This window comes from Anaerococcus sp. Marseille-Q7828 (assembly GCF_949769285.1).
Classification (GTDB): Bacteria; Bacillota; Clostridia; order Tissierellales; family Peptoniphilaceae; genus Anaerococcus.
On sequence record NZ_OX458331.1, the window covers coordinates 1,903,159 to 1,946,085 of the forward strand.

At 33.2% G+C, this 42,927-nt stretch carries 38 protein-coding genes, 1 tRNA gene and 1 riboswitch (1 of these 40 only partly in view); of the genes, 5 read left to right on the forward strand and 34 right to left on the reverse strand.

Annotated features, from left to right (window positions below):
- A protein-coding gene (gene nadE, locus QNH69_RS09115; protein ID WP_282930144.1) for an NAD(+) synthase crosses the window boundary here: on the reverse strand, positions 1–534 show its start. It extends 1,287 nt beyond the left edge of the window; 534 of the gene's 1,821 nt are visible here — the first part of the coding sequence; its start codon is at positions 532–534; its stop codon lies beyond the left edge, outside the window.
- Positions 535–602: 68 nt separating this feature from the next.
- Entirely contained in the window at positions 603–2,282 is a 1,680-nt protein-coding gene (locus QNH69_RS09120) for an acyl-CoA dehydrogenase family protein (RefSeq protein ID WP_282930145.1), read from the reverse strand.
- Positions 2,283–2,537: 255 nt separating this feature from the next.
- On the opposite strand from QNH69_RS09120, the gene QNH69_RS09125 reads away from it, so the two are divergent.
- A complete protein-coding gene (locus QNH69_RS09125) occupies positions 2,538–3,758 on the forward strand; it encodes an FprA family A-type flavoprotein (protein ID WP_282930146.1) in 1,221 nt (406 codons plus the stop codon).
- Positions 3,759–3,800: 42 nt separating this feature from the next.
- On the opposite strand, the gene QNH69_RS09130 is transcribed toward QNH69_RS09125, so the two are convergent.
- The 21 genes from QNH69_RS09130 to QNH69_RS09230 all read right to left on the reverse strand — a co-directional run bounded on the left by QNH69_RS09130 (position 3,801) and on the right by QNH69_RS09230 (position 23,262).
- Positions 3,801–5,165 (reverse strand): aldehyde dehydrogenase family protein, encoded by a 1,365-nt coding sequence (locus QNH69_RS09130; RefSeq protein WP_282930147.1) that lies wholly within the window; start codon positions 5,163–5,165, stop codon positions 3,801–3,803.
- Between the two features lie 114 nt (positions 5,166–5,279).
- On the reverse strand, positions 5,280–5,732 hold the full coding sequence (locus QNH69_RS09135; protein ID WP_282930148.1) for a redoxin domain-containing protein: 453 nt from the start codon (positions 5,730–5,732) through the stop codon (positions 5,280–5,282).
- A gap of 99 nt (positions 5,733–5,831) precedes the next feature.
- Complete coding sequence (locus QNH69_RS09140) at positions 5,832–6,203, reverse strand: RidA family protein (protein ID WP_044567477.1); 372 nt, start codon at positions 6,201–6,203, stop codon at positions 5,832–5,834.
- 15 nt (positions 6,204–6,218) lie between these two features.
- Positions 6,219–7,220, reverse strand: a complete 1,002-nt coding sequence (locus QNH69_RS09145; protein WP_282930149.1) for a M15 family metallopeptidase — start codon at positions 7,218–7,220, stop codon at positions 6,219–6,221.
- Positions 7,221–7,454: 234 nt separating this feature from the next.
- The gene (locus tag QNH69_RS09150) at positions 7,455–9,653 is read right to left on the reverse strand and encodes an RNA degradosome polyphosphate kinase (protein WP_282930150.1); all 2,199 of its coding nucleotides are present in this window, start codon (positions 9,651–9,653) and stop codon (positions 7,455–7,457) included.
- Between the two features lie 5 nt (positions 9,654–9,658).
- On the reverse strand, positions 9,659–10,567 hold the full coding sequence (locus QNH69_RS09155) for an exopolyphosphatase (RefSeq protein ID WP_044567471.1): 909 nt from the start codon (positions 10,565–10,567) through the stop codon (positions 9,659–9,661).
- A complete protein-coding gene (gene murI, locus QNH69_RS09160; RefSeq protein WP_282930151.1) occupies positions 10,568–11,305 on the reverse strand; it encodes a glutamate racemase in 738 nt (245 codons plus the stop codon).
- Positions 11,302–12,132, reverse strand: a complete 831-nt coding sequence (gene ispE, locus QNH69_RS09165) for a 4-(cytidine 5'-diphospho)-2-C-methyl-D-erythritol kinase (RefSeq protein WP_282930152.1) — start codon at positions 12,130–12,132, stop codon at positions 11,302–11,304. Before ispE ends, murI begins: the two co-directional genes overlap by 4 nt.
- A gap of 73 nt (positions 12,133–12,205) precedes the next feature.
- Positions 12,206–12,296: transfer RNA gene (locus QNH69_RS09170), tRNA-Leu, on the reverse strand.
- Positions 12,297–12,412: 116 nt separating this feature from the next.
- Positions 12,413–14,374 carry a sodium-translocating pyrophosphatase gene (locus tag QNH69_RS09175; RefSeq protein WP_282930153.1) on the reverse strand — a complete coding sequence of 654 codons (1,962 nt, stop codon included), beginning with the start codon at positions 14,372–14,374 and terminating at the stop codon, positions 12,413–12,415.
- A 161-nt stretch (positions 14,375–14,535) separates the two neighbouring features.
- Entirely contained in the window at positions 14,536–14,766 is a 231-nt protein-coding gene (gene rpsR / locus QNH69_RS09180) for a 30S ribosomal protein S18 (RefSeq protein ID WP_044567459.1), read from the reverse strand.
- Positions 14,767–14,787: 21 nt separating this feature from the next.
- A complete protein-coding gene (locus QNH69_RS09185) occupies positions 14,788–15,339 on the reverse strand; it encodes a single-stranded DNA-binding protein (protein WP_282930154.1) in 552 nt (183 codons plus the stop codon).
- A 3-nt stretch (positions 15,340–15,342) separates the two neighbouring features.
- Positions 15,343–15,627: a 30S ribosomal protein S6 gene (gene rpsF / locus QNH69_RS09190; RefSeq protein ID WP_073997455.1), complete on the reverse strand. Its 285-nt coding sequence runs from the start codon at positions 15,625–15,627 to the stop codon at positions 15,343–15,345.
- A gap of 104 nt (positions 15,628–15,731) precedes the next feature.
- Positions 15,732–16,415 (reverse strand): energy-coupling factor transporter transmembrane component T, encoded by a 684-nt coding sequence (locus QNH69_RS09195; RefSeq protein WP_282930201.1) that lies wholly within the window; start codon positions 16,413–16,415, stop codon positions 15,732–15,734.
- A 4-nt stretch (positions 16,416–16,419) separates the two neighbouring features.
- Complete coding sequence (locus QNH69_RS09200; RefSeq protein WP_282930155.1) at positions 16,420–17,853, reverse strand: ABC transporter ATP-binding protein; 1,434 nt, start codon at positions 17,851–17,853, stop codon at positions 16,420–16,422.
- On the reverse strand, positions 17,837–18,406 hold the full coding sequence (locus tag QNH69_RS09205; protein ID WP_044567449.1) for an ECF transporter S component: 570 nt from the start codon (positions 18,404–18,406) through the stop codon (positions 17,837–17,839). Before QNH69_RS09205 ends, QNH69_RS09200 begins: the two co-directional genes overlap by 17 nt.
- A 9-nt stretch (positions 18,407–18,415) precedes the next feature.
- Positions 18,416–19,042 (reverse strand): YkoF family thiamine/hydroxymethylpyrimidine-binding protein, encoded by a 627-nt coding sequence (locus QNH69_RS09210; RefSeq protein WP_044567447.1) that lies wholly within the window; start codon positions 19,040–19,042, stop codon positions 18,416–18,418.
- Between the two features lie 41 nt (positions 19,043–19,083).
- Positions 19,084–19,171, reverse strand: a riboswitch (TPP riboswitch).
- 35 nt (positions 19,172–19,206) lie between these two features.
- The gene (locus QNH69_RS09215) at positions 19,207–20,151 is read right to left on the reverse strand and encodes a P1 family peptidase (protein ID WP_282930156.1); all 945 of its coding nucleotides are present in this window, start codon (positions 20,149–20,151) and stop codon (positions 19,207–19,209) included.
- A 16-nt stretch (positions 20,152–20,167) separates the two neighbouring features.
- Entirely contained in the window at positions 20,168–20,857 is a 690-nt protein-coding gene (locus QNH69_RS09220) for a hydrolase (RefSeq protein WP_282930157.1), read from the reverse strand.
- 121 nt (positions 20,858–20,978) lie between these two features.
- The gene (locus QNH69_RS09225) at positions 20,979–22,136 is read right to left on the reverse strand and encodes a nucleotide sugar dehydrogenase (protein ID WP_282930158.1); all 1,158 of its coding nucleotides are present in this window, start codon (positions 22,134–22,136) and stop codon (positions 20,979–20,981) included.
- Positions 22,137–22,188: 52 nt separating this feature from the next.
- Positions 22,189–23,262 carry an alpha-glucosidase C-terminal domain-containing protein gene (locus QNH69_RS09230; protein WP_282930159.1) on the reverse strand — a complete coding sequence of 358 codons (1,074 nt, stop codon included), beginning with the start codon at positions 23,260–23,262 and terminating at the stop codon, positions 22,189–22,191.
- A gap of 83 nt (positions 23,263–23,345) precedes the next feature.
- Here QNH69_RS09230 and QNH69_RS09235 point away from each other — a divergent pair, with 83 nt between their 5' ends.
- The gene (locus tag QNH69_RS09235) at positions 23,346–26,081 is read left to right on the forward strand and encodes an ABC transporter ATP-binding protein/permease (RefSeq protein WP_282930160.1); all 2,736 of its coding nucleotides are present in this window, start codon (positions 23,346–23,348) and stop codon (positions 26,079–26,081) included.
- A gap of 75 nt (positions 26,082–26,156) precedes the next feature.
- Here the strand turns inward: QNH69_RS09235 and QNH69_RS09240 are convergent, their stop codons facing one another.
- The 4 genes from QNH69_RS09240 to QNH69_RS09255 form a co-directional block, all read right to left on the reverse strand.
- The gene (locus QNH69_RS09240) at positions 26,157–27,860 is read right to left on the reverse strand and encodes a hypothetical protein (protein ID WP_282930161.1); all 1,704 of its coding nucleotides are present in this window, start codon (positions 27,858–27,860) and stop codon (positions 26,157–26,159) included.
- Between the two features lie 288 nt (positions 27,861–28,148).
- Positions 28,149–28,796, reverse strand: a complete 648-nt coding sequence (locus QNH69_RS09245; RefSeq protein WP_282930162.1) for a putative bacteriocin export ABC transporter — start codon at positions 28,794–28,796, stop codon at positions 28,149–28,151.
- 1 nt (position 28,797) lies between these two features.
- Positions 28,798–30,783 (reverse strand): DUF1430 domain-containing protein, encoded by a 1,986-nt coding sequence (locus QNH69_RS09250; RefSeq protein ID WP_282930163.1) that lies wholly within the window; start codon positions 30,781–30,783, stop codon positions 28,798–28,800.
- Positions 30,784–30,842: 59 nt separating this feature from the next.
- Positions 30,843–31,136: a lactococcin 972 family bacteriocin gene (locus QNH69_RS09255; protein ID WP_282930164.1), complete on the reverse strand. Its 294-nt coding sequence runs from the start codon at positions 31,134–31,136 to the stop codon at positions 30,843–30,845.
- A 272-nt stretch (positions 31,137–31,408) separates the two neighbouring features.
- Here QNH69_RS09255 and QNH69_RS09260 point away from each other — a divergent pair, with 272 nt between their 5' ends.
- Entirely contained in the window at positions 31,409–32,326 is a 918-nt protein-coding gene (locus QNH69_RS09260) for a helix-turn-helix domain-containing protein (protein WP_282930165.1), read from the forward strand.
- A 57-nt stretch (positions 32,327–32,383) separates the two neighbouring features.
- Positions 32,384–33,286: a YegS/Rv2252/BmrU family lipid kinase gene (locus QNH69_RS09265; RefSeq protein ID WP_282930166.1), complete on the forward strand. Its 903-nt coding sequence runs from the start codon at positions 32,384–32,386 to the stop codon at positions 33,284–33,286.
- Between the two features lie 27 nt (positions 33,287–33,313).
- On the opposite strand, the gene QNH69_RS09270 is transcribed toward QNH69_RS09265, so the two are convergent.
- Complete coding sequence (locus QNH69_RS09270) at positions 33,314–34,699, reverse strand: alpha,alpha-phosphotrehalase (protein WP_282930167.1); 1,386 nt, start codon at positions 34,697–34,699, stop codon at positions 33,314–33,316.
- A gap of 349 nt (positions 34,700–35,048) precedes the next feature.
- Between QNH69_RS09270 and QNH69_RS09275 the strand changes: the two genes are divergently transcribed.
- On the forward strand, positions 35,049–35,507 hold the full coding sequence (locus QNH69_RS09275) for a hypothetical protein (protein ID WP_282930168.1): 459 nt from the start codon (positions 35,049–35,051) through the stop codon (positions 35,505–35,507).
- A 322-nt stretch (positions 35,508–35,829) separates the two neighbouring features.
- Here the strand turns inward: QNH69_RS09275 and QNH69_RS09280 are convergent, their stop codons facing one another.
- The 6 genes from QNH69_RS09280 to QNH69_RS09305 form a co-directional block, all read right to left on the reverse strand.
- Entirely contained in the window at positions 35,830–35,976 is a 147-nt protein-coding gene (locus QNH69_RS09280; RefSeq protein ID WP_282930169.1) for a PTS transporter subunit EIIB, read from the reverse strand.
- 296 nt (positions 35,977–36,272) lie between these two features.
- On the reverse strand, positions 36,273–37,535 hold the full coding sequence (locus QNH69_RS09285; RefSeq protein ID WP_282930170.1) for a hypothetical protein: 1,263 nt from the start codon (positions 37,533–37,535) through the stop codon (positions 36,273–36,275).
- Positions 37,536–37,659: 124 nt separating this feature from the next.
- Positions 37,660–39,060: a beta-Ala-His dipeptidase gene (gene pepD / locus QNH69_RS09290; protein ID WP_282930171.1), complete on the reverse strand. Its 1,401-nt coding sequence runs from the start codon at positions 39,058–39,060 to the stop codon at positions 37,660–37,662.
- Positions 39,060–40,271, reverse strand: a complete 1,212-nt coding sequence (pepT, locus tag QNH69_RS09295; RefSeq protein ID WP_282930172.1) for a peptidase T — start codon at positions 40,269–40,271, stop codon at positions 39,060–39,062. Before pepT ends, pepD begins: the two co-directional genes overlap by 1 nt.
- A 15-nt stretch (positions 40,272–40,286) precedes the next feature.
- Positions 40,287–41,813: a YfcC family protein gene (locus QNH69_RS09300; RefSeq protein WP_282930173.1), complete on the reverse strand. Its 1,527-nt coding sequence runs from the start codon at positions 41,811–41,813 to the stop codon at positions 40,287–40,289.
- Between the two features lie 223 nt (positions 41,814–42,036).
- The coding region (locus QNH69_RS09305; RefSeq protein WP_282930174.1) for an elongation factor Tu at positions 42,037–42,927 on the reverse strand (891 nt) is incomplete at its 5' end.

The following is a 42,927-nucleotide window of genomic DNA, read 5'->3' on the forward strand; positions in this document are numbered from 1 at the left end:
TTCTCCAAGCTTTGCTTTATACTCTAAACTACGAGGAATAGTCATTTCTTCGTCTTCGCCAATTGTTACATCAATTGCCAGTCCATCTATTGTACTATAATCTATGTTTATATTTGGCCAGCTATCAAAGGCATTTAAAAAATCATGATCTGGAAGATCAGTTGAAAAAACATTTTTTTCAATGGTACTTAAATTTTTCTTTGTAGTCAGGTTTACTAGACTTCCATTTATAATAAGTCCTATTGCATTATATATTTTTCTATTATATATAAAGGGAAAACCAACAGAAAATAGGGCCTTATAATCTTTAGAGAACTCTATCAAGTCCATAATTGCATCTTCGCATATTTCTGCCAAATCCCAATATCCATCATAAAGACTTGCTCCTGTTAGAGATAGCTCTGGTAGGGAAAGAATATTTACCCCATCTTTATCAGCTTGTCTAACCAAATCTTTGATAGTCTCTTTGTTTTTATTTACATTGCCTAGGGCAAGGTTAAAGTTTGTAGATCTTATTTTTATAAATTCTCGCATAAAATCACCTCTTATCCATATTTTACCACAAAAAAAGAGCCTGCATTTGCAGACTCAATTATTTGTGATTAGCCATTTATTTCTTCGATTAATAGTGGTAGCACTTCGTGGAAGTCGCCTACTATACCGTAGTCACAGTTTTCGAAGAATGGTGCTGCTTCATCGTTGTTGATAACACAGATTGTCTTAACATCTTTGATTCCTAGTAAGTGTTGAACAGCTCCGCTTACGCCAACTCCGATATATAGGTCTCCTGCCCATTTTTGACCAGAAAGTCCAACATATCTATCAAGTGGCAAGTAGTGTTTAACTTCAGATACTGGACGGCTTGCTCCTACTGAAGCATCAGCTGCTTTTGCCAAATCTTTTACTAGATTTAGGTTTTGTTCTTCACCAATACCCATACCAGCAACTACTAGTCTGTCAGATTCTTCAAATTCTGTGTCAGCTTCTGGTCTATGATTATCAAATGTATATCCATCAGCTTTTAGAGCTTCTACAAATTTCTTAACTGATTCTTTTACATCGCCTTTGAAGATTTGTTTTTTTCTATCTCCAACTACTGATTTCTTTTGTTTTGGTTTATCAGTTTTTGCTTTGTTTGGTTTTGGAAGTAGGTATCCAGCGATAACCACTCTCATGATTTCATTTGTACCTTCGTAGATTTGAGTAATCTTAGAGTCTCTGTAGTGACGTTCTACATCTACACCCTTGATGAAACCAGATCCACCGTACATTTGTAGGGCTTCACTTGTTAGTTTGTTTGCAAGATCAGATGCGTATAGTTTTGCCATAGCAGCATCTTTACCATAACCTTTAACATGATTATCTTTTTTGTCTGCTGCATCATAAACTAGAAGTCTAGCTGCCTTTAGTTGTGTAGCCATGTCAGCAAGCTTGAATTGGTTAGCTTGGAAGTAAGCTATAGCTTTACCAAATTGTTCTCTTTGAAGTTGATATTCACGAGCTGATTCATAAGCACCTTGTGCTATACCTAGAGCTTGAGATGCTATACCGATTCTACCACCATCAAGAATCATCATTGCGTACTTGAAACCTTTACCAAGTTCGCCAAGTAGGTTTTCTTTTGGAACTTTTACATCTTTAAAGTGAAGTTCTGCTGTAACTGATGATCTGATACCAAGTTTGTCGTATGGTTCTGAGAATGTGAAACCTTCGAAGTCCTTATCAACGATAAACATTGATATACCGTGGTTACCCTTACCAGGTTCTGTAACTGCTGTTACTAGATATGTTTGTGCTTCTGGAGCATTGGTAATATAAATCTTCTTACCATTTAATAAATAGTAATCTCCCTTATCTACTGCTGTTGTTTCAGTTCCTGCAGAGTCTGAACCAGCATTATCTTCTGTAAGACCAAATCCACCAATTTGTGTACCATCACAAAGTGGTCTTAAGTATTTTTGTTTTTGTTCTTCTGTACCAAATTCATTAAGTCCCCATGTACCTAGTGAAGTATGTGCTGAACAAATAACACCAACACCACCGTCTACTCTAGAAAGTTCTTCTACAGCGATAGCATAATGTTTGTTTGTAAGTCCTGCTCCACCATATTCTTCTGGAAAAGGAATTCCTAATAATCCCATTTGTCCCATTTCTTTAACAATTTCTCTTGGAAACTCTTTTTGTTGGTCTAATTGAAATGCAATTGGTTTTATTTTTTTCTCGGCAAAGTCTCTGACATATGCCCTAAATTCTTCTAAATCTTTTGGTAAATTAAAAGCCATAATTATACTCTCCTTATAATTAAAAATACGCACAACAAATAAATGAAATTGTTTGCTTCTTATTTATTATACCCACTTATCCCTTTAGCCCTTAGCTATATATTTGCAAATAAAGTTAAAAATATATTGCTTTATTAGATTGATATAGTAATTTCCAATATTTTGGTAAATTCCAAGCTTAAAAGGGGAAAAATCTTGTTTAAATATCACTTTAATAGTGTATAGTATTTATAAGTTTATAAACTAGGAGGTATTATGCAAAACATTAGAGAAGTTTTGGAAAATATATATTATGTAGGGGTAAACGATAGACGTATTACCAGATTTGAGAATATGTTCCCATTAGAAAATGGTGTGGCATACAGCTCATTTATTATAAAAGATGAAAAAAATGTACTACTTGACAGTGTTGAATCTGCTTTTACTAGACAGTATCTTCAAAATATAGAGAAAGCTCTTGATGGCGAAGATCTAGATTATGTTGTAATCCACCATATGGAGCCAGACCACTGCAGAAACATTGACTTTGTATTACAAAAATACCCAAATGCAAAATTTGTTGGTAATGCAAAAACTTTTAAATTTTACGAACAATTCTATAATGACGATTTCAAGGATAGATATTACGAAGTAAAAGATGGTGATGAACTAAATCTTGGAAAACATAATCTTAAATTTGTATTTGCTCCAATGGTTCACTGGCCAGAAGTTATGATGTCATACGAAACAAACAATGGCTACCTATTCTCAGCTGATGCTTTTGGATCATTCAATGCAATCGAAGGACATCTAAAAGCTAAGAATATAATTCATAGAGGAGATTGGTTAGAACAAGCTCGTAGATACTACATTAATATTGTAGGTAAATTTGGTAAACAAGTTCAAGCCCTATTCAAAAAAGTAGAGGGTCTAGAAATAAATGCTATCCTACCACTACACGGTCCAGTATATGATGATAAAGAATCAATCGACTTTATCCTTGATAAATATACTAAATGGGCAACATATACCCCAGAAGAAAAGGGTGTAGTAATATGCTATGCTTCAATGTATGGAGATACTGAAGAAGCTGCTGATATCCTTGCAGCTGAACTTGCTGACCTTGGGGTAAATGAAGACATAGAAATTTATGACGTATCAAATACAGACCCTTCATATATGATTGCAGCTTGCCACAGATTTTCTAATGCTGTATTTGCTCCAATCAACTACAACTCAGGCCTATACTACAAGATGGAAGCTTTCTTAACAGAATTAGTTGGTACAGGCTACCAAAACAGACACATCTCATTCTTAAACAACTGGTCTTGGGGTGGTACAAGCCTTAAAGTTTCCAAAGAAATTCTAGAAAAAGGTAAACACGAATATATAGGTGAAGATGTGCTAGTAAACTCTAGTGTAAAAGACGAACAAGTTGAACAATTAAAGGCTTTAGCAAAAGCAATAAAAGAAGACTTGGACAATAACGAATACTAAAAATTTAAGGGACTGTTACAAAATGTAGGAGTCCCTTTTACTTTACAATTTTTTAATTAGATTCAATTTTCCATTATCATATGGAGGATATTTCATTTTCATATCCAAGTGTCCATTTGATAGCATTATTGATTTCCTATTTGAGAAGTTTTGGAAACCATAGTATCCGTGGTAGCCTCCTTGGCCACTATAGCCTACCCCACCAAAGGATAAGTTTGGATTTGATACCATCATCAAAGTACCATTTACCATGCCATTGCCAAATTCCATATTGTACATTACCTTTTCTTTGATGCGCTCATCATTGGTAAATAGATAAAGGGCTAATGGTTTTTCTAAAGTCTTAACTTTATACAATATTTCATTTAGATTTGTGTAGGTAATTATAGGGAAAATCGGTCCAAATATTTCTTCTTCCATAAGTTTATTATCAAAATCAACATTATCTACTATAGTAGGTTCTAGTTTTAGTGTCTTTGAATTATACCTACCACCATATATAATATCTTGGCCATCAAGAAGTCCCACCAATTTATACAAGTGATCATCATTTATAATCCTTGGATAGTCACTTGATAAAAGTGGATCTAGACCATAAAACTCAAATAAAGCTTTCTCCAACTCTTCTATAAACTTCTCTTTTATAGATCCATGAACAAGTATATAATCTGGCGATACACAAGTTTGTCCTGCATTTACAGTGTTGCCCCAGGCTATAGATCTTGCAGCAAGACTTATATCAGCATCTCTTTCTACAATAGTAGGAGACTTGCCTCCAAGTTCTAAAGTTACTTTTGAAAGATTCTTGCTGGCCTTTTCCATGATAGTCTTTCCAACAGCGCTTCCACCCGTGTAGAAAATGTGGTCGTAATTGTAGGATAAAAGCTCATCATGGATTACTTGGTCATTATCCACTACATAAATAAATTCAGGGTCAAAATTCTTATTTAGTATTGACCTTATTAATTTTGAAGTTTCTTTTGATTTCCTGCTTGTCTTAAGTATTACAGTATTACCAGCTCCAATAGCCCCAATTAGTGGATCCATAGCAAGTTGGAAAGGATAATTCCAAGGGGATATGATTAGTGTTATTCCCATTGGCTCATATAGGGTGTATGATTTGGCAGGCATAGATGTGATTGGAGTCTTCTCAATTATAGGATTCATCCACTCTTCTAGATTTTCTATGGCCATATCTATTTCTTCATAGAGCATGAGTATTTCTGTTGTGTATGATTCAAAGTTTGACTTGCCCAAATCTTTTGCAAGGGCCATCAAAATATTATCTTCAAACATTTCTATTATAGCGCGCAATTTTTTTAGATTATAAATCCTAAAATCATATGTTTTAGTCTGACCAGAGTAAAAATATTCTCTTTGTAAATTAACTATATTTGCTAAATTCATTATTATCTCCTCGTCTCATAAATAAGTCCTTAGGATATTAATACCCAAGCCAGGCTACAATTTTATTTTATTTAAAAAACCTCAAAATCTATTAGAAAGATTTTGAGGCCAATATTATAAGTTTTCTATAAGTTCTTCAACATCTGGGAGTTCGCTAGCTTCGTAAACTTTTACCCACTTAACTTTTCCTTCTTCATCTATTATGACATTGGCACGTTTGCTCGCACCATTTTCTTCATTAAATAGTCCATAGGCTTTGGTTACTTCTGCATATGGGAAGAAGTCGGATACAATTTTTACGTTGTCAATGCATAAAATATCAGCCCATTTTTGTTTAGCTGGATATGGGTCTATAGAAAGTCCGATTACAACAGTATCGCCTTTTTCTTGAATCCTATCATAATTTCTCTCTAAGCTTCTCATTTGATCTGTACATACAGAAGTGAAAGCTAGAGGGTGCCAGGATAAGATAACTTTCTTGCCCTTTAAATCTGATAACTTAATATCATTTTTTTCTTGATCTTTTAATGTAAATTCTGGTGCCATTTCTGAAACTTTTATTGTCATTATATTCTCTCCTTTATTTGCTTCTTATATATTTATACCCACAAATTTTTACATTGAAAAAGGCCAAGCTAAACTTGGCCAAAATTATTGAAATGCTTATTATAATGTAGCTATAGCTTCTATTTCTATAACTCCACCTAGTGGAAGTGCTCCTACTTGGATAGCAGATCTTGCTGGTTTGTGGTCAGAGAAGTATTCTTTGTAAACTTCGTTTACTGCAGCAAAGTCATTGATGTCAGCTAGGAAAACTGTACATTTGATAACCTTGTCCATGCTTGTACCTGCTTCTTCAAGAATTGCTTTTACATTTTCAAGAGATTGTCTTGCAGCAGCTTTGATTTCTGTTACTAGTTCACCATTTTCTGGATTGATAGAAAGTTGTCCAGATGTGAATACTAGGTTTTCTGTACCTATAGCTTGTACGTATGGACCTACTGCTGCTGGTGCTTTGTCTGTATTATATGCTTTCATTATTAATTCTCCTCTTTAATTGATTTTTAAATAGTCTTCCAATGTCAAGTTATTCTCATAAATCTCTTTGGCATTTTCAACGCCAACGAATCTAAAGTGCCAAGGCTCAGCTTTGTGATTTGTTTTATCCTCTTTGCCCTTTGGATATCTTTCTATAAATCCATATTTGTAGGCATTTTCTATAAGCCACTGGTATTCAGAAGTTTTTTCAAACTTCTCATTATATTTGTTACCTTCTGTAAAAAAGTCAAAGGCTGATCCTAATTGGTGTTCATTTGTGCCAGCAGCAGAGCTATCAATCTCTCCTGCAGCATACATTTTTTCTTCTAAGTCATAACCCCTATAATCAGAAGCAATTTTTAAGTCCATGCCTTCTCTTTGCATGTCTTGTCTTAGAGTTTCAAATGCACGTTTGGCAGTCTTATCTACACCAGGATCAAAATCTCTAGGCAATTTATAATCATCACTAACATAAGTTAGACCATTTATAACTTTAATCTGATTGTCACTTGTAAGTTTTGATAGGCCGTATTTATTGACATAATAATAGGCATCATCGATTTTAACTTTGGTGAAACCATTCTCTGTGCCATAACTAGGCACATAGGAACCCTCTTTGATGAACTTTTCAGTTTTGGAAAAATCATTTGGATATTGGTAGGCATACTGAGTTTTTACACAATATAAATACTCCTGTAGATTATCTTGGTAGCCGTCATCGGATACTTGTAATTTTTCTTCAATATCTGTATCGGCAAAACCAATTTGTGTAGCTACATGGATATCACCATTATTTTCTTCTTTAACTTCTTCCAATAAATTATTTATTTCGCCAGATGCTTGCCTATATTCGGTAGGTCTAGCTATTGTGAAATCATCTTCCTTGTTAAATCCAAAATGTAGAATCCCTGTAAGTGCTAGGGCTGCTACTGTAGTTCTTGTTAAAATCTTCTTTGTTCTTGCTTTTCTTTCTCTTTGTTTAATTCTCTTTTTTTCTCTGATACCTTTATTAGACATATAAAAATCCTATTCATTTATTTCAATCGTTTTATATCAGTAAGTCTAAGGGATAGTATATTAACAAACTTATAAAATATATTCCAATTCTAAAATAGTTTGCTTTACATACTTGGTTAATATTATTATAACACGACTTTGTAATTATGCATAGGGGTTATTTGGCTAAAATCAGACATTTTTCACAAAAAAACGACCAATTAGGTCGAATTTTCGAAAAATTATTAATTTTTTTTATTTTCTTCTAAATATATCTAGGATTCTTTGCAAGTAACTTTTCTCAGAAACCAATTTCTTCCTATCTTCACTCATGGGCTCTCTATTTCTTTTTAGCCTATTTCTTCTTGCAACTTTTTGTGCATTTCTTTCTTCTTCTATGTCAATATTTCTTTTCTTGGCTCTTTCTATCAATGTATCTTGGGCATCTATATTGTTTACATTTTGAACCTTTGTGTACTGACTGTTTGCCAACAATTTTCTAATCTTTACATCATCAGAAAACATAAGGTCGAGGTAATCCATAATTCTCTTCTTGACCTCGTCATCATATATAGGTACAGCAACTTCCATCCTATTTCTGATATTTCTAGTCATAAAGTCAGCTGATGATATATACAACTTAGCGTCCAAATCGCGACCAAATTGATATACCCTAGAGTGTTCCAAGAATCTTCCAACTATCTGGTAAATATTTACATTCTCAGTCCTATTTGGAATATTTGGCAAAATGCAACAAATACCCCTGACAAGCATGTCAATGTGTACACCAGCATTTGACGCTTCGGATAATTTGTCAATTAATTTTCTGTCAGATACAGAGTTTACCTTTATCCTTATATATCCATCGTGGCTTTGCTTTTGTCTTTCTATTTGCTCGTCTATTAGTCTAGCTAGACCTTCTTGCATTGATTTTGGACTAACAAGGAGATTGTCATATTCTCCTTCCAAATTTCCAAGTTGAATATTATCAAATAATTCCTTAGCATCTTGGCCTATTGGACCACTTGCTGTCATAAATGAAAAATCTGTATAAAGCTTTGCAGTCTTCTCATTGTAATTGCCTGTTGCTACTTGGGTGATGTATTCTACATTTTCATTATCATCAACCTTAGTTATCAGGCAAACTTTTGAATGAGTCTTGTAGTTATCAAAACCAAATAATATCTTACAGCCCGCATCTTCTAGTTTTGTTGACCAAAATAGGTTGTTATCTTCATCAAATCTTGCCCTAAGTTCCATCAAAACAGTGACATCCTTGCCATTTTCACTTGCCTTTATCAAAGCTTTGGCAATCTTACTATCTTCTGCTATCCTATATAGGGTGATTTTAATAGAAACTACACTATCATCTTCTGCAGCTTCCTCTAACAATCTTATGACAGGATCCATAGATTCATATGGGAAAGATAGTATTATGTCTTTCTTCTCAATCTGGTCAATCATTTTTTCATTCGGATCAACCATAGCAGAATCTAATGGAGAATATTTATCATAGGTATGGTTGTTTATTATATTTTCTGGCAAGTCCTCGACAAGTCCAAACAGAAATCCTGGTTGCATCAAAGACTTAGTCAAGAAAATATTCTTTTTATCCAGATCAAATTGTGCCTTTAAAAATTCTATAGATTCTTCGCTAAGGTCTTGGTCAACTTCAAGGCGAACCGGATGTAGTCTTTTTCTTTTCTTAAGTTGAGTCTTCATATAGGATCTAAAGTCTTGATCTATATCAAAGTCATCGTCATCATAGGAAATATCAGTATTTCTAGTTAGGGAAATAATATATTTATTTTCTACCTTGTAACCCTCAAAAACTTGGTAGCCATATTCTTTGATAATGTCTTCTATGAATACGAAAGTAGTATCATTGATTTTAAGATATCTTTTTATTCTATCAGGAACTTGGATTAGGCCAACTCTGTCGCTTACTTTGTCGTTGTGTTTTCTTAGAGAAAATAGGACAGATAAGGCCAAATTTGGCAATCTTGGAAATGGGTGAACTCTATCAACTATTTGAAAGTTTAATATTGGTTCAATTTTTGTATTAAAGTAATACTCTACATATTTTTTATCTTTTTCACTTAACTCTGAAACTTTTAATAAGTTGATGCCATTTACCTTGAGGTCATCAACTAATTGGTTGTAAACTTGGTCTTTTTTACGATACAAATCGATACATTCTTTAAGTATTGCATCAATTTGCTCATCACTGGTCATACCTGATTTGTTGTCGACAGGTTTTTTCTTTAGATTTTTAAAGTCAGTAAGACTACCAACCCTAACCATAAAAAACTCTTCAAGGTTGGTGTCAAATATGGAGAAAAATCTTAGCCTTTCAAGCAAGGGAACACTTTTGTCATTAGCTTCTTCAAGTACTCTTTGATCAAATTGCAGCCAAGAAAGCTCTCGGTTTTGCGTAAAAGATATATCAGTCATATTACTTATTCATTCCTTCCTAGTAGTTTACTATATACATACCCTTCTCTTACTCCAGTTTGACTAACTGAGATCTCACTGCAATAAAAATATTTTGCTACACGATTTAAAATAGCCATTCCAGGCAATAGTGTGTGTATTCGGTCTGGTTTAACTTCTAGAATTGAATCAAGTATCTCTCTAGGTTCTTCTTCAATTACTTCTTTTAGCATAGAATTGAACTTATCTTTTTGCATGGTTGTGTTATAAGAATCTAGCTTATAGTATTCATTGTAAAACTTAAGGCTTGCACGGGCAGATCCACCAACCGCACACAGAAGATCGTGTTTTTCCCTATAAAACTTCTTATCTTCAAACATCTTTTTCATATCTGCATCTATGCTTTTTTTCTCAGCTGTAGTCATAAATAGTTGGTCTACATAATCATTGAAAGCTGACAAGGAACCAATAGAAAGAGAAGTAGATTTTATAACCTTATTTTGATCTATAATTACAATCTCACTAGATCCACCACCAATATCAGTAAGTATACCGCGAGATACTTCAATAGATGAACTTGCTCCTATGAAAGCAAGTTTCGCTTCATCTTCACCACTTAATATTTCAATATCTAGGTCGAGCTCTTCTTTCACTCTGGATAAAATTTCAACCCTATTAGCTGCATCTCTTATAGTAGCCGTTGCAAATGGGTGAACTTCATCAATATCTTCAAAATTATCTACTACATTTTTAAACATTCTAAGAACATCTATTAATCTTTGGATGCCCTTTTCCGAAACAACTCCATCCTTAACAAATGATCTTAGTGAAGCTTGCTCTTTCTCATTAAATAAATTGCTTACTTTTTGGCCAACCACCTTATAGACTGAAAGTCTAACAGTGTTTGAACCAATATCTATGACTGCATATATCATTTACAACTCCTTTTCTACTAAATTATAATCGCAATCAATCAAATTTTTTATAATCTTTTCTGTACTAGGATCAACCTTACTCATAAAAATATTCACTGACGAATCTTCATTTTCCGGCAAATCTAACTTGAGATAATCAGCCGGATCAATGATATTAGCCTTATATGTAAGGTTTTTCTTTATAGCATCTGTAATTATAGGATAATGGGTGCAGGCTAAGATGATATTTTCGATTTTTCCCTTATTGGCAATTTCTAAGTATTCCCCCAAGGACTTATCCAATTCATCACCAGATGTCTTGCCATCTTCTATGTAATCTACAAGTTTTATTCCTGCAACTTCATAGACCTTGCTATTATTTTGGATATTATTCTTATAAAAATGACTGTTTATAGTAGCCTTTGTTCCAAGAACCAAAAAATCTCCATCATAAAGCTTTGTAGCTTCTATGCCAGCATCTGTAATGGGATAAAATTTCTTCTTGTACTTATCGCTAAGATGTTTACTAGCCAAAGCCGATATAGTATTACAAGCGATGATATAATAATCTATATCAAATCCTTGTAAAAAATCTACAATTTCTTCAGCAAACTTAATTATCTCAGCCTTATCCCTGTTACCATAAGGTGCTCTTAGGCTATCACCAAAGTAATAATAGTTGGCCTTGTTTGTCTTTATTAACTTTTGTAAAACGGTTAGGCCACCAAGGCCCGAGTCAAATACCCCAATATTTGTCATATAAGTTCCACCTTTTTTACAAAATCATACTTATCTTTTAAATTCTCATAAGCGAGATTATAGGTCTCATCATCTACAAAAATCCCAAAAATAGATGCACCACTACCGCTAATAAGTGTCACTTCAGCACCATTATCTAAAAAATCACCCTTTATATCAAGTAAGTGTGGATAAAGGTCTGTAACAACATCTTCCATGACATTTTCAAAGTAAAAAATAGCAGAATGATCTCCATCTTCTAGCTTTTTAACTATCAAATCATTATCAATATGGCCATCGCCCTTAAGATTTTTATAAACTTCTGCAGATGAAATATGTGTGCCATCGTTGATAAGCAAGATTTTCATATCTAAGTTATTTTCAAATGGAGAGATAATCTCGCCAATCCCCCTAGCTCTAGCAGGAGTATCTGTAAAGAAAAATGGAATATCAGCTCCAAGTCTTGCCCCAATATCCATCATTTCTTGGCTACTTAGAGATAGATCCCAGAGCTCATTTAGACCCTTGATCATCTCTGCTGCATCAGTAGATCCACCAGCAAGGCCAGCAGCTATCGGAATATTTTTAATAAGTTTAACATCAAGTCCAGGATTATCTGTCCTATCCTTTAGCATTTGCCAAACCTTATAAATTAGATTGTCCTCAAGGTCCCCTATATTATCGTTGTTTGAAGAATATAAAAATTGTCCATTATCATTTTTATTAATAATTAATTCGTCAAATAAATTTATACGAGCCATGATAGTATCAATCTCATGATATCCATCAGGCCTTTGATATAAAGAATCTAAAGAAAGATTAATTTTTGCATAACATTTTCTTTTCATTTTCAACCTCAATATAAATTATACAAATATGTTAAAAATTGGCAAAAAAAAAGTGGGAAACCCACTAAATATTTGGTGCAGGATAGAAGACTTGAACTTCCACGACCTAAAAAGCGGCCACAAGATCCTTAGTCTTGCGCGTCTGCCAATTCCGCCAATCCTGCGTAAATACTAATTAAATATACTAGTAAAATTAATTTTTGTCAAGAAAAAAACCAAGATTTATCGAGAAAAACCCATAATATCGAGTTTTCCTCATAAATCTTGGTATTATCTTCTATTAGATGAATAGACCTGCAAATACTACAGATACTATTGTCATTAGTTTTATTAGGATGTTTAGAGATGGTCCAGATGTATCCTTAAATGGATCTCCTACTGTATCTCCAACTACTGCTGCCTTGTGAGCATCAGATCCCTTGCCACCTTCTACACCACTTTCGATGTATTTCTTAGCGTTATCCCAAGCTCCACCAGCGTTTGACATAAATATTGCCATCATTACACCAGTTACAAGAGCACCTGCTAATAGTCCACCTAGGGCTTGTGGTCCAAGGATGAAGCCTACAGCAATTGGTACTAGGATTGCTAATATGCCTGGTATTACCATTTCTCTTAGTGATGCTGTTGTAGAAATTTGGATACAATTTTCATAATCTGGTTCTTTGTTACCAGCTAGTATTTGATCATCTTCTTTAAATTGTCTTCTTACTTCTTCAATCATTTGGCTAGCTGCTTTTCCTACTGAGTTCATTGTTAGAGCTGAAAATAGGAATGGTAGCATAGCTCCTATAAACATACCTGCTACTACTCTACTATCTAGGATAGAGATAGCATCAAGGTTGATTGATTCTGCATAAGTGATAAATAGTGAAAGTGCTGTTAAAGCAGCTGAACCTATAGCAAATCCTTTACCAATAGCAGCTGTTGTGTTACCAATTGAATCAAGTCCGTCTGTGATGTCACGTACGTTTTCTGGTAGGTAGCTCATTTCTGCAATACCACCAGCATTGTCAGTGATTGGTCCGTAAGCATCTACAGTTACTGTAATACCTGTTATTGAAAGCATTCCCACAGCTGCAAGAGCTATACCATATACGCCCATTAGTTTAAATGAAACCATGATAGCAATTGCTATAACTATTATTGGAAATACTGTTGAAAGCATTCCTGTAGAAAGACCAGCTATGATGTTTGTTGCAACACCTGTTGATGATTCTTTTGAGATGTATTTAACGTGTCTGTAATGGTCAGAAGTATAAATTTCTGTCAAAAGTCCAATTGCTATACCAGCAACAAGGCCTGTGATTACAGCAAATGCAGCGTTAAAATCTCCAAAGTATTTATTTGATAAGATAAGTGATCCAACTAATACTATAGCCCCTGAGATGTAAAGAGTATTCATTAATGATTTTTGTGGATTTGGATGTGATTTTGATAAAAACACAAGGCTTGCCACAATTGATGCAGCTATTCCTAGAGCAGCTAAAAATAGAGTAAATCCAAGGCCTGCTTCTGCAAAATACACAATACCTAGAGTCATTGATGAAATGATAGCACCAACATATGATTCAAACAAGTCAGCGCCCATACCAGCAACGTCACCTACGTTATCACCAACGTTATCTGCAATTACTGCAGGGTTTCTTGGGTCATCTTCTGGGATTCCTGCTTCTACCTTACCAACAAGGTCAGCACCAAGGTCAGCTGCTTTGGTATAGATACCACCACCAACTCTTGCAAATAGAGCAACAGATGAAGCTCCTAGTGAGTAACCCATTAAGATTGTTGGATCTTTGTAAAGCATATAAGTAATGATGATACCGATAAAGCCAAGACCAGTAACTGCCATGCCCATTACAGATCCACCAGAAAATGCTACTTTTAATGCTCCATCTTGACCTTTTTCATAAGCCTCATTAGCACATCTAACATTTGATGCAGTTGATACTCTCATACCAATAAAACCTGCAAGCATTGATAATGTAGATCCTATTAGATAGCAAATCATAATCTTTACATTAAAGAATATCAATAAAAGTACTGCTACTACAGCTACAAAGATTGCAATGAATTTGTATTCTCTGCTTAGAAAGGTCATTGCGCCATTTCTAATATAACCAGAAATTTGAACCATGCGGTCATTTCCAGCAGAAAGTGGGTTTATTTTAGCCTTAATAGTAAAAAGCATAAATACAATAGCCAAAATAGCCACGATAAGAGATAAAATCTCTACAGACATAAGTCCCTCCTTATATAATATTATTTAGTTATATTGTAATATTCTTTATGCAATATTACAATATAGATTTATATTATCAAATAAAAATACGCTAAAATTAATGCCAATTGCATATATTTTAGCGCTTTTATGCTTATTGAATGTGTTTTTTTATTTTTTAATTAGTTTTCTTCGTATGGTAATAATGCAACTTGTCTAGCACGTTTAATAGCACGTGTTACTTCTCTTTGATGTTTTGCATTAAGACCTGTAACTCTTCTTGGTAAGATTTTTCCTCTATCTGAGATAAATCTTTTTAAAGTTTCTGTATCCTTGTAATCAATCACTTTTGATGGATCTTTTACAAATGGATCAACCTTTTTTCTTGGTCTAAATCTTCTATTTTGAGCCATGGTATTCCTTTCAAATTATTTCTAGAATGGAATCCTGCCATCATCCTCAATTTCTGTGAAGTCATCATCGAAGAAATCATCACTACTATCAAATCCAGCTTGGTTTTGATTGTTGTAGTTATTATTGTTATAGTTGTTATTGTTTTGGTAGCCAGTTTGTGAGTAATTATTGTTACCATAATCTTGGTTATCACCATAGTTACTATTATTGTAGCCAGATGATTGATTATCAGATCTTGAACCTAAAAACTCAACATTGTTAGCCCATACCTCTGTGGTATAGATAGTTTTGCCAGTTTCCTTATCTTGATAAGAACCTGTGTTTATGCTACCTTCAACAGCGCATTGACTTCCTTTTCTTAAGTATCTTGATGCATTTTCACCTTGCTGACCCCATACTGTAATACGGATAAAATCAGCTGTTGGACGATTTTGAGATTCTGCTTCTTGTCTTTTTTCCCTGCTAAGTCTTTTGTCAACTGCTAGGGTAAATGTAGCAACTGCTTGGTTATTTTGAGTATATCTTAATTCTGGATCTCTAGTAAGTCTTCCAATAAGTATAACTCTATTCATTGATTAGTCCTCTTTTCTGATAACCATGTATCTTAATACAAAATCTGAAAGTCTTAGTCTTCTTTCAAATTCTCTGATATGGTCTGGAAGAGAATCAAATTCTACGATGTAATAATAACCATCTCTGATGTCATTAATTTCGTAAGCTAATCTTCTTTTTCCCCAGTCATCAACGTTAGTAACTGTACCATTTTCTTCTATGATAGTTTTAAATCTATCTAGTAGGTCAGTTCTACCTTGATCAGTCATATCAGGTTTAAAAATTATAACTGCTTCGTATTTATTCATTTTTTCACCTCCCTATGGTCTATGACCCCGTTAATTTCTTACGGAGTAGAGTGTTACTGGTATATTCTACTATCGCTACTATTGGTTGTCAAGGTTAATTTTTCTCATAATCCTATTATTCCTAAGATTAAAATTATTAATGGAAGAGCTACTGCCACTATATAGTCAGTCTTTTTAACATACATTATTTTATAATTTGTTCTATCCTCACCAAATCCTTTTGCTTCCATTGAGGAGGCAATATTATCTGAAAACCTAACAGATCTAACTAAAAGTGTGAATATAGGTCTAATATTTAAAAAACCATGACTCATACTTCGAATATCATAGGATAACTTTATATTCTCCAAATCATTTTTTAAGTTAGGTATCATATTTATAGCTGATAGGATACCATATGCCAAGTTATTAGATAAATTTAATTGCTGAGTGAAGCTATATATAAGTTCTTTAGAGTCAGTCGTCATGGAATATGATATTCCTAAAAGAGCATAAGCTAAAATTTTGGATCCTAGCACTAGACCATTCTCAAAGTTTGCATGTATATTATTATTTATCGATGCTGTTAAACCCGAGGCTGAAAATTTATATCCTGCCATAAAAAAACTTAAAGACAGTAGTAATACAGGTACTAATGCAAGTAAAATACTTTTAAACTTCACTCTCTTAGAAGTTAATAGAAAAATAATTCCTATTCCCGTCACAAAAAAATTGAGCCTATAAGAAGTGAAAAATCCTACTATTAATGAGCTAAGAAAGATACTTATAGTTTTAAAGCTGGGGTTCATCTTATCAAGCAATTTTAATCACCTTTTTATCTGTTATTTTATATTCAAGATCGGCGTATAACTTTACTAAGTTTTTGTCGTGGCTAGTAAAGATGATTGTAATATCTTTGGATAAACGCTTCAAATCATCCATTATGAGACTAGCATTTTTTAGATCCTGACCGTATGTAGGTTCATCAACTAGCAATAAATCTTTATTTAGTGTAAGCATTGTTATTACTGCAAGCCTTCTTTGCTCTCCTTGGGATAGCATCCATGGAGATTTTTCAATATATCTGTCTAGTCTATAAGATTTTAATAATTCCTTGGTTACTTGGCTAACATTTTCATAATCTCTTTCACCAGTAAGTTCCATTAAAACATTGGTAGTTACAAATTGAAGTGTTGGATCTTGAAAAACCAAGCCGATTTTTTTAAGTAACTCTTTTCTTCTGAAGTTCTTTAATTCTTTTCCCCAAATCTTTATCGAACCACCATAAGAGATTTGTTTAAGCAAAACTTTAAATATGGTACTTTTCCCAGCTCCACTATCTCCTGTTAGAGCAATCAACTTTTTTTCTGGGAAGGAAAAAGATGCGTTTTTTATAATTTGATTGATCTTATTATTAGATTTATAGGATAAATTTATGTTATCTGCTTGGATAAAATCATCTGTATGATTTATATTTTTTATCTTAATATTCTCACCATCAATCATCAGCCCATTTTCTATAAAAATTTTCTTCATATCATCACATTGATTTTGAAGTTTGATATTATTGTCTATTATCTCGCCATCTGACCCTAATATGACTACTCTATCTACAAAATCCCAAAGTTCCAACCTATGATCAATTATCAAATAAGAAGAGCCTTCATTTAATCTTTTCCTTATTATTTTTTGCAATTCCGAAGTAGAATCGTCATCTATATTTGCAAAGGGCTCATCTAGCACATAAAGTTGGCTATCAATCATATCTATGGCACAAAAAGCTACTTTTTGTAGTTGGCCACCTGATAGGCTATCAAATTTTTGGTCCAGTAAATCTAATAAACCGTGTTTATTTGCTTGATTTATTGCTAATTTTTCAATACGCTCCCTAGGAGTCTTAAGGTTTTCTAAAACGAATATTAATTCTTCTCTTAAGTTTTGTGTGCAAAGTGACAATCTTGCATTTTGAAATGATACAACTAGATGTTGATAGCGATTATAAGTTTTAAAATTTTCTATGTCCTCATTTGCAATAGTTAATCTGTCAAAGTCTACGTTCGCAGACATATTTTTATAATATCCACTTAAAACAGAAGCAAGAGCTGATTTTCCTGATCCGCTTTTACCACAAAGCAATACTATCTCTCCTTTTTCAATGTTAAGATTTATGTTTTTAAGAACTGGTTCATTCTTAATCCAAAGAGATAAGTTGTCAATTATAAGAAGATTATTAGTTTGTTCTGTCACTGATAACTCCAGTTTGATATAGCTTATCACAAATGAATTTTGCTAAAAAACCTGTAAAAATTAACGAGGATATTAATCTAATTACAAAAATCATTAGAACAATAGATAAATCTAGGGTCCAATATTGGTTCCTAAAACCTGTCCATAAAAAGGTAAATATTGTACAAAATACAGCAGCCATCATTGTAGTTTTATATGAATAGTCTTTATAATTACCTATTTTAAATGCAAGCTCAACTCCAAGACCTTGGATGATACCACTTATTATTACCATTGGTCCAAACATATTTCCTAATAGCACCTCTATAAGTGCAGAAATAACTTCGGTCACTACACCTACCATTGGCTTTTTTATGATATAAGTTGCTGTAACAGCAGCCATAAACCAGATACCATAAAATGGTTCGTAGCCTAGAATCCCATATCCAGATGGTGTTAGACTCGTAGTTGCAAAAGCTCCTAAGTATACTGCTCCTAAATATATTAGCCCATAAATAACAGATAATAGACCCATCAAAACAAAATCACTTGTTTGAAGTTTATTTTTAATCATTATCCTCTCCTAGTTTTTTTCTGGTAAATTGCAAAGTAATTGAGCTTCAATTACAAAGTGACTGACTTTATTTTCTAAATAAGTATAAATATCTGCAAGATATGAAAAAATATCATGAACATCTGCATTTAAAAAAGTTACGTAATGACCTGTCCCTGATATAACACCCATATCTATTCCTCTATTTACAACTGTCTCTATTTCACTCATATAATTATTATCACCAAAAATATATAAAGAAAATTTACCAGTGATATCAAAATGCTTGTCTTTTATATAATCTTCATTTATTTTTTTATCTTCTGCTTCTAATAAATAATCAGCGTCGGTATCTCCTGGGCAGCCCTTAGATAAGGTTAAGTTCATACTCATATGAACATCATTCCTGTATGCATTTATATAAAAAGCTTTAAGAGCATCAAATAAAGCATTGGTTTGGCCCCTGTATACTGTGGATGTATTATCTGTTTGTGTCCATAAGTTCGATGTATCAGTTTTATCTAAAGCCCCTAGGATAATTTCAATAAAATCATCTGACATAGGCGACAGACTAAATCTCGCTCCTGATATACCAAGTTTCGAACCAGATATACCACAGCTGGTATTGGAATAATCAACATAAGCAATTTTTGACATAAAAAAACTCCTTTTCCTCCTTGTATTCGGAAAAAGAGATATCCCCTATCAATCTATCTCCCTACGCAACAATTACGTTGATCAGGTTAGCGGGTATAATCTCAGCATAACGCACCCCGAATATCAAGTACTATTATATTTTTCTGACCTAGTATAGCATAATTTTATTCTCTTATCAAATTTAATTTATCTTTTGAGTAATAAATTGCATTGGCAATTGCACGACTCATAGCATCTGCCGCCATTACTCCAACCATGTTAAGATCGGCAGTAATTTCATTAGTAGCTAGTGAAAAAATTGTATCCCCATCAAAGCCTGTATGAACAGGATTTATAGCTCTTGCAAAGCCATCGTGGGTCATTTGGGCAATCTTTTTAAGTTTAGTCTTATCAAAACTAGCATTTGTTGCAACTATACCTATGGTAGTGTTTTTATTGGCCAAATCTGAAAAATCAGCCATAACCCTGCTCATAGCATCAGTAGTTTTTAGAATTTGTCCATTTGCCATCGGTCCTGCTATTTGGATGTTTTTGTCATAATCATATATATCGCCAAAGGCGTTAACAGCAACTAGGGCCGATACTATTAGGTCACCTTCTTTTATAGTTGCAGAGCCTAAACCAGATTTCATAACATGGTCCATGCCTAGGATTTTGCCAACAGTAGCTCCAGTTCCAGCCCCAATAATCCCTTGTCTATTTTCATCAAAAGATGCATTCTTATAAGCTTCGATACCCATCTTAGCATCTGGTCTAATCTTGCAATCCTTGTAGGCTAGGTCAAATAGGACAGCTTGGCTTACTATTGGAACTATACCTACTCCAACATCTAGACCTTGGCCATCTTCTTCTAGGGCTTTCATCACTCCACTTGCAGCATCCAAGCCATAAGCTGATCCGCCACTTAGTATTATTGCATTTACAGATTCGACAGTGTTAATCGGATCTAATAAATCAGTTTCACGAGTTCCTGGAGCTGATCCTCTTACTTCAACAGAGCAGGTATTGCCTTTTGGCGGTATCAAAACACTAAGGCCTGTACCTGCTTCCAAGTTTTGGGCATGTCCTATCTTTATTCCCTTTATATCAGTAATATATCCTTCATACATTTTTATTTTCCTTTAACTATTCTCCAATATCTTCATTCCTATACTTATCCATCATCTGACCAAAAACTTCGGCACTTGATGGTGGAGTATAGCTGATAGCATTGGCTCCTGCTTTAATAGTTTCTAGTATTTGTTCGCCATTCTTACCACCTGTTGCAATTATTGGGAATTTGGGACCAATATCTGCCCTAATCTCCCTAAGTAAATCTGCTGTATACTTTCCGCCAGAAACGTTAAGAACCTCTGCCCCTGCCTCAATCTTACCAATATAATCGTCATTTAGACTGGTAACAGTTGCTATTACTGGTATGTCAATAAAATCAGCAATTTCTTTGATGTCCGTATTTGGCATAGGAGAATTTACAACAACTCCATAGGCTCCTGCAAGCTCTGCGTCAATCGCTATATATTTACTCCTTAAACCTTGGGTGGTACCCCCACCAACTCCTACAAAACAAGGTACATTTGATACACTAAGTATGGCATCAGAGATTGACCTTTGTGGAGTGTATGGATAAACAGCCATCACGCTATCAGCGTTGGAATTTCTAATGATAGCTAAGTCTGTTGTAAAAAGTAGTGACTTAATTCTTTTCTCAAAAATTTTGATCCCAGAAGCTTGGTATACTTCCTCAGGAACAGTAATAAATGATTTTCTTAACTTCGAATGAACTTGTGGTATGTATTTTTCTTTTTTCTCAGTCATAGGCTTCCTTTCATTTCTTTATCATACTAATTACATACCCTAGGATATGCGCCTTAATCTAAAATGTAGACTAAAAAATGAAGCTAAATCCATAATTAGATTGTAGCTTCATTTACAATTATCAATCCTTGTTAAAAATATCTCTTGTATAGACTTTGTCTTTGACATCCAAAAGCTCATCGGCTAATCTATTAGCGACTATGATATCTAGCTTTTTGAACTCTTCCAGGTCATTTTCTACCCTTAAACCTTCAAAATAATTTTCAGCAAGATTTGGCTCATAGATTATGACCTCTGTCTTATCTTTGATATTTTCTATGACATCAAAAATGGCAGATTTTCTAAAATTATCAGAATCCTTTTTCATTACCAAACGGTAGATGCCAACTGTCTTTGGCTTATCTCTAAGGATCCTATCGCTTATATAATCTTTTCTGATTTGATTGGATTCGATTACTGCACCAAACATTGAATTTGGAACATTTTCAAAATTTGCATAAAGTTGCTTGCTATCTTTTGGCAGACAATAGCCACCATAACCAAAGGATGGATTGTTGTAATAATTGCCTATCCTTGGATCAGTAGAAACACCCTCTATAATATCTTTTGTAGAAAGACCTTTGATTTCTGCAAAGGTGTCAAGCTCGTTAAAATATGATACACGCATAGCAAGATAGGTATTTGCAAATAATTTTACTGCCTCAGCTTCTGTCGAATCCATATATAAAACTTCAGGATTGTTAAGAGCCTGGTCTTGGTATAGCTTGGCAATATTTTGACCTAATTTTGTTTTGTCACCCACAATTATCCTTGATGGATTTAGGCTATCGTAAAGAGCCTTGCCTTCCCTAAGGAATTCTGGTGAAAATATTATATTGTCACTATCATATTTCTTTCTTTGGCCTGCTGTATATCCGACAGGAATAGTTGATTTGATCAAAATTGGCAAATCACTATTTATTTTTTTTATATTTCCTATTGCCTCATCTACAAAAGATGTATCAAAGAATTTAGTCTCCTCATCATAATTTGTTGGCAAGGCAAGTATAGCCAAGTCAGCATCTTTCAAATCTTCTTCATAATCTTTTTGTGCTGTGAAATCTAATTCTTTTTCTGCTAGGTAGCTTTCTATATATTCATCTTTTAGAGGTGATTTTTTATTATTAATTAAATTTATTTTTTCTTCATTAACTTCTATACCAATAACTTGGTTTGATTGGCTAAGCAAGATAGCGTTGGCCAAACCTACATAACCCAATCCAAATACTAAAATTTTCATAAACTCTCCTTGTTAATAGATATATTTTACAAGTTTATAAATACATTACAAATTAATTTGTTAACTTATTATTTTTAATAAAAGCAACAAATTCATAGGGTCTTAATAGTAGGTTTTTTACTATTCTTCTTTTGCCATAGTTACCAATTAAATAAGAAAAGTCGTATAGGTCTAGGAAATGAAACCTGATGTCTACTAGTACTTCCTTCTGGCTGAAATTACCAAAAACAAGGACCTTTTCTCCATCATAGCTTCTTATATAAGCATAGATATCCGAATCATTTACAAAAATTTGCCTGTAACTACCCATACTTAGTGCAGGTATTGAGTTTTTGTAGGATAATATATACTTATAGAAGTCCCTGATGCTTTTGCTATAACTGGAAAATTTATAAGCATTTGTATTATTAATACCACTTGCAAAACCAAGTTCTTCCAAGCTTTTTATCATCACCGCTCCCCTGTGAAAATAGCTTATGCCACAAAGAAGGCTCACAGACTGGTAGGGGTAATTCTTTGTATTTGTAAAGGATTGGAAGCTCTGGTCTAGTTTTATTATTTGATTAATATTTTGGTTATTTTCCATAGCTTGGATTGTCGCTGTATACTTCTTATATTCTATGAAAGATAAGACCTCATTATCTATATCAACATATGAAAAATTATTATAGATAGGATTTGATAGGTAGTTTAAGTAATATGGATTTTTACTAGTTTCCACTATGCTAACAATCCCATCTTTGTTAATAGTATTTTTACTAAACTCTTTTATTAAAGAAAGATAAGAATTATCGTCTATCAATTCATCAAGACTTGTAAAATAAAAACCACTTATGCCACGTTTTACCAAAAAATTTATAAATTGATAAAAGGAATTTCTAATCTTGGGGTTTGACCAAGCAAAATCTTCTCCTATAAGCTTTTTAAGGATAATTGCTATGTCTATATTTAAAAACAATCTTATGCTATTTGTCTTCAAATAAGAAGCCAAGGAGAAAAGTTGATCCAACTCTTCTAAATTTTCAAAATTATCTAGCAAAATTCCATTAACACTAATATCTCTATAGTATTTGATGGTTTTTATATCTTTTATTTTATATTCTTTATAAATAATCAGATTTTCCATATATACCTCATTTATATGTTACATTTTTCCTGTAATATATAAAGAAGCTGGGTATAGTAATATAATTACGAAAAGAGGTATGAATGTTAGAACTAAAAAATATTTCTAAAATATATAAGACAGGCGACTTCGAACAAGTTGCCTTAGATGATGTATCTATAGCCTTTAGGGAGAATGAATTTGTCTCTATTTTGGGCCAATCTGGTGGTGGCAAAACCACCCTTTTAAATATAATTGGTGGTCTAGATCATTACACTAGCGGAGATTTATTGATAGATGGTAAGTCTACAAAAGATTTTACAGATAATGATTGGGACTACTATAGGAATGTATCAATAGGCTTTGTATTCCAATCCTACAATCTAATAAGCCACCAAAGTATACTTTCAAATGTCGAACTTGCCCTTACCCTATCTGGGGTTAGCAAAGATAATAGAAGAAAAAGAGCAGTAGAAGCCTTGGAGAAGGTCGGCTTAAAAGATCATATAAAGAAAAAACCAGCAGAGCTTTCAGGTGGACAAATGCAAAGAGTAGCTATAGCCCGTGCTCTTGTTAACAATCCAGAAATTGTCCTTGCCGATGAGCCAACTGGAGCTTTGGATAGCGAGACTAGCAAGCAGATAATGGATTTGCTTAAAGAAATAGCCAAAGATAGGCTTGTGATAATGGTAACCCACAATCCAGACTTAGCCAAATCCTACTCAAATAGGATTATAAATATCAAAGATGGACAAATTATCGGCGATTCCAACCCTTATAAAATAGAAGAAAAAAGTAATAAATTTTCTCCAAAGAGAATAAAACTAGCCCTTCCTACAGCTATAAGCCTTTCTTTTAATAACCTCCTTACGAAAAAGGCAAGAACCTTACTTACTGCCTTTGCTGGATCTATTGGAATAATAGGCATAGCCCTCATTCTTTCCATTTCTACAGGAGCCAATGACTTTATAGAAGATAGCCAGAGAAAGGCACTTAAATCTTATCCAATACAGATTAAAAAGGAATCGATTAATATAAGCGAGATGATCACTCCTCCAAAGACTGAAGAGAAAAACCATAAAGATGATAAGATCTATACCAACAATTTTGTCATTGACCGTAGGTCTGACTTTGCTTCAAATGTAAGGGAAAACAACCTCACTCCTTTTAAGAATTTTATAGAAGAAAACAAGGGAGAATTGGAAGAAAATATAGGACCTCATTTCATATCTTATATCTATGATATGAATTTTGATATATTCACCAAGGACCCAGCTGATGAGCTAATCAACACCAATGGAGAAGACTTTGAGGAAAATAGGCAACCAGAAATAGCCAAATTCCTTGCCCCAAGCCAGGATAATAAGAACTTTAGCCAGCTAATTACAAGTCCTGACGGCAATATAAGCCCAATTATTAGTGATGAATACGAAATAATAGAAGGCAAATGGCCAGAAAAAGCTGATGAACTAGTCCTATTTACTGATTATAATAATGAAATCCTAACTTCTGCTATCTATGAACTAGGATTTTTGCCAGGTAAAGACTACAAGGAAATTCTAGCAAAACTTGATAATAACGAAAAAGTTGACCTTGATCAAGTAGGGATAGATCCATCTAGTATTATTGGTCACGAGTATAAAATAGTTTCCCCAGCTGATTATTACGAAAAATCAGGCGATTCTTTTATAAATGTAAAAGATGACCAAGTCAAAGTTGATGAAATAGTAAAAAATGCTTTCACAGCCAAAATCGTAGGTATAGCAAAGAGAAAAACCAATGACGATAATCAAGTAGTAAGTGCACCTATAGGATTTACCGACGGACTTACAGATGAGATGATTGGACATGCAAATGACACAGAAATTGTCAAAGCCCAACTTGAAAACAAGGATAAAAACGTCCTAAATAACCTGCCATTTAGGGCAAAAAATGACAAAGAAAAAGAAGATGCTGCAAGGTATTTCTTGGAGAATCTAAACGAAAAAGATAGTCTATCCTTCTCTACTTGGATAGTAAGAAAGAAACCTCAAATAGCCGAAGAAGCTCAAAAGAAAGCTGAGCAAATGCAAGGTGCTCAAATGCCTCCTATGGCCAATGGCCAAATGAAAGATAATGATTTGACCAAAGAAGATTTGCCAAAACAAAATCAACTTGCTCAATATGTTCTTGATGAAAATAAGCCAGAAACCTTAAAAGATATCTATGAAGAATTCTTATCTGGAAATTCTTATAGGAAAAATTTAGAAGCTCTTGGAGTGGTAAGTAAGGATGCCCCAAGTGAAATTGACATCTATGTAGAAAACTTTGAAAATAGGGAAAATATCAAAAATATAATTGATGGCTACAACATGGATAAAGATTCCAAGGAAGAGATCACCTATACAGACTTTATAGGCCTCATAACAAAATCTGTCACAGATATCATAAACGCCATATCCTATATACTGATTGCCTTTGTAGGAGTTAGCTTGATAGTTTCTTCAATAATGATAGGAATCATAACCTATATCTCAGTGCTTGAAAGAACCAAGGAAATAGGAATCCTAAGGTCCATCGGTGCAAGCAAGTCTGATATTAGAAAAGTATTTATGTCTGAAACTTTCATTATCGGTCTCTTGTCAGGAATCATAGGTGTTGGAGTAACTATGCTAGTAAATATTCCAATTACAAATCTGATTAGAAATCTAACTGGTGTAAGTGATATAGCATCTAAATTGCCCTACGGTGCCGCAGGAATCTTGCTATTAATTTCTGTCGTACTTACCTTGATTGCAGGCATAATTCCATCATCAATGGCAGCCAAAAAAGACCCAGTTGAGGCCTTAAGAGAAGAATAAATTTACAGACGAAAAAGACGAGGATTTTTAAAATCTCGTCTTTCTCTAATGGAAGGCTTATGCATAAAGATCTATTTAATTAGTTTTCTCACCCATTTTCATTTCTACAAAACTTCTAAACATGCTGTGAGCTGCTGTTGCGAAGTCTTGGCTAGCTTGATCAAATGGTATGTCTGTATGGTATACTAGGTCGTTTTCTATATAGAATAGATAGTTTGCCTTTACATTGCCATCTTTATCTTGGCTAGGAATCATAATTTCAATCCCTGCCTTATCATCAATAGGCATGTATGCAAGTGACAATGGTTTTGCTGGTGACCTATCTACATCTGTAATAGTTTTTAGCGTTTCGACATCTTCATCATTTATTACTTCATTTGGCATAACATTATAAAATGCAGCAGACAAACTTGCAAGGCTTAGCTTTTCTTCAAAGAAATTTAATGTAATATCGAGGTCGTAAGTTTGACCAACATCTGCATCTTCGAATTTGTCGTATCTATGAACAGCTATTACATCATCTTCTTTAACATTTATAATTTCTTTCTCATAATATCCCTTTAGATATTTATCTACATCTTCTAGGCTATCACCATTAGATTCTGCTAGGAAAATATTTTGGAACCTAGCTTTTTCTATTAAATTCAAGAAATTCTCTGGAGTTTTTTTATTCTCATTTTTTGATGAAATCTTAGAAGCTATGCTCTTTACAGCATCCTTATCCATAGGTCCATCAGAAACTGCTTCAGAAATCTCTGTTCTCTCTGAGTCATCAATTATAGAAACTGGCTCAAACATAGAATCATCAACTTCGTTATAGTCAGTAAATAAGGTATTTACTATCATCTTTAATTGTCCATTACCAATAGTCATCACCAATCTATCAGGAAGATTGTCATCATCTAAATATGATATGACAATTTTTTCCTCAAAGTTACCTTGGCCAGATTCATCAGCTTTTATATTATAATCATCTCTAAATAGTTCTAAAAGCTCACCAAGTTCATCCGTTTTGTAGTATAGGTGAGTATGACCATTACTATCTTCATAGGCTTCTAGCTTGTCAGAAATCGCATTAATATGGCTCATCAGACTATATATTTCTGGATTTAGACTTATCTCTGCATAATCTTGATCAGTATCACTACCTTTTGGACTACCATCTTGGTCAAAGTTATAAAATTGATATTCAGAATCCGGATTATTTGTAATCAGCAATTCATCAATGCTCTTTAGACCATTGTTGTCGTATTCTAAACTTGCAAAGTGACCAGAAAATAATTCCTCGTCCTCATACTCTACACCACCATAAAACTTCTGGGCAGACTGTTCACTATCATTTCCTACAACAAGGTAGTTAGTAAATAAGAGATTTTCTAGCTTTTCATCAAAGAATTCATCAACTAGTTCTTTTGGATCCTTGTCACTTTTTTCAAGTCCAAGGCTAGAAGGATCCTCATCTGAAATATCCATAAGATCTCCTTTGAGCACGTCAAAGTCACTTGCAGTGATTAAATCAGATTCTTCCTTATTTCCTTTATCGTCAGTCTCTTCTTTTTTATCTTCATCCTTCTCTTCAACAGAATTATCATCTTCTTGGTCTGTTTTTTCTTGGGATTCTCTTGTGTCTTCTATATCTTTGTATTCCTTAGTTTCTTCTTCACTAATACTTGCAACTTCTTCTATATTTTCAGTTTTTTTATTAACTTTTTCAGTATTTGTACAGGCCGTAAGTAAAGAAATACTTAGAGCCGCCAATAAAATCTTAGAATATTTCATTTTCCCTCCTTTAATTTTATCTTGATAATTCTATACCCGATTATTTATAATTATAACAATTAAATTTGTTATATAAAATTACTTAATTTCTTTTTATCAATAAACTATCTATAGCTGATATAGTTTCATCAAAAAACTAATATCTAAGATTACTATTAGAAATTTTAATAAGCTCCACTGAATATCATTTTACTAAAAATTAGATTAAATAAGACGAGGAAATGGACTAACTTATGTTAGCTTGTCCACATTTCCTCGTCTCTTTACCTAGTTTATTTTTCAATTTTTCTAACCTTTGCACATTTTTAATTCATCTATAGAAATTACTTCATCTGTTGCCTGCCATATGTCCTTACTATGAGTAGCAATTATTATAATCCTACCTTCACTTTTCATTGCTAATAAAATATTTAATATTTCCTCAGCATTCATTGGATCTACTGATGCAGTTGGTTCATCAGCCAAAATTATTGGAGGGTCTTTTAGGATAAGCTTAGATAGGGCCACTCTTTGGCTCTCACCTCCAGATAAGGTATAAACTTTTGTATTAAGATTTATATATGATAAGTTCACTTTATCTAAGGCTTCTTTCTTTAATCTAAGCTTTTCATTTTTACTAAGTTTCTTTCCTACAAAGGCAAGGTCTAAATTATAATCAACACTTTCACTTTCGATTAATCCTAAATTTTGAAACAAATATCCCAGATAATCTCTAAAAAATTTGTGTTCATCAATCTTATCTAAATCAGTTGAGTTGTATAATATGGTGCCCCTATCTTTTTCTTCAAGCTTAGCTATAATATTTAATAAAGTTGTCTTTCCCGACCCGCTTTCTCCAACTATGGCATAGGTCTTATTGTCATGAAAATTAATATTTATATTATCAAAAATATTTTTTTCTCCAAAGCTCTTAGATAAATTCCTAATCTCAATCATCCTATTCCCCCTTTAAAATTGTCATACTTTGCTTATTCTCTTTTTTATTTTGAACATATAAAATTATGAGTGAATTCATAACAAAGACTAAAAATGTTCCTAGGCTCGCTGCTAAGTCATTGGTTAGCTTAAAGGAAGCTATTAAACTAAGTAAGAATATTATAAACTGCATTATAATAAAGCGCTTATGGATACCAAAGAAACTCAATCCAGATATTCTCTTTATGAAATTTTCTCTTCTAAATTCTTTGAAGTAGGTTATAACAATACTATTAAACAAGAGTAAGGATGTAAGTATAGTAAAAATACTTCCAATAATATTAAACCTAATATCTCTTATTTCGTCTGACAATCTCTCATAATAATCACTTCTGCTATTTTTTATATAAGAAACCCACTTTATGAGATTGTGATCTTCAAGGGTTTTGTGGCAATATTCATAGTTATCAAAAAATATAAAATTAGCTATCATATTATTCCAAAACATCAAACTACGATCACTAGATCCTGTAGATTTTGGACTTATAACTATAATAGCAGGGTCAATTAAATACTGCTTGTCTGTAATAATTGTTGTATTGAAGATAAATCTTTTTTGATTATCACTAACATATTCGACCTTTGCCTTAAAATCACCCTCACCACCAAAAGTTTCATTAACATAATCCTCATATATTTTTACAAGTGATTCTTCATTAGCCTTTGTCTTCTCAGGCAATATTAGTCCAAACTCTCCATATTTCAAATCAGAAAAGTCAGTTTTATGATTTACTTGTTCTTTTTCTAGATAAGTATTGGAAACAATTATGGTATTTCCATCTGGATCATACTTATCTAGATTAGCCCTAGTAGTCTCTATATCAGATCCAAAATAATTAGCAATATTACTATAAGCTAGTATCCACTTATCATCTTCAAAAGTATCATCTAAGTATTCATACCATTGATTCCATCTCTTTAAATCCTCTTCAAGGGAATCTGCGTGAGAATTTAAATTAAAAGTAATATTTACTGAATCAGGATATTCATCCCACTTACTAGCTGAAGTCTCAAGAGTTTTAATCTGTGGATAGGAAAAACTTGCAACTCTAAACTGATATGCCACTATTATAAACGATAAGATTTGAGAAATAACCAACACAGCCATGATTGACTTTATTGGTAGCCTTCCCTTGATGATTTGCATAAGATTCTCATATTTAATTATAGCAAAAAATAAAAATGAAACTATTAATGATACTAGTACAATACCTAATAAGTAAATGATAAGAGCTGTCAAAAAATATCTCATTATAGGTTCAATAAAAATATTATGTACTTTAAATAAAATGCCAAAAATAATCACATTCATTAGAAAAGCCAAAATAACAGTAATTAAATCATCTATAAAATCTTTAAGTAGCAGCATTGACTTTCTCTCTCCAGATATTAGCTTGATGCCATATTTAGATGTTTCATTTAGTCTATTAATTATAGATATAGCTAAAATAACAAAGAAACTTACTACAAGTATAAACATCATAGCAGGATATCCAAATAGCTCAATTACATTATCTAGGGAAGATCCATCTCCAAACTTTCTAGTTTGGTTACCATCTGCTGATAAAAAATTATATAATTCGTCCTGGCTTAAAGCTTTGCCTATGATAATATAAGTTGCAGCTAAATCATCGTTAATCTTTAGCACCTCATCAGAAGCAATGTTTATATAAGAAGGAGCTTCCTTATCACCAAAGGTCTTATAATAAAACTTAACTTCTCCGCTTTTTTGAGGTATGACTATTCTTTTAGCAATAATAACATCATTTTGATTAGCCAAGGCTTCCAAATCTTCCTCAAAATCAGATTTATCTATCTTTGGATTTACATAGTATAAATCTACAGTTGGAAATGATGAAAATATTGTCTGACTTTGTGTACCACTTATAAAAAAGTACAAAAGAGTACTCATTAGTAGCGATGATATGAAAATCACGATTTTTTTCATAATATCTCCTTATAAAAACTAGGCAGTAAATGAACCGCCTAGTTATATTTTACTATAAATTAAAATCCATAATAGAAATATGCTTTTTCTCCAATCTTAGTGTGTATAAAAGCTTGTGATGTATTACCTGCACCTGCATATTTTGTATCGTCTTTGGAATCACGCCCTCTTACTACTCTTGAGTAATGATATCTACTAGGATGGTAGTAGTTAGAAAAAGCGCCCCAGTTACCTACTTCATGAACTCCACCATATGACCAAATTCCGCCGTCTACTTCTACTGACGCAAATGCTACTGATGTTAAAAGTGTTGATAGTGAAACAATTGATAATATCGTTTTAATTTTTTTCATGTAATTCTCCTTTTACTTTTAAATAAATTCACATAAAATACTTTGATCAAAATATGATGCTTGTAATTTTTTGTTATCTTTTTTACTAATTAGCGGTTGAATCAACAAGATTACAATTAATATTTTAGCTATTACTTTCACTTTACCTCCTTCTATATTCATAGTATCATTTATAGTAATAATAGAACATGAACTAAAGTTATTATTATTTACTTAGAATTGACTTTTAGTATTTTTTATATATTTATAAAGGTGTTTTGATAAGATAAAAAATGAGTGTAACATATAACCCAACTTATATTAAAATAGGAGACCTTATAGCTACCAACAGAAAACTTCAAGGATATACTCAAGAAGAATTTGCCCATATTATTGGAATATCTATTAGAGCATTATCTAAAATAGAAAATGGATATAATCTCCCTTCATTATCAACAGCTAGTCTGATAGATTCACTACTAAATATTTCCATTATGGATCTATTAAGAATATTTACCGATAATCCTGAACAAAAAATCAGTATTCTATATAACGAATATAATCTTGCTCTTAATAATCGAGATATGGAAAATCTCATTGATATTTATAAAGAAGTTGAAAAATTAAGTAGTCTTGTAAATAAAGATTCTATACAGTACAAAAAATATCTATTTATAAAATCTTGGCACTTAATTAATTCTGGTGATATTGTGAATGCTTATCAAACTCTTGAAGCTGCATATAAGATTCAAATTATCAAATCGGAAGAGAATAGAATTTTAAATTATAAAATATATCTGTTAAAAGAATCCATTGCACCGGATTTAGAGACAAGTATAGACGGAATTGAAAGAGTTGCTAAATTATCAATGGATAATTTGATTAGAAAATCAAGTGAATTACAAAATCATCCTGAATTGAGAATGAAATATTTATATAATTCTTTAATAATAAAAATGGAAAATTTAGAAGATTATTCTATGAATCCATATATTTTAATCCCACTATTACAGATTGCACTAAAGCTCAATAGTTATACTACTTACTTTCAAACTATATTTTATAGAGGAATTTTAAATTACTATAATGGTACCACTTATTTTTATTTAGATATTGATGAGGCTCTTGCATATTTTTATATTCAAAAGAACCAAGTTTTCTTTGATTCTAATGTTGATTTCCTAAGAAAGACTATTCTTAAAACATATTAATTACTATACTAAGGCTAAAAAATTTATTAATAGTCATTTCTTTGCTATAATAGATTTATGACAAAGCTATTTTTAATAAGCTCCACTGCTGGGGCTACTGAATATCATTTTACTAAAAAACAAATAGAAGATGTATACAAAAAGTATGGCAGAGAAGATGAGATAATTGTCAAGGAGACTAGGTACAGGGGGCATCTTGAAGAAATTGTAAGGGCATTTTTGGCTTCTTCCTACCAAGATAAGGTGATTATCACTTTGGGTGGAGATGGGACTATCAACGAAGTTGTCAATTTGTGCCTAGGTAATGATGTAGCTATTGGTCTTATACCAACTGGGACTGGTAATGATTTTGCCAAAAACTTTGATTACAAAAATTTTAAGATTGAGGATACTTTTGACATAAGCATTAGACCCATAGATCTTATAAGGGTCAATGGCAAATATTGTGTAAATGTGACAAGTCTTGGCTTTGATACTGAAGTTTTAAAGACAGCTTATGATTATCTTGATAAGGATAAGTCTTTGGGTAAACGTGCCTATATCAAAGCAGTTGCTGATAGGGTCAAAAACTTGACCTACCAAGATCTTTCGATTAAGCTAAGCTTAGCCGATTCTAAATATATATATCTAAAAGATGAGTTTCTTGTTTCTGCTATATGTAATGGTGGCTACTATGGGTCTGGCTTTAATCCAGCTCCAGATGCGAAAATTGACGATGGGATTATTAATTTTGTCACAGCCAGGAGGTTTCCAAAATGGCAATTACTTCCCCTAATCTTAAAATATAAGCAAGGCAAACACCAGTCTTCAAAATACTTAGATGAATACCTGGTTAAATCAGGTCAAATCAAATCAGATAAGGATTTCTTGGCAAATATTGACGGAGAAATATTTTCAACCAATAATCTAGATTTTGAAGTAGTATCCAAAGCTATAAATTGGGCATTTTTTGAAAAATAAAAGTCTCCCTAGTTAGGGAGGCTAATTTTATCTTTTTATGAGAGCTAGTGATTCATAAGGTCTTAGCTTTATTTTTTCTTCTACTTCTACTTCTCCATAATTTCCTAGTAGATATTCGTAGTCTTTTATATCTGTCAGAATTTCACTTAATGAAAGTTCTACTTCTTCTCCGTAGAAATTGTTGAAGTTGATTAATTTCTGATTTTCATATTCTCTCATATAGGCAAAAATACTTGGGTGGTCTTCAAGTATTGGTTTATATGAACCATCTGATATAAGTTCCTCGTTTTTTCTTAGGCTAATCAGTTTTTTGTAGTAATAGTATACTGAATTTTGGTCTTCTATTGCCTTTGCTACATTTACTTTTTTGTAGTTGTCATTAACAGCAATCCAAGGTGTCTCATTTGAAAATCCTGCATTGTCGCTATCATCCCATTGCATAGGAGTTCTGGAATTATCTCTTGATTTTTTTCCTATTATCTTAAAGGCATCTTCATCAGATAGGCCCTTTTCTTTTAGCATTTTATATGCATTTTTTGATTCTATATCTCTATAATCCTCTATTGACTCATATACAGGGTCTGTCATGCCAATTTCTTCACCCATGTAAATATAAGGTGTCCCACGCATCATATGAATGGACTGGCCTAGCATAGTTGCACTTTCGTATGGATAGTTTTTGACATCTCCAAAGCGGTTGTTGGCTCTTGGTTGGTCATGGTTATTCCAAAATAGGGCATTCCAGCCTCCACCTTCTTCCATGCCTACTTGCCAATCATTAAATATTTCTTTTAATTTCATAAAGTCAAAGCTAGCATCTGTCCACTTATCTCCATTTTCGTAGTCAACCTTTAAGTGGTGGAAGGAAAACACCATGGAAAGCTCTGTGTCATCGTTTGACGAATACATGATAGAGTTTCTGATATTTGTTGAGCTCATTTCCCCTACTGTGATTATATCACTATGTTTACCAAAAGTATTATTGTTTAGTTCTCTAATCCACTTGTGAACTCTTGGTGTGTCAGTGTATAGAGGCTTTTCTTCCACAATGTTTCCATTGGAATCTTTTAAGATTTGATCTTTTCCTATGACATTTAGTACGTCAAATCTAAATCCCTTTATCCCCCTATCAATCCAATAGTTTACGATCTTAAATAATTCTTCTCTCACATTTGGATTGTGCCAGTTTAGGTCAGCTTGGGTCTTATCATATAGGCAAAGATAATATTTGCCAGTATCTCCAAATGGCGCCCAGGCTTCCCCTCCAAATTTGGACTCCCAATTTGTTGGAAGTGAACCATCTTCTTTCAGATCTCTGATGTAGTAAAAATCTTGGTAATACTTATCTCCTGCAAGGGCCTTCTGGAACCATTCGTGGTCTGTTGATGTATGGTTAAAAACCATATCAAACATGAGGCCTAGTTCATTTATTAGATTCTCTTTTTAATATAAGTGTGACTTAACTATTAAGCCAAATATATTCCCACTATCTAGAAATCTGGTATGTAATAGACATTTCTTTTTACAATTTAGAAAATAAAATGTCAGATGTACAAAATATCAGTTCACTTTTCAAGAATTACAGGTTTTAATTGTTAATAACATTATAAAAATTTACAAATAAATTTAATCACCTTTATGATTAAAAAATTAATTAAAGGGTAATAATTTAGAAACAGAACAAAAGATATCTATAAAGTGTGATTTTTTAGATTACTATTAAAAATTACATAGAAGTAGCAAATAGAGAAAAGGAGATAATATGAAATTAAAAACAGGGAAAAAAATTGTTATTTTAAATTTATTACTAGCATCTCAAGTTGTGTTCATGCCGTGCTCATTTGCTGGTGAAAAATCACATAGCCGTACTGAATATCAAACTACATTTACACAAAATATGCACCTTGCAAGTAATAATATAGAGATTGGAACATTAGCAGTTGATGGAACAAAATGGGCGGAAGGAAAAGTTGAATATATTGGGCAAGGTTCACATTTAGTAACAAATTATTTTTGGGTAAAAGGAAGCGACATGCCAAAATACAATGTTGTTGGTAGAGCTAGAAGAAAAGCTGTTATTGATAAATATGGATCAATCAATGAAAATGCCACTTATAAAATGAAGACAACTCAAAAAGTTAACATGAGTATGCAAACACAAGGTATTGTAACAGTGTCTGCTAAAGCATGGTGTTATGGTATAGATTTAAAAACTTATTAGATACTTTTGAAACCAGCATATAGACTATATGTTATCAAAAAAAATCATTAAAATTTTGAACCCTCTTAAGAGATAGGAATAATCTAGTTAAGAGGGTTTTTCATAATTAAAATCATACAATGAAATTTTATAAATAAATATTATGATAATCTTAAAAAGTAGTATTTTAAATATACTTTATCGTGATTTTGTGTATAACTTATTATATGTGGGTTGATTTTCATATGATATAACTATTCTTTATAACAATTTCTACATTAATGTTTGTATAAATTAGATAATCATTTAAGTCATTTACTTAAAGTACTTTGTAAAGTATATTTTAATTTCTTATAATTCGAAATATAAATATATCAGGATCATTTAATACAAAACGCATCCTTGTAACACAATGAGTTACCGATGAGATATTCGAATCTCCGCCAACATACTCATGAAGTTTACGAGCATCATCAATATATTTTCCCATAATTCCTCCTATATATATTAATAATATAATTATAATACATTTTTATATTATTGACAATATTTATCAATGTAATTTCATGTTAAATTGATGTAAATTATTTGATAATGATTATTGTGTATAAAAAAAGGGGCTGTTGCAAATTGATAGATATCTAACGTTCCATCATTGGAGTGCACTCCCAGAAAGTTTGAGGTTTAGCCCGCCGGCTCAGGGAGGCCAAACTTTGTGGGAGGGTTCTCGAATGATATAGGAACGATTTATCTATTTTGCAACAGCCCCTTAAATATGTTTGCTAACTATTCATCTTGTAGTTCTTGAACTTCTTGTTCTTCCTCAAGTTCTTTTCTTACATAATCTTCAGCTGCTTGGGTCATCTGTTCGTTATCAATATTTGACCTTTCGATTAATTTGTCTAATCTTTTCTTATCGGCTTTAGAAAAGTCTTCATTATCATCCATCTTTTTTCTCATGTAACTTCTTATGCCAAGACGTTTGTATTTTTCGTATTTTATAGAAGATTTCTCCCTATACCAGCTTATAAGCAATAAGGCCATCATAAACATACCTACGTAACCAATAATTGGATAAAATATAGAAACTAGCTTTTTGAAGCCTCCAAAGCTTAAAATAAAACCAACAAGGGTTAATGTGATTAGCATAATCCTAAAGCTTTTTTCACTATCATTTGAAAATCTTCTAGCTAGTGCATAAAAAAGTGAAATCCCAGTATTGAAAATCATACCAAATATTACAAGGGCCATCAAAAAGCCTAGGATTGGATGAATACTATTGATAACACTTAGCATAGGTATGTCAAGCTGTCCAACTTCATCTACACGTATAAATAAAGTAAAAGAAATAAGCACTCCCAATATACCAGCTATGGCTCCACCAAGTAGCCCACCGATTCCAGCTTCCCTAGGGTCAAGTTCTTCTCCACCTAGGACGAAACCCATTGAAACTCCACTCATCAAACACATACCATAATAATTAAATATTGCAAAAACTACATTATTAAAGTTTGATGGTAGGCTTTTCGCAACTGAATCCAAATATGACCAATCTGGCTGGTAATTTATGAAAGTATAGATAGAACCGATCAAAGTAAAGACTATTATCATTGGAGTAAAAGAACCGATAATTCTTGAAACTTTTTCAAAATCTAACAATCCTACAATTATAATCATACTGGCACAAACAACCTGGCCAATCCATTTTGGTATATCAAAGGCTTGATTTAGGTTTGATCCAGCTCCTGCTATCATTACAAAACCTATAACAAAGCAAGTAAAAATAAGTGCCAAATCCATAAATTTGCCAATAAATTTGTTGGTAATCTCTCCAAATACATCAGAATGGTCTGTAGCCATATAGTGACTTCCTAATTGGAGCAATACTCCCCCAAACAATATATGAAGTATGCCAACTATAGAAATCCCAACCAATCCTGGTATTCCTAGTGAAATAAAATATTGTAGGAGCTCTTGTCCTGAAGCAAGACCTGCACCAGTAACAACCCCTACATAAGCAAACATAATAACTATTGATTTTTTACTCATAAATCCTCCGAGTATACAATATACTTTAATTATGTCTATATACCAAAGATTGTTAATAAATATATTATAATCTTCACATACAAAAGAGGCCTTGCTAGTGCAAAAGCCCCTCTTTAGTCAAGTCTTATTTAATTTCTTTGAGCAATTCTCTTAGATACTCGTTGACTCTTTGAACAGATGCGATTTCAACCTTTTCTTCTGGTGAGTGAGCACCTGTGATGTTTGGTCCTATAGATATAATGTCTAGATTTGGATACTTTTCATAGAAGCAACCACATTCTAGGCCAGCGTGGATTACGATAGTTTCGAATTCCTTACCTTCTAGCTTTTTGTAAACTTCTTGAGCTAGTGGTCTAAGTTTTGAATCTTCTTTGTATTCCCAGCTTGGGTATTCTGAGTCAATATTATATGCAAAGCTTGTTTCTTCCAAAACTTTAGCAATCTTTTCTCTCAATTCTTCCAATTTTTCGTTGTTAGAAGATCTTAGGGAGATTTCACTTACTAATTTTCCTTCTTTTTCTCTTACTAGGGCAAGGTTGTCAGATGATTCTACAGTTTCATTGTCTTCCATAAGGGAGTTAACTCCTGTAGGCATGTCATTTATCATCTTGATTAGTCTTTGTGATAGATCTTTGGAATAAGATTTGCCTTTTGCCTCAGCAATTTCAACTTCCATTTCACCTAGTAGGTCAGCGTGTTTTTCTAAAATGTCTTTTTTAGCATCTTCTAGAGCTTCTTTGCTTGCTCCATAAACTTTTACGCTTCCTTCTGATGGTATAACATTGTCTAGGTTACCAGAGTTAAATTCGCCAATTGTTATATCTTCTTTGATATTTGCTAGTAATTCTCCGATGATTTTTACTGCATTTCCTCTTTTTTCGTGGATTTGCATACCTGAGTGTCCACCTAGAAGTCCTCTTAGTTTGATTTCAAATCCTTCTTTTTCTTCCAAATCTTTGAGTTCTTCTTCTACGAAAAATGTGATTCCACCAGCAGATCCTACTGTAAGGATTCCTTCTTCTTCTGAGTCTATGTTGATTAGGTAGTCACCTTCTAGAACATCGTCAGCTAAGGCTATGGCACCTGACATACTTGTTTCTTCATCTGTTGTTACAAGCAATTCTATTTGTGGTCCCTCGTAGTTTTCATCTTCTAGTAGTGCAAGTCCCATCGCTACTGCTATACCATTGTCAGCTCCAAGTGTTGTATCTTTTGCTGATAGGTATTCTCCCTCAATTACAGGTATGATAGGGTCTTTTGTAAAGTCGTGGTCAGAGTTTTCTGTTTTTGATCCAACCATATCCATGTGACCTTGAAGTATTACTTTTGGTGCATCTTCATAGCCTTGTGATGCCTTTCTTTTTAACACTACATTTAGTGAGTCATCTTGGTAGGTTTCCAATCCTAGTTCTTTACCAGTAGCTATTAGAAAATCTGACACTTCTTGTTCATGCTTACTTGGTCTTGGAATATCCATTAATTTTTTGAAGTAGTAAAAAACTCTTTGTGGTTGTAAATTTTCCATTATTTATCTCCTTTGGCATTTGCTAAGATTATGTTCTTGATAACATTGACAGATTTTTCCATTATATCAACAGATACTATTTCGTATCTACCATGGTAGTTGTAACCACCTGTAAATAGGTTTGGTGTTGGAAGTCCCATATATGATAGTCTTGCTCCATCTGTGCCACCTCTGATTGGTTTTACTATTGGAGTGATGCCTTCTTTTTCTATAGCATCTTTTGCAAGATCTATAATTTCCATATGTGGTTCTACTTTTTCCCTCATATTGTAGTAGGAATCTTCGATCTTGATATCAATGATATGACCGTATTTTTCATTTAAGAAATCTACTGATTTTTCTAGCATCTCTTTCTTTTGATTAAATGTTTCAGTGAAGAAGTCTCTGATGATATATGCCACATCTACTTCTGCAGATGTTCCATGGATTTCATCTAGCATATAGAAGCCTTCGTAGCCTTCAGTATATTCTGGTCTCTCATTTACTGGTAGCATTTGATTTAATTCTAATGCTACTAATAGGGCGTTTACCAAAACATTTTTAGCTGAACCTGGGTGAACAGATTTTCCTTCGATATGAATATCAACACTTGCTGCGTTGAAGTTTTCGTATTCTAATTCTCCAACTGGTCCACCGTCTATGGTATAGGCAAAATCAGCACCAAATTTTTCAACATCAAATAAATCTGCTCCCCTACCTATTTCTTCATCTGGGGTAATGCCTATTTTGATGTCTCCAAAATCTTGGTCCCTATTTTCCATAAAATATTTGGCAACGGTCATGATGATGGCAATACCTGCCTTATCATCTGCTCCAAGTAGGGTTGTACCATCTGTTGTCACTAATTTGTGGCCTACAAGGTCTTTTAAGAATGGGAATTCTTCTTCAGTTAATTTGTACTTGTCGTTAAGTACTATATCTCCACCTTTATATTTTTCAACTACTTGTGGATTGACATCCTTGCCTGTTATCTCTAGGGCTGTATCCATGTGGGAAATAAGTCCTATAGTTGGAACATCTTTATTGGTTCCCTCTATACTTGCATAAACATAGCCATGCTCATCCATGTGAGCATTGTCAATGCCCATTTCCTTAAGGTCATCAACTAGAACCTTAGCAAGGTCTAGTTGGCCAGGAGATGATGGACAAGACTCGTTCTTATCATCACTTTGAGTGTCATAACTTACATATTTTAAAAACTTTTCTAACATATATCCTCCACTTTATTAAATCATGGTTTGAACGCCAAGCATCACTACGCTTAGGATTAATATTATACCCATTAATGGCAATATAAATTTAATCCATTTATTATATGATACATCAACCATTTCTAGTGTTGCAAGGATTAATCCTGTTGGAGCAATAATTGCCATCCAACCTTGACCAAAATTATATGCTGAAACAACTACATCACGACCAATAGATACTGTATCTGCTAGTGGTGCAATGATTGGCATTGAAAGTGTTGCAAGTCCTGATGATGATGGGATAAATATTCCTAAGAATGAGAATAGAACCATTTGTACTGTTGAGAATAATACTCCATTCATTCCACTGATGATATTTGATGCATTGTATAGTAATGTATCAGAAATCATACCATCATCTAGTATTATATTAATCGCTCTTGCCACACCTATGATAAGTGCTACTGAAACTAGGTCTGCTGCACCGTCCAAGAATGAGTTTACAGCCTTTTGTTCACCTAGTCCTGATAAAATCATAAGTAGTATACCTACAACTAAGAATAGGGTACTCATTTCTTCAAACCACCAGTCAAGGTTCATAACACCATAGATCATAACTGGGAAAGCTAACATAAATACAACTAACATACCAATTCTTCTAAAATTAAATGGAGCAGTATGTTCAGGGTCGTAGTTTTCTAGATATTGTTTTCTGATCCTAGGCATCTCTTCAGCTATAATTGACTTAGATGGATCATTTTTAACTTTTTTAGCATATCTATAGATATAATATAAACTGATAGCTTGGCCAATAAGTAGGGTTATTATTCTTATATTCATACCTTCCTTAAAGCTGATACCAGCAGCATTACTAGCTACAACAACTGAGAAGGCATTTGTGGTTGAAAACATAGTACCTATTGAAGAACCCATATATATGGCTGCAATAGTAACCATAGCATCATAACCGGATGCTAAGAATATTGGCATAAGAATTGGATAAAAGGCAATCGTTTCTTCTGCCATACCAAATGTTGTACCACCAAGGGCTATTAGTGAAGATATAATAGCTACCATCAAGAACTCTTTACCTTTAGTCTTTCTGGATAGGGCAGCTATACCTGCATCAAAGGTTCCAGTTGTATTAAGTACTCCTATACAACCTCCCAGTAATAGTACAAAGACGATAATACCAATAGAATCTGCTATACCATCTATAGGTGCTCTAGCAACTTCAAAGAAGCCTTGTGGACTTTGTTCAAGTTTGTGATAAGAACCAGGTATAGCAACAGGTTTTTTGATATCTCCTCTTACAAAGTTTTCAAGTGGTACTGTTACATTTAGTTCATCTAGTACTTCTTGACTAGCCTCTAGGCTTGTTTCTTCACCATCGCTTCCTATTCTTACAAACTGGCTGTTTTCGCTATCATATTGCAATCTATCATAGGATCCAGCTGGGATTACATAAGTAAGAACTGCCGCAATAATTAATACAATAAATAATACCGTAAAAGCAGTAGGAAATTTCCTTTCCTTTTTCTTTTTTTTAGCAACTTCGCTCATAATTAAACCTCCTAAAATTTATGAAAACGTTAATCGTTACTATTATAGTTTAACATTTATACAAACTTTGTCAATTATTTATTTATATGTAAAAAAATGAATAATTACAAATTGATGATAATGATTGATAAATCTCAGAGAATTTGCTTGAGATCTTAGAATGAAGATGGATTTATGATAAAAAAAGAGCAGACTTAGTGTCCGCTCTTTGCTATTTATTAAATTATTTTATAACCTTTGTTACAACGCCTGATGCTACTGTTCTTCCACCTTCACGTACTGCGAATCTTAGTCCTTCTTCTAGGGCTATTGGTTTTTGTAGGCTGATTTTGAATGTTGCGTTGTCTCCTGGCATTACCATTTCTACGCCTTCTTCTAGTTGAATGTCGCCTGTTACGTCTGTTGTTCTGAAGAAGAATTGTGGTCTGTATCCGCTGAAGAATGGTGTGTGACGTCCACCTTCATCTTTGGTTAGTACGTATACTTGTCCTTCGAATTCTGTGTGTGGGTGTACGCTGTCTGGTTTTGCTAGTACTTGTCCTCTTGAGATTTCGTCTCTTTGTACGCCTCTTAGTAGGATTCCTACGTTGTCGCCTGATTCTGCTTGTTCTAGAGATTTGTGGAACATTTCTACGCCTGTTACTACTGCGCTTGATGTTTTTTCTGTTAGGCCTACGATTTCTACTGTGTCGCCTACTTTTAATGTTCCTCTTTCTACTCTTCCTGTTGCTACTGTTCCACGGCCTGAGATTGTCATTACGTCTTCTACTGGCATTAGGAATGGTTGGTCGTTGTCTCTTTCTGGGATGTCAAAGTAGTTGTCTACTTCGTCCATTAGTTGTAGGATTTTGTCTGACCATTCGCCTTCTCCACCTTCTTGTAGGGATTTTAGGGCTGATCCTACTACTACTGGGCAGTTGTCGCCGTCGAATTCGTATTCGTTTAGTAGGTCTCTTACTTCCATTTCTACTAGTTCGATTAGTTCGTCATCGTCTACTTGGTCTTGTTTGTTTAGGAATACTGCGATTTTTGGTACGCCTACTTGTCTTGCTAGTAGGATGTGTTCTCTTGTTTGTGGCATTGGACCGTCTGCTGCAGATACTACGATGATTGC

Excerpts from the sequence above, each read along its gene's own strand:
- QNH69_RS09120 (WP_282930145.1), bottom strand. The coding sequence starts at position 2,282 with ATGGCTTTTAATTTACCAAAAGATTTAGAAGAATTTAGGGCATATGTC.
- QNH69_RS09125 (WP_282930146.1), top strand. The coding sequence starts at position 2,538 with ATGCAAAACATTAGAGAAGTTTTGGAAAATATATATTATGTAGGGGTA.
- QNH69_RS09130 (WP_282930147.1), bottom strand. The coding sequence starts at position 5,165 with ATGAATTTAGCAAATATAGTTAATTTACAAAGAGAATATTTTTACTCT.
- QNH69_RS09135 (WP_282930148.1), bottom strand. The coding sequence starts at position 5,732 with ATGACAATAAAAGTTTCAGAAATGGCACCAGAATTTACATTAAAAGAT.
- QNH69_RS09140 (WP_044567477.1), bottom strand. The coding sequence starts at position 6,203 with ATGAAAGCATATAATACAGACAAAGCACCAGCAGCAGTAGGTCCATAC.
- QNH69_RS09145 (WP_282930149.1), bottom strand. The coding sequence starts at position 7,220 with ATGTCTAATAAAGGTATCAGAGAAAAAAAGAGAATTAAACAAAGAGAA.
- QNH69_RS09150 (WP_282930150.1), bottom strand. The coding sequence starts at position 9,653 with ATGACTGATATATCTTTTACGCAAAACCGAGAGCTTTCTTGGCTGCAA.
- QNH69_RS09155 (WP_044567471.1), bottom strand. The coding sequence starts at position 10,567 with ATGATATATGCAGTCATAGATATTGGTTCAAACACTGTTAGACTTTCA.
- murI (WP_282930151.1), bottom strand. The coding sequence starts at position 11,305 with ATGACAAATATTGGGGTATTTGACTCGGGCCTTGGTGGCCTAACCGTT.
- ispE (WP_282930152.1), bottom strand. The coding sequence starts at position 12,132 with ATGAAAAGAAAATGTTATGCAAAAATTAATCTTTCTTTAGATTCTTTA.
- QNH69_RS09175 (WP_282930153.1), bottom strand. The coding sequence starts at position 14,374 with ATGTCTGTAGAGATTTTATCTCTTATCGTGGCTATTTTGGCTATTGTA.
- rpsR (WP_044567459.1), bottom strand. The coding sequence starts at position 14,766 with ATGGCTCAAAATAGAAGATTTAGACCAAGAAAAAAGGTTGATCCATTT.
- QNH69_RS09185 (WP_282930154.1), bottom strand. The coding sequence starts at position 15,339 with ATGAATAGAGTTATACTTATTGGAAGACTTACTAGAGATCCAGAATTA.
- rpsF (WP_073997455.1), bottom strand. The coding sequence starts at position 15,627 with ATGAATAAATACGAAGCAGTTATAATTTTTAAACCTGATATGACTGAT.
- QNH69_RS09195 (WP_282930201.1), bottom strand. The coding sequence starts at position 16,415 with ATGAACCCCAGCTTTAAAACTATAAGTATCTTTCTTAGCTCATTAATA.
- QNH69_RS09205 (WP_044567449.1), bottom strand. The coding sequence starts at position 18,406 with ATGATTAAAAATAAACTTCAAACAAGTGATTTTGTTTTGATGGGTCTA.
- QNH69_RS09210 (WP_044567447.1), bottom strand. The coding sequence starts at position 19,042 with ATGTCAAAAATTGCTTATGTTGATTATTCCAATACCAGCTGTGGTATA.
- QNH69_RS09215 (WP_282930156.1), bottom strand. The coding sequence starts at position 20,151 with ATGTATGAAGGATATATTACTGATATAAAGGGAATAAAGATAGGACAT.
- QNH69_RS09220 (WP_282930157.1), bottom strand. The coding sequence starts at position 20,857 with ATGACTGAGAAAAAAGAAAAATACATACCACAAGTTCATTCGAAGTTA.
- QNH69_RS09225 (WP_282930158.1), bottom strand. The coding sequence starts at position 22,136 with ATGAAAATTTTAGTATTTGGATTGGGTTATGTAGGTTTGGCCAACGCT.
- QNH69_RS09230 (WP_282930159.1), bottom strand. The coding sequence starts at position 23,262 with ATGGAAAATCTGATTATTTATAAAGAATATAAAATAAAAGATATAAAA.
- QNH69_RS09235 (WP_282930160.1), top strand. The coding sequence starts at position 23,346 with ATGTTAGAACTAAAAAATATTTCTAAAATATATAAGACAGGCGACTTC.
- QNH69_RS09240 (WP_282930161.1), bottom strand. The coding sequence starts at position 27,860 with ATGAAATATTCTAAGATTTTATTGGCGGCTCTAAGTATTTCTTTACTT.
- QNH69_RS09245 (WP_282930162.1), bottom strand. The coding sequence starts at position 28,796 with ATGATTGAGATTAGGAATTTATCTAAGAGCTTTGGAGAAAAAAATATT.
- QNH69_RS09250 (WP_282930163.1), bottom strand. The coding sequence starts at position 30,783 with ATGAAAAAAATCGTGATTTTCATATCATCGCTACTAATGAGTACTCTT.
- QNH69_RS09255 (WP_282930164.1), bottom strand. The coding sequence starts at position 31,136 with ATGAAAAAAATTAAAACGATATTATCAATTGTTTCACTATCAACACTT.
- QNH69_RS09260 (WP_282930165.1), top strand. The coding sequence starts at position 31,409 with ATGAGTGTAACATATAACCCAACTTATATTAAAATAGGAGACCTTATA.
- QNH69_RS09265 (WP_282930166.1), top strand. The coding sequence starts at position 32,384 with ATGACAAAGCTATTTTTAATAAGCTCCACTGCTGGGGCTACTGAATAT.
- QNH69_RS09270 (WP_282930167.1), bottom strand. The coding sequence starts at position 34,699 with ATGTTTGATATGGTTTTTAACCATACATCAACAGACCACGAATGGTTC.
- QNH69_RS09275 (WP_282930168.1), top strand. The coding sequence starts at position 35,049 with ATGAAATTAAAAACAGGGAAAAAAATTGTTATTTTAAATTTATTACTA.
- QNH69_RS09280 (WP_282930169.1), bottom strand. The coding sequence starts at position 35,976 with ATGGGAAAATATATTGATGATGCTCGTAAACTTCATGAGTATGTTGGC.
- QNH69_RS09285 (WP_282930170.1), bottom strand. The coding sequence starts at position 37,535 with ATGAGTAAAAAATCAATAGTTATTATGTTTGCTTATGTAGGGGTTGTT.
- pepD (WP_282930171.1), bottom strand. The coding sequence starts at position 39,060 with ATGGAAAATTTACAACCACAAAGAGTTTTTTACTACTTCAAAAAATTA.
- pepT (WP_282930172.1), bottom strand. The coding sequence starts at position 40,271 with ATGTTAGAAAAGTTTTTAAAATATGTAAGTTATGACACTCAAAGTGAT.
- QNH69_RS09300 (WP_282930173.1), bottom strand. The coding sequence starts at position 41,813 with ATGAGCGAAGTTGCTAAAAAAAAGAAAAAGGAAAGGAAATTTCCTACT.